At 42.2% G+C, this 57,671-nt stretch carries 46 protein-coding genes and 1 pseudogene (1 of these 47 running past the window's edge); 23 read left to right on the top strand and 24 right to left on the bottom strand.

The features are described 5' to 3' along the window. Positions 1-1,676, top strand: partial view of a tetratricopeptide repeat protein gene (locus HWQ40_RS30625; RefSeq protein WP_292785623.1) — the 3' portion only. It extends 538 nt beyond the left edge of the window; the window shows 1,676 of its 2,214 coding nt (coding positions 539-2,214); its start codon lies beyond the left edge, outside the window; its stop codon occupies positions 1,674-1,676. A gap of 445 nt (positions 1,677-2,121) precedes the next feature. After that, positions 2,122-2,835 carry a choice-of-anchor K domain-containing protein gene (locus HWQ40_RS30620; protein ID WP_292785621.1) on the top strand — a complete coding sequence of 238 codons (714 nt, stop codon included), beginning with the start codon at positions 2,122-2,124 and terminating at the stop codon, positions 2,833-2,835. Between the two features lie 302 nt (positions 2,836-3,137). On the opposite strand, the gene HWQ40_RS30615 is transcribed toward HWQ40_RS30620, so the two are convergent. From HWQ40_RS30615 to HWQ40_RS30605, 3 genes are all read right to left on the bottom strand, one after another. Then, entirely contained in the window at positions 3,138-4,262 is a 1,125-nt protein-coding gene (locus HWQ40_RS30615) for a site-2 protease family protein (RefSeq protein ID WP_292785619.1), read from the bottom strand. 461 nt (positions 4,263-4,723) lie between these two features. Further along, the gene (locus tag HWQ40_RS30610) at positions 4,724-5,557 is read right to left on the bottom strand and encodes a sulfurtransferase (protein WP_292785617.1); all 834 of its coding nucleotides are present in this window, start codon (positions 5,555-5,557) and stop codon (positions 4,724-4,726) included. Positions 5,558-5,613: 56 nt separating this feature from the next. After that, complete coding sequence (locus tag HWQ40_RS30605; RefSeq protein ID WP_292785615.1) at positions 5,614-6,030, bottom strand: DUF6220 domain-containing protein; 417 nt, start codon at positions 6,028-6,030, stop codon at positions 5,614-5,616. 213 nt (positions 6,031-6,243) lie between these two features. Between HWQ40_RS30605 and HWQ40_RS30600 the strand changes: the two genes are divergently transcribed. Beyond that, complete coding sequence (locus tag HWQ40_RS30600; RefSeq protein WP_292785605.1) at positions 6,244-6,906, top strand: LuxR C-terminal-related transcriptional regulator; 663 nt, start codon at positions 6,244-6,246, stop codon at positions 6,904-6,906. A gap of 373 nt (positions 6,907-7,279) precedes the next feature. Here the strand turns inward: HWQ40_RS30600 and HWQ40_RS30595 are convergent, their stop codons facing one another. Both HWQ40_RS30595 and HWQ40_RS30590 read right to left on the bottom strand, forming a co-directional pair. Next, positions 7,280-8,980 carry a bifunctional diguanylate cyclase/phosphodiesterase gene (locus HWQ40_RS30595; protein ID WP_292785603.1) on the bottom strand — a complete coding sequence of 567 codons (1,701 nt, stop codon included), beginning with the start codon at positions 8,978-8,980 and terminating at the stop codon, positions 7,280-7,282. Between the two features lie 448 nt (positions 8,981-9,428). Continuing rightward, positions 9,429-10,118, bottom strand: coding sequence for a phosphorylase (locus HWQ40_RS30590; RefSeq protein WP_292785601.1), 690 nt, complete (start codon positions 10,116-10,118; stop codon positions 9,429-9,431). Between the two features lie 451 nt (positions 10,119-10,569). On the opposite strand from HWQ40_RS30590, the gene HWQ40_RS30585 reads away from it, so the two are divergent. The 11 genes and pseudogenes from HWQ40_RS30585 to HWQ40_RS30535 all read left to right on the top strand — a co-directional run bounded on the left by HWQ40_RS30585 (position 10,570) and on the right by HWQ40_RS30535 (position 22,587). Beyond that, complete coding sequence (locus tag HWQ40_RS30585; protein ID WP_292785599.1) at positions 10,570-13,284, top strand: efflux RND transporter permease subunit; 2,715 nt, start codon at positions 10,570-10,572, stop codon at positions 13,282-13,284. Next, positions 13,284-14,267, top strand: coding sequence for a hopanoid-associated sugar epimerase (hpnA, locus tag HWQ40_RS30580; RefSeq protein ID WP_292785597.1), 984 nt, complete (start codon positions 13,284-13,286; stop codon positions 14,265-14,267). The genes HWQ40_RS30585 and hpnA overlap by 1 nt, the downstream gene beginning before the upstream one ends. A gap of 120 nt (positions 14,268-14,387) precedes the next feature. Next, positions 14,388-15,407, top strand: coding sequence for an adenosyl-hopene transferase HpnH (gene hpnH / locus HWQ40_RS30575; protein WP_292785784.1), 1,020 nt, complete (start codon positions 14,388-14,390; stop codon positions 15,405-15,407). 181 nt (positions 15,408-15,588) lie between these two features. Beyond that, a complete protein-coding gene (locus HWQ40_RS30570; protein ID WP_292785595.1) occupies positions 15,589-16,407 on the top strand; it encodes an alpha/beta hydrolase in 819 nt (272 codons plus the stop codon). Between the two features lie 408 nt (positions 16,408-16,815). Continuing rightward, complete coding sequence (locus HWQ40_RS30565; protein WP_099099077.1) at positions 16,816-17,337, top strand: phycocyanin subunit beta; 522 nt, start codon at positions 16,816-16,818, stop codon at positions 17,335-17,337. Between the two features lie 91 nt (positions 17,338-17,428). Continuing rightward, positions 17,429-17,920 (top strand): phycocyanin subunit alpha, encoded by a 492-nt coding sequence (gene cpcA / locus HWQ40_RS30560; RefSeq protein WP_292785592.1) that lies wholly within the window; start codon positions 17,429-17,431, stop codon positions 17,918-17,920. 700 nt (positions 17,921-18,620) lie between these two features. Beyond that, positions 18,621-19,433 carry a phycobilisome linker polypeptide gene (locus HWQ40_RS30555; RefSeq protein WP_292785590.1) on the top strand — a complete coding sequence of 271 codons (813 nt, stop codon included), beginning with the start codon at positions 18,621-18,623 and terminating at the stop codon, positions 19,431-19,433. 173 nt (positions 19,434-19,606) lie between these two features. After that, a complete protein-coding gene (locus HWQ40_RS30550; protein WP_292785588.1) occupies positions 19,607-20,476 on the top strand; it encodes a phycobilisome linker polypeptide in 870 nt (289 codons plus the stop codon). A gap of 82 nt (positions 20,477-20,558) precedes the next feature. After that, positions 20,559-20,768 (top strand): annotated as a pseudogene (locus HWQ40_RS30545) (phycobilisome linker polypeptide); the annotation flags it as partial. Between the two features lie 47 nt (positions 20,769-20,815). Then, positions 20,816-21,661: a HEAT repeat domain-containing protein gene (locus HWQ40_RS30540; protein WP_292785586.1), complete on the top strand. Its 846-nt coding sequence runs from the start codon at positions 20,816-20,818 to the stop codon at positions 21,659-21,661. A gap of 170 nt (positions 21,662-21,831) precedes the next feature. Then, the gene (locus HWQ40_RS30535) at positions 21,832-22,587 is read left to right on the top strand and encodes a HEAT repeat domain-containing protein (protein WP_292785782.1); all 756 of its coding nucleotides are present in this window, start codon (positions 21,832-21,834) and stop codon (positions 22,585-22,587) included. A 140-nt stretch (positions 22,588-22,727) separates the two neighbouring features. On the opposite strand, the gene HWQ40_RS30530 is transcribed toward HWQ40_RS30535, so the two are convergent. Then, entirely contained in the window at positions 22,728-23,378 is a 651-nt protein-coding gene (locus HWQ40_RS30530) for a hypothetical protein (protein WP_292785584.1), read from the bottom strand. A 454-nt stretch (positions 23,379-23,832) separates the two neighbouring features. On the opposite strand from HWQ40_RS30530, the gene HWQ40_RS30525 reads away from it, so the two are divergent. From HWQ40_RS30525 to HWQ40_RS30515, 3 genes are all read left to right on the top strand, one after another. Next, positions 23,833-24,969: an IS4 family transposase gene (locus HWQ40_RS30525; RefSeq protein ID WP_292785781.1), complete on the top strand. Its 1,137-nt coding sequence runs from the start codon at positions 23,833-23,835 to the stop codon at positions 24,967-24,969. A 636-nt stretch (positions 24,970-25,605) separates the two neighbouring features. Beyond that, on the top strand, positions 25,606-28,599 hold the full coding sequence (gene pruA / locus HWQ40_RS30520) for an L-glutamate gamma-semialdehyde dehydrogenase (RefSeq protein ID WP_292785582.1): 2,994 nt from the start codon (positions 25,606-25,608) through the stop codon (positions 28,597-28,599). Between the two features lie 193 nt (positions 28,600-28,792). Next, on the top strand, positions 28,793-29,239 hold the full coding sequence (locus tag HWQ40_RS30515; protein WP_292785580.1) for a GNAT family N-acetyltransferase: 447 nt from the start codon (positions 28,793-28,795) through the stop codon (positions 29,237-29,239). 59 nt (positions 29,240-29,298) lie between these two features. On the opposite strand, the gene HWQ40_RS30510 is transcribed toward HWQ40_RS30515, so the two are convergent. Further along, complete coding sequence (locus tag HWQ40_RS30510) at positions 29,299-31,518, bottom strand: PAS domain S-box protein (protein WP_292785578.1); 2,220 nt, start codon at positions 31,516-31,518, stop codon at positions 29,299-29,301. A 597-nt stretch (positions 31,519-32,115) separates the two neighbouring features. Here HWQ40_RS30510 and HWQ40_RS30505 point away from each other — a divergent pair. Further along, a complete protein-coding gene (locus tag HWQ40_RS30505) occupies positions 32,116-33,042 on the top strand; it encodes a cobalamin-binding protein (RefSeq protein ID WP_292785576.1) in 927 nt (308 codons plus the stop codon). A gap of 182 nt (positions 33,043-33,224) precedes the next feature. Here HWQ40_RS30505 and HWQ40_RS30500 read toward each other — a convergent pair whose 3' ends face one another. The 3 genes from HWQ40_RS30500 to HWQ40_RS30490 all read right to left on the bottom strand — a co-directional run bounded on the left by HWQ40_RS30500 (position 33,225) and on the right by HWQ40_RS30490 (position 34,449). Next, a complete protein-coding gene (locus HWQ40_RS30500; RefSeq protein WP_099100177.1) occupies positions 33,225-33,527 on the bottom strand; it encodes a TMEM165/GDT1 family protein in 303 nt (100 codons plus the stop codon). 40 nt (positions 33,528-33,567) lie between these two features. Continuing rightward, positions 33,568-33,999, bottom strand: coding sequence for a TMEM165/GDT1 family protein (locus tag HWQ40_RS30495; RefSeq protein WP_292785574.1), 432 nt, complete (start codon positions 33,997-33,999; stop codon positions 33,568-33,570). A gap of 99 nt (positions 34,000-34,098) precedes the next feature. Beyond that, positions 34,099-34,449 (bottom strand): YkgJ family cysteine cluster protein, encoded by a 351-nt coding sequence (locus HWQ40_RS30490; RefSeq protein WP_292785572.1) that lies wholly within the window; start codon positions 34,447-34,449, stop codon positions 34,099-34,101. Positions 34,450-34,697: 248 nt separating this feature from the next. Between HWQ40_RS30490 and HWQ40_RS30485 the strand changes: the two genes are divergently transcribed. Continuing rightward, entirely contained in the window at positions 34,698-34,820 is a 123-nt protein-coding gene (locus tag HWQ40_RS30485) for a photosystem II reaction center protein Ycf12 (protein ID WP_230966570.1), read from the top strand. A gap of 64 nt (positions 34,821-34,884) precedes the next feature. Here the strand turns inward: HWQ40_RS30485 and HWQ40_RS30480 are convergent, their stop codons facing one another. The 10 genes from HWQ40_RS30480 to HWQ40_RS30435 form a co-directional block, all read right to left on the bottom strand. Next, positions 34,885-37,008, bottom strand: coding sequence for a DHH family phosphoesterase (locus HWQ40_RS30480; RefSeq protein ID WP_292785570.1), 2,124 nt, complete (start codon positions 37,006-37,008; stop codon positions 34,885-34,887). A gap of 112 nt (positions 37,009-37,120) precedes the next feature. Further along, on the bottom strand, positions 37,121-37,546 hold the full coding sequence (locus HWQ40_RS30475) for a hypothetical protein (protein ID WP_292785568.1): 426 nt from the start codon (positions 37,544-37,546) through the stop codon (positions 37,121-37,123). Between the two features lie 93 nt (positions 37,547-37,639). Further along, positions 37,640-38,467, bottom strand: a complete 828-nt coding sequence (gene pstB, locus HWQ40_RS30470; RefSeq protein WP_292785566.1) for a phosphate ABC transporter ATP-binding protein PstB — start codon at positions 38,465-38,467, stop codon at positions 37,640-37,642. 51 nt (positions 38,468-38,518) lie between these two features. Then, a complete protein-coding gene (pstA, locus tag HWQ40_RS30465) occupies positions 38,519-39,418 on the bottom strand; it encodes a phosphate ABC transporter permease PstA (protein WP_292785564.1) in 900 nt (299 codons plus the stop codon). A gap of 11 nt (positions 39,419-39,429) precedes the next feature. Next, complete coding sequence (gene pstC, locus HWQ40_RS30460; protein WP_292785562.1) at positions 39,430-40,371, bottom strand: phosphate ABC transporter permease subunit PstC; 942 nt, start codon at positions 40,369-40,371, stop codon at positions 39,430-39,432. Between the two features lie 49 nt (positions 40,372-40,420). Further along, positions 40,421-41,422, bottom strand: a complete 1,002-nt coding sequence (locus HWQ40_RS30455) for a PstS family phosphate ABC transporter substrate-binding protein (RefSeq protein ID WP_292785560.1) — start codon at positions 41,420-41,422, stop codon at positions 40,421-40,423. An 85-nt stretch (positions 41,423-41,507) separates the two neighbouring features. Then, on the bottom strand, positions 41,508-42,662 hold the full coding sequence (locus HWQ40_RS30450; protein ID WP_292785558.1) for a sulfate ABC transporter substrate-binding protein: 1,155 nt from the start codon (positions 42,660-42,662) through the stop codon (positions 41,508-41,510). A 517-nt stretch (positions 42,663-43,179) separates the two neighbouring features. Continuing rightward, positions 43,180-43,809 carry a restriction endonuclease subunit R gene (locus HWQ40_RS30445; protein WP_292785556.1) on the bottom strand — a complete coding sequence of 210 codons (630 nt, stop codon included), beginning with the start codon at positions 43,807-43,809 and terminating at the stop codon, positions 43,180-43,182. 42 nt (positions 43,810-43,851) lie between these two features. After that, positions 43,852-45,105, bottom strand: coding sequence for an exonuclease SbcCD subunit D (locus tag HWQ40_RS30440; protein ID WP_292785554.1), 1,254 nt, complete (start codon positions 45,103-45,105; stop codon positions 43,852-43,854). A gap of 317 nt (positions 45,106-45,422) precedes the next feature. Further along, positions 45,423-45,590, bottom strand: coding sequence for a hypothetical protein (locus HWQ40_RS30435; protein WP_292785552.1), 168 nt, complete (start codon positions 45,588-45,590; stop codon positions 45,423-45,425). A gap of 171 nt (positions 45,591-45,761) precedes the next feature. On the opposite strand from HWQ40_RS30435, the gene HWQ40_RS30430 reads away from it, so the two are divergent. Both HWQ40_RS30430 and HWQ40_RS30425 read left to right on the top strand, forming a co-directional pair. Further along, positions 45,762-46,958, top strand: coding sequence for an XRE family transcriptional regulator (locus tag HWQ40_RS30430; protein WP_292785550.1), 1,197 nt, complete (start codon positions 45,762-45,764; stop codon positions 46,956-46,958). Beyond that, positions 46,951-47,577, top strand: a complete 627-nt coding sequence (locus tag HWQ40_RS30425; protein ID WP_292785548.1) for a hypothetical protein — start codon at positions 46,951-46,953, stop codon at positions 47,575-47,577. Before HWQ40_RS30430 ends, HWQ40_RS30425 begins: the two co-directional genes overlap by 8 nt. A gap of 744 nt (positions 47,578-48,321) precedes the next feature. On the opposite strand, the gene cysH is transcribed toward HWQ40_RS30425, so the two are convergent. Continuing rightward, positions 48,322-49,047 carry a phosphoadenosine phosphosulfate reductase gene (gene cysH / locus HWQ40_RS30420; RefSeq protein ID WP_292785546.1) on the bottom strand — a complete coding sequence of 242 codons (726 nt, stop codon included), beginning with the start codon at positions 49,045-49,047 and terminating at the stop codon, positions 48,322-48,324. A gap of 687 nt (positions 49,048-49,734) precedes the next feature. Next, positions 49,735-51,324: a DHA2 family efflux MFS transporter permease subunit gene (locus HWQ40_RS30415; RefSeq protein WP_292785544.1), complete on the bottom strand. Its 1,590-nt coding sequence runs from the start codon at positions 51,322-51,324 to the stop codon at positions 49,735-49,737. A 278-nt stretch (positions 51,325-51,602) separates the two neighbouring features. Here HWQ40_RS30415 and HWQ40_RS30410 point away from each other — a divergent pair, with 278 nt between their 5' ends. Next, positions 51,603-52,199 carry a TetR/AcrR family transcriptional regulator gene (locus HWQ40_RS30410; RefSeq protein WP_292785542.1) on the top strand — a complete coding sequence of 199 codons (597 nt, stop codon included), beginning with the start codon at positions 51,603-51,605 and terminating at the stop codon, positions 52,197-52,199. Between the two features lie 261 nt (positions 52,200-52,460). On the opposite strand, the gene patD is transcribed toward HWQ40_RS30410, so the two are convergent. After that, the gene (patD, locus tag HWQ40_RS30405) at positions 52,461-52,814 is read right to left on the bottom strand and encodes a heterocyst frequency control protein PatD (protein WP_194042053.1); all 354 of its coding nucleotides are present in this window, start codon (positions 52,812-52,814) and stop codon (positions 52,461-52,463) included. A gap of 299 nt (positions 52,815-53,113) precedes the next feature. On the opposite strand from patD, the gene HWQ40_RS30400 reads away from it, so the two are divergent. Further along, complete coding sequence (locus HWQ40_RS30400; RefSeq protein WP_292785780.1) at positions 53,114-55,384, top strand: bifunctional (p)ppGpp synthetase/guanosine-3',5'-bis(diphosphate) 3'-pyrophosphohydrolase; 2,271 nt, start codon at positions 53,114-53,116, stop codon at positions 55,382-55,384. Positions 55,385-55,477: 93 nt separating this feature from the next. Here HWQ40_RS30400 and HWQ40_RS30395 read toward each other — a convergent pair whose 3' ends face one another. After that, positions 55,478-56,674 carry a HAMP domain-containing sensor histidine kinase gene (locus HWQ40_RS30395; protein WP_292785538.1) on the bottom strand — a complete coding sequence of 399 codons (1,197 nt, stop codon included), beginning with the start codon at positions 56,672-56,674 and terminating at the stop codon, positions 55,478-55,480. Positions 56,675-57,671 lie beyond the last annotated feature (997 nt).

Here is a 57,671-nt window from a genome sequence, read left to right as displayed (position 1 = left end):
TCAAGCAATCAGCACCACAGTTTTGGCGTTGTCGTACTGGCGTATTTGTGTTTGCTGGAGAACCCACACCAGCAACTCAGAATTTGGCCTATCCAGAACGTTTTTCTAGTTCTAGAAGCTTGGATTTAGGGAATATTGAGCAGTCGATTCTAGATGAATCAGTTAACCAAGCAGAACTCAGAACCGCAGCCACCGAGTTCAACTTTGAGAATAATTCCGATTTCCCAGTAGAGATACAAGGGAATCGCGTACACAACGCTGAGGAAGTTTCACCATCCACAGCGGATTTATTGAAAGCTACGCCACAACAGCAGGAATCTACGAATAGGTCTGGTAGTGGGAGTAATAATCAATCGCTGTCATCTTTATCTTATATTAGCAGTGAGTTAACGGAGCTAGTAATAGCAACAATAAATACAAATATTGCTCAAAATACTGAGGATTCCTTACAACCACAGCAGATTTTATTGGAGATTGAAGAATTACACGAAAAGCAAGTTTCAGAGCAGATACTAGCAGAGGCTTATCATCGCTTAGGCACTTTATACCGTCTTCGCATTGAGCAAGGAGAGGCAACTTTAGAAAACCTGATGGTGGCAATTATTGCCTATCAGGAGGCAATTAGCTATGACGAAAGCTCACCACAACTCCCAGATATATTGAATGACTTGGGTACACTCTACTGGATGCTATACCGCACGCCACCCAATTCAGAGGAAGGACAAACTTATATAGAGCAGGCAATAGAATTTTATCAGTTGGCGTTAAAGATGATTTCGCCTCAGACACATTCGGAAACTTATGCTCGTGTGCAAAATAATTTGGGGACAGCTTATGGTGATTTAGCTCGTTTCTCTCACCCATCTGAAAATTGGCAGCAAGCAATTTTCGCTTACAGTGAAGCACTTAGCTACCGTACAGCGGATATGGATTCATTAAAGTATGCGGCTTGCCAAAATAATTTGGGTACTGCCTACTGGCATCTAGGGCAATATAATCAACCGATTGTGCATTTAAAGAAAGCGATCGCAGCTTACAATGAAGCGCTTGCACACTACAACCCTGAAGAGGAACCGCTAAAGTATGGGATGATTCAAAACAATATAGGTACTGCGTGTTGGAATCTGGCACAATACGAACAACCTGCCCAAAATCTCCAGCTAGCTATAGATGTTTATAGCGAAGCTCTCAAGTATCGCACTCCAGCTAATGTTCCCAGTGCCTGCGCCGCTACACAAAATAATCTAGGTACTGCCTACTGGCATCTAGCAAACCTATCTGAGACTACTCAGGAGGCACGGCAAAAATATCTGCAACTATGTATCAGCGCTTACGAAGAAGCTATAGCTTTAGCTCACTCACTTAGCAGTACTTCTTTAAGTTTTGATTTGCTTGCCTCTCACAATAACCTGGGACTAGCACATTATCAGCTAGTAATAGATAAGTCTTTTAATGGCGACAAAGCGACACGCTCTCAACACTTAGAAGTAGCATTAGACAACCATTTGCAAGCCTTAAACGGATTAAGTAAACAACCAGAGGCTTATCAGACAACCTTCACTTATGTGGTGAAAACTATTCGTGCTTTTCATAATGAGTTAGGGATACAGGGACAAAATCTGGCTTTATCTAAAGTTCCTAGCCAGTTGTTACCAGAGATTTTGTCAAAATTATGAATCATATTCCTCTCCATAGCGCGGGGAATGTCAAAAAAACGTAACTTGATATTAGCTTGACAATTTATCGGGAAGTCAAGTAAGGTAGCGATGTCTACGACGGGCTACGCCTACGCAATTACTAGACTTCTTGCATAAATCAAAAAAAGAACCCTACTCCGCCTTTGATTTACGTCAAAGTCTCCACTCTTGCTGGGAGGTGGCGTGTTAGGGAAATTTTGCAAGAGGTTTACTGTTTTACTAATTACAAATTAGTTAAATATATTTTAAAAATCCATAATCATAACTTAATAAATGTAAATTATTCATTAAATTATTTTGAAATACACATAAATTTTTTATAAAAAATACAATAAGACATTGGCGTATTTTCCGTAAATTTACTAAGGTAGACTGAAGACCTACTTGAAAGAAACTCCAGAATGATAATTAAAACCTAGAATCTATGAAACTAAGTTTTGTTTTGGCTACTGCATCTAGTTTTTTTGTGAGTTCGACCACAGGATTTAGTTTCTCTGGTCAAGCACAAGCTCTAACTTTTTCTGGCATCTCTAGTGGTACATGGGGAAATCCTACTCCAGGAAGCACCGATACTAATCCCATATATACAGGTGTGGGAAGCAACACATTTACTTGGGGTAAAGCTAATTTGTTGCCAGGACTTCCAAATAAACTAACCTTTAATGGAACTTCATTTGCTGGGGACATTAACTCTGTATTCAAAATAGCTGATTTAACTTACTTTAATGGAAAGATACTCCCCGATACAGGCGTTGAATTTGTACCTTTAAATGTCAATGTATCTTTCAGTCCTCCTGTGGGAACCAGCCAAGTTTTTGACTTCAAATTGCATTTAGTAAATACACTTAACGACCCAAAAGATCCTGAAAAGAGTGCAGACTTAGTATTTTTAGATACAAATTTGAGTAATCGCAGTTTCACCTTTGGAAGTAATAAATATACCCTTGAGTTAACCGGCTTTAATGAAGACGGTCGCCAGATAAGTCTTAAGGCTCTTGAAGAAGCTACAACTACAACAGCTATTTATGCCAAAATCAAAACTATACCCGAACCTGCGCCAGTGGCGGGTCTATCCTTGTTAGGAATATACCTGATATCTCGTAAAAATTCTTGGAAAAAAAATACTAAGAGCCTATAAATATGACTTATTCAGAACCCTTGTAGAAATGTAACAGTGCTACGTCTCTACATTATTTTTCACCAGATGTCTAATTTATAGAAATAGGCAATGGGGAATAGGGAACAGAAAAAAAGATAGATAGGTACTAAGTCTTGTTCAAAAATTAAATAGGAGTCCTAATATAGTAATCCGATTTAATTTTTGAACTTATACCAATTCAAAAAAAAATCAAAAATTTGGGCCATAAAAATGTAGAGACGCGATTTGTCGCGTCTCTACAAAGGTTTACGGTTTTTTGATAGACGCGATGAATTGCGTCTTTATGCAGGGTTAGGTTGGGTTCGGCTTTGAAGTAGCTGGATAATTGCAGCTTTTTCTAAGATTCCAACTAGGACGCCATTCTCACGAATCACGGGAAGCACAGATAGTTTTTGTTGTTCGAGTAACTGCATAACTTCCAGCAGAGGTTGATCTGATTGCACTGTGGTAGATTCGGTAATTGGTCGCATGACTTCTTTGACTTGAGTTTTTGACCACAATGCTGTAGGGATAGTTCTTAAATTATCAACTGCCAACGCACCTACCAATTGTCCATCATCATCAGTCACTAAGAACCGATGCCAGTTTTGCCCACTTATGACTCGCTCATCGGCAAACTCTCTTAGAGTAAGATTAGCAGATACAATCGGGCTGTCATGAGTTACAGCATCCTCGGCTGTCAAACCTGTGAGTTTTTCTTGCACTCTGGCAAATTGAGCCGAATTACCAGCATTTTGCAACAGGAAGAAGCCAATTAACAAATTCCAGAAGTTACCGGAGTTGCCAAATAATAATAGGGGAAGTACACCTGAAAGAATGGCTACCCAACCAAAGATTTGTCCAACTCGACTGGCAAAGGTTACACCTTTATAAGGATTACCTGTAATTTTCCAAACAATTGCTTTCAGTATATTACCGCCATCTAAGGGCAAACCAGGAATCAGGTTAAATAGCGCTAATGCCAAGTTAACAGAAGCTAGAACACCAAGAATTGCAGCTAACGGCCCTGATGCAGCAGTAGTAACACCAATAGCTGTAACGATACTGCACAATAGTAAGCTTACCATTGGTCCGGCGATCGCTACCCAAAAAGCTTCACCTGGGGTTTTCGACTCTTTTTCTAAGCTTGCTAAACCGCCGAATATAAACAGCGTGATTGATTTGACATCAATTCCCTGACGAATCGCAACAAAACTGTGGCCTAATTCATGGGCGACGACAGAGGCAAATAACATCAGCGCTGTCATCAATCCCAGTAGCAAAGCTAATCCCGCAGACAATTGGGGAAATTGCGCCGCCAGTCCACTGCTATAGCTCCAAGTTACTAAACCCAGAACTAAAAACCATGACGGATGGATATAGAAGGGAATTCCGAAGAGATTACCAACGCGAATTGTGCCATTCATGTCGCTCACCTTTGATTTCAGCTTCGAGAGGTTTGCTTTCGTCCTTCTCGATGTTTTTATTGTAACGAAAGGTTAAGAGATTTTAATCTTGATGGCGGTAGTGGTGTCCGTCTGTAAAGGTGTGGTTATTGGGAATATTGCAAGCAAGAATAATGACATCTCCAAACGGTTCCTAGAGGACTAGTACCGCAAGGCAGAAGTCAAAAGTCAAAAATCAAAAGTTAAAAAGCTTTCATTTTGGGCTTTCTGGCTGTAATGAAATGGCAAGTTTATTTCTGCCGCGTTGTGACTAGGGAATAAACAAGATAAACTCTAGTAATAACTAAGTACAGTTTTGCGTAAAAGCGTAGCGTTTTTAATGCAGGGGAACGCATTAACAATGCAAGCCGACGCATTGGCATTGCAGGGTATTGCCTTCTTTAATTGGCAGAGTTCTTTCGCTACGTTAATGATTTATCTCACTACCTCTTGATCGCTACATCAGGCAAGCGACTCCACTCATTCCAAGAGCCATCATAATTCCGAACATTCGGATAGCCCAATAAATACTTCAAGACAAACCAGGTATATCCAGAACGCCCACCGATAGCACAGTAGGGAAACACTTCCTTTTCAGGCGTAATGCCCTTACTGTCATAAAGATTTTTTAATTCGTTGAATGATTTAAAAGTTCCATCCTCATTGAGAGTTAAGATATGCTCCAGATGCACTGCACCGGGGATATGTCCAGTACGTTCGCCTGCTTGTGGTGGCCGATCAAAAAACCACTCACCGCAGTATTCTTGCAGTGTTCGGACATCCAACAACACGCGATTGCTTCTACCTATCGATGCCTGAACTTCATTATGTAATACTCGCAGATGAGCATCAATCCCTCTGGCATGGTAATCAGTAGAAGCAAACGTAGATAGCTCAGTTGCTAGTGGACGATCTTCTGATTTCCATTTTTGGTAGCCGCCATTGAGAACCCGTATATTCTCATGACCAAAGACTTTCAACAACCAGAAAATCCAGGCTCCCGTTCCCGGATAACTGCCATAAGCAATCACTGTGGTGTCATTGGTGATGCCTGAACGTGCCATCAGCTTCTCAAAAGCCATCGCATCCAAATTCATCTTCAAATCGGGCAAGAGTAAGTCTGTAAAGATGTTCCAGAAGACAGCACCAGGTAGGTGAGCATTTTTGTATGGCTCTGGACTCATATCCACTTCAATAATGCGGATGTTTGGATCGTTAAGATGATTTGCAAGCCACTGGGTATCAACGATAACAGATGGATCGGCGTACTGAGACACTTTTATTTCTCCTGTAATAGTGCGAAAAGAATTGAAACTTGTGTTTCCTCAACGATTTAGTCTTGGTTGTAGTTGGGAAATACGATGTGCGATGTCCGATGCACTAAGGTTGTGGAAATAGAGAATAAGGAAAAGCCGATGAGTGGGTGAAATACTGCTAAAGGCAAAGAATGCAAGTGAATTGTGAGAAATTGCAGTCCCAGCAGCACTGGCATACTTGCTGTAAGGTTTCGGACTCTTCGAGGAAACGGAATTAAAAACACCCATATCAACAAAATTAGTGAGAGTCCGCCATATCCTCGCACTAGCCAAATATGTAGGTTCCACCAATCAGAGTTGTAAAAGTAAGCCAGTCCAACACTGAATATTTGAATTATTAAACAGAGATTGAAAAGCACTGCTGCGATCAAAAAACTGATTTGAATCCAGCGCTCGGATATCTGTGTGTCATCAATGCCAGAATTTACAGTCATGTAAAGTAATCCAAAAACCAAACAAATTAGTCATTGGTCATTGGTCATTAGTCATTAATAAAGAGTTTTTTGGTACATACCTCGCAACAGAGTGGGCGAAAAACTAAGGACTAATAACTAATGACTCCGCGAAGCGGTTTGATGTGACTAAAGCTAAGATAAGTCTGGTTGCGATACTGCGCCTAGACCTCGAACGAGTACACTTTGCAAATCATGGTTGCCTTACAAGCTCTATTTCATGGAATTGCTCAAGCTCAAGATGAACAAACTTTGCGATCGCACATATCCGCAGAAATGAGTGAGTATTTTTCAGCTACACGATGTGGGCTATTTTTCTTTGCCCAAATTTCTTTAGTTGACAGCAAGATTCAAAAAGCACTGCAAATTGCATTATCACCTCAACACAATCCAGTTGCACGCTACTTGCTAGAACGCCATGCCCCTGTTCATGAAGCTTTGGTAGTAGAACCTAAAACATGGAAATTGATTTGTCCTCGTGCCGATCACTGGCACGTCATGGCAGGGCCAATTGTCAGCAATGGTGAGTTAGTGGGTGTGGTAGGTTTGACGCGTCAGCAAGGAATGCCTGCATTTGATTCACAAAATCTTACAGATTTGAGTGCGGTTTGTCTGCACATTTCTACTTGGGTGGCAATAGCGCAATTGCAACAACCACTATTACAGACAAAGTGTTTAACGCCTCGTGAAATGCAAATTGCTTCCTTGGTGGCTCAAGGACAAACCAATGCAGAAATTAGTGCTGAACTTTGGATTACTGAAAACTCTGTCAAGCAAGCCTTAAAAAGGATGTTTCGCAAGCTTGAGGTTTCATCTCGTGCTCACATGGTTGCAAAGCTTTCCACAGTTTCAAAATAAATTACCTTTTATTCGCCTCATTAATCCTGGATTTCTCTGCTCATGTCACCGAAGAAAGGCAGGAGTTAGGAGGCAGGAGGCAGGGGGCAGGAGGCAGGAGGTTTTAGAAAAGAATTTTCTTTGGAGGCAAAATGCTCTCAGAGCAACTAAATTTATTTATGAAAAACAAAAAAAAATATGTATTTTATTAAGTAGGCGCAAGAAATACAGCGTCCTTGTTAAATCTCCGTTCGGCTGAGGCTCACGGCGTCAGTCTAAATTTATTTATGGGGATTCAGCATAGCTGCCTCCTTAACTTGCCCCCTGATAACCATTTCTAGCAAAATTCAAGTGAAACGTTATCAGGGGTGTATTTTCTGGCTTAGGCATCCCCTTATGCTGGAATTTTCTCCATCTGCTGAGAAGTTTTCTGCAACATCGGGGTAATTAGATCGGCGGGCACAGGACAACTGAAGTAGTAACCCTGACCTTCATCACATCCCAGCATTTTCAGGTAGTCAAGCTGTTCTTGGGTTTCCACACCCTCTGCCGTAATGTTCAACCGCAGGCTTTTTGCCAGGGCAATAATCGCATTAGTGACGGCGGCACTATCAGCATTGGACGTGACATCCTGTACAAAGGATCGATCGATCTTGAGCATATTCACGGGAAACCGCTTCAAGTAGTTAAGGGAGGAATAACCAGTACCGAAGTCATCTAGAGCCAAGCATATACCTAGTTCTCGTAATTGTTTTAAGGTTTTAACCGATCGCTCCATATCAGCCATCAAGAAGCTTTCTGTCACTTCTAATTCTAGGTGAGATACTTGGAGTCCAGTCTCCTCAAGAATTTGGCTAACGACCTCAACCAGATTCGGTAGTTCAAACTGTCGGGCTGACAGATTTACAGATATCCGAATTGGGTTAAATCCAGCAAGCTGCCAAGCACGGTTTTGAGCACAAGCAGTTCGCAAGACCCATTCACCAATCGGTAGGATCAAACCATTGGCTTCAGCAATGGGAATAAACTTTACTGGCGAAACCAAACCTAATGTAGGATGCTGCCAGCGAACCAAAGCTTCCATAGCTGTAATTTGTCCGCTGTGTAAATCAATCAGAGGTTGATAATAAACCAGCATTTCGTTGCGAGCAAGCGCTCCATGTAATTCATTTTCTAAGCTTATTCGCTCCTGCAACTGAGCATTTATTTCCGGTGAATAGAATTGGTATTTGCTACGCCCTTGTTGCTTTGCTTGGTACAGTGCTATATGAGCCTGCTGCAAAAGTTGATCTACGCTATTAGGCTCATTTATTCCATTAATTGTGATACCGATGCTGGCGGTGATATGAATCAAGTTCCCTTTTATAGAAAAGGCTTTGCTCAGGGTACTTAACAGCATCTGTGATAGCTTGATTACACTTTCAAAAGAAACAATGTCCATGCGGGCAATGGCAAATTCATCTCCACTCAAATGGGCAAGAATATCTGTTTGTGCCATGCAGAGTAATAACCTCTGAGCAACTGCTCTTAACAACAAATTTGTTGTTTCATGCTCCAAACCATGACTCATAGGAGTGAAATCATCAATACCCAGTAAAAAGACGGCTACAAAGCGCTGGTTATTTTCAGGTTGAGATAGAGTCTGATGGAGGCGATCGCGAAATAAATCACGATTGGGCAATCCAGTTAGATCGTCATAATTACTGATGTAATGAATTAACTCATCTAATTTGTAAAGAGTTTGTGAAGTATCCGCCATCAATGTACCGGCTTCATCAGCAAATTCTGTGGGCAATTCAGGTAAGGTTTTGGTGTTTAGATAATTTTGCAATGCCGCAGATGTCAAAATAACCGGTTTGAGGAGGTGGTGTAGTGCGTAGAGGGTGGCGGCTGTACCCGCTAAGGTAGCCAACAGAGCAATAAGCATAACTCGAATCGCCATCTCCAAGGAATAGGAGTTTGAGATAACGAAACTCAAGAGTAAGCTTAGAAGTGGTATGTGAGTACCCAAAAATGCCACCAACATGATTTTAGCGGTGTAACTTTTTTTGAGTAATGGAAAACTAGCTAGAAACGAGTATAGATTGAGCTTCATAAATTCTGTTCGATAGTTGGTAAATTAGTTCCGAGCTATTTCGGCAAAAGGGTATTTTTTGTTTCCAATTCGGTGGAATTAGCTCTCATGGAACCCAACCCTGATAAGGTTATATATTATGCTTCCCAATCTAGGTTTCTATTTATATGTTTAAAGATAAAGTTTATGTAAAACTTATCCAGAAACAATTTCATAATAAATACCTACATCAGGTTGAATTTTATTAGTTTGTCTTCAAATGATATAAGAGGAAAAAATATATACCAATTCGATTTTATTAGTGAGAAATCATTTTTTATAACTAACGGCAGAGACACAGAGAATGCAAATAGGGTAAAGATATATTTTCACAAATGATTTAGAATTGCTATATTTTGTAAGGGCACAGCTTTGCTATGCCCCCACTGCATAGCTGTTTATCTAAAAATTGCTATAAAGACACAACAGATTATTGATTTCTAGAGCCTGAAAAAAGCAGATTTGTAACTTGCTCTAACACCTTTAATGCTGTTAATGAACCTCGAATCAACCGAGTAGCGGCAAAAGGTTGTCGAAGCATTGCAATCGCTAACGGAAAAGGGTTTAGAGAGCCATCAGAGTTAATTGCTGGTGTGAGATCGGGGATATTATGCTGACAATCGTCGCTGACTACTCGCAGCATTGCCACAGACACCCCAGCCGCATTGAAAAATTCTAAAGCGGTAAATCCTTCCATATCAACAACATCAGCCGCCAAAGTCTCACCTAAACGACGTTTTTCGGGCGCAGACCAAATTACGCGATCGCTTGTCAGTGACTTGACCAAAGATACTTTTTCTGATATTGAAGAGTGCAATTGTGCTGTAAAAGTGCGATCGCATTCTTGGTGCTTCCCCTGATAGACACAATCTTGATAGAGCACAATATCACCAACTGTGTGGCGATCGCTCAAGCTGGCACATATACCCATAATCAGCACTCTGGATTTTGGAGTCAGAAATTGTCCTTGTTGCAGGTATTTGAGTAAAGGCTTCATCCCAACAGGTATGGCTACTACCGTTGGGATGGAGGCAGTAATACCGCTTAATCCACGACACACAGCTTTATATTCTGCTCCTTGAGGCACCAGAATTGTGTTGATGGGCAAAAAATTAGGCACTAGCTCTCTCGATAGTTTCAAGTTTTAACGGTCAATTAATGTTTAAAGTAGATAGGCGTGGCGCGATTCTTCTTTACCTTAGAGAGCGATGTCTACGACGGGCTGTTCGGCGTCGCAGTTTGTAAAATAGGATCGCTCACCGTCGCTGCCTAACCACTAATTACTGCTTGCATTAAAGATTGGGTCATATCTGAGTGACAATAAGTAATATTGCCATTTAGGAGGCAGGAAGAAAGAAGTATGATTGAAAACTTTAGTTCTGAGTATAGAGCCGCAGTTTAAAAAAAAGAATTGTATCAAGACGGACAGCACAAAATACAAAAGAAGCCAGTACGGTTTGTGTCTCCTGCCCTCTGCCTCCTGCCTCCTCTTGTAACCAAAATTCGCAAACCGAAGATGATTGCTGTAGCATGACTAAATAATTGTGTCATCCACACGATAATTTTCCAAGATGGTAAAGCTTCATAACTCCAAATCCGCACGAGAACTCTTCAATATTTCCAAATTGGCAATTCAATTTTCGTGGCTGACGGTGAGTTTTTGGATTGCCGTAACGGTAGCTGGTGTTCTAGCTTTCAGTTCCCTTAAGTATGCCTTGTTTCCAGATATTACCTTTCCAGTAGTGGTTGTGAATGCTACAGCTCCCCTGACAACTGCCCTGGATACAGAAATGAAGCTCACCAAACCCCTAGAAGAACGCCTCCGCTCTCTAGAAGGACTGGAGAATATTCGCTCATCAACCTATCCTAGTCAAACAGCTGTTGCCCTTTCTTTTGCCGTTGGGACGAATTTAGAAACATCGACCAAAAAGGTTGAAACTGCCCTCAAGCAGTTGACTCTACCTCAAGGAGGAACTTCTAAAATTATTCCTCTGAATCTAAACGAGTCAGCCGCCATTAGTTATGCCATAGAAAGTCCTACACGGAATCTCAAAGATTTGACGAAGTTAGCGCAAGATGAGATTGTCAGTGCGATCGCTAAATTACCAGGAGTTCTCAAAGTCTCACTACTTGGCGCTGCTACGGCGACTCCTCTGGTAAATCCAGCAAATGCGAGTGCAACGGCTCTCCCCCAAGGTGGGGCGACATTAGTCAGGTTTAACGGTCAAGATGCACTCGCATTTCAGGTAATCAAACGCGGTAGTGCTAATACTTTGGAAGTAGTGAGTAAAGTTGAGAAAGAAGTTCAAAGGCTACGCTCTACCCTCAAAGATGTCAAACTCACCTTAGCTGCCACTCAAGCAGAATATATCCGCCAAGCCACCCAGTCAACAATTGATGCTTTGCTGGAAGCAGTCTTGTTGTCTATCGTAGTGATTTTTCCTTTTTTATGGAATTGGCGGGCAACTCTGATCTCTGCCTTGGCGATTCCTACGTCCTTGTTGGCGACATTTATCGTCATGGCGATTTTTGGCTTCAACCTGGAAACAATCACCCTGCTGGCTTTAGCTTTGGTGATTGGTAGCATTGTTGATGATGCGATCGTGGATGTAGAAAACATCATGCGACACGTTGAAGATGGAGAAACTCCTCGTCAAGCAGCGCTTTTAGCGACAAATGAGATTGGGTTGACAGTCACCGCCGCCACTTTGACAGCAGTAGCAGTTTTTCTACCTATAGGTTTAATGGGTGGTGTGATAGGTCAGTTCTTCAAGCCTTTCGGTATCACTGTTTCAGCCGCGATGCTCGCTTCTATGCTAGTTGCTCGGACTTTATCTCCAGTTCTGGCTATCTACTGGCTGAAACCTAAATCCTCGCTCTCCCCGCGTCGAGAAGCAAAAATCTGGGTGGCATTTACCCAATCTTACAGAAATTTGTTGAGTTGGTCTTTAAATCACCGAAAGATAGTTATCGGGTTAGCTGTACTCAGCTTCATTGCAGGGATAGCACTGATTCCACTAATTCCCAAAGGGTTTATTCCCAAACTTGATCGCGGCGAATTTAATATTGCTTATACGGCTCCTTTGCCGAGTATTCCTAGTGGAGGAGAAGGGCAGAGGGGCAGAGGGGCAGGGGAGCAGGGGAGAAATCCTAGTCCCCAGTCTCAAATTCCCAACCCTTTAAATGATTCTCTAGAGATTGCGAAAAAACTAGAAAATGTAGTCAGAAAATCATCGGCAGTTGAAACGGTATTTACCACTGTTGGTTCTCGTGAGGGTGAACCAAATAAAGGGACACTATATGTAAAGTTAAAGGAAAACCGCACAATCACAACTGCGGAATTACAAGACCAATTGCGCTCCTCATTACCTACTCTTTCTGGGGTAACTACTAGTGTTGAAGATATTCAATTTGTCGATTCCGGCGGTCAAAAACCCCTGCAAATAGCATTGCAAGGTGATAACCTCCAAGCTTTGAGCAAAGCAGTCAAAGCTATTAAAGAAAGGATTCAAAGGCTACCGGGATTCGCTGATGTTACAGTTACAGGTGAAACGAATCCACAGGGTACGGTTTTTCAGATCGAGCGTTTGAATAATCAGCGGGTGGCCTACATCAGTGCTAATCTTGGCAAGGATCTGTCTTTGGGTGATGCCACTGACAAAGTGGTAGCTGAAGCAAACGCGGTGTTACCGTCTAATGTTTCTTTAAATTTAGGGGGAGACTCTGCTAACCAAAGTAAGGTTTTTAGCAGTTTCGGCAGTACTTTAGCTCTATCTGCGCTGTGTATTGTTGTGGTACTAATTTTGCTGTTCAAAAGCTGGGTAGACCCTTTAGTTATTGGTGTCTCTTTGCCTTTAGCACTAGTGGGGGCGATGTTAGCGCTACTGATTACCAAGAGCGACTTTGGCATGATCTCACTGATCGGTTTCGTCTTTTTGCTAGGGCTGGCAAATAAAAATGCCATTTTGCTTGTAGATTATATCAACCAGTTACGCAACGCTGGCTTAGACCGTACCGAGGCGATCCTTAATACCGGACTAGTGCGCCTCAGACCAATTATGATGACCACGGCCTCCACGATTTTAGGGATGCTGCCGATCGCTCTAGGTTTGGGTGCTGGTTCGGAATTGCGATCGCCTATGGCTGTAGCGATCGCAGGTGGACTAGTAACTTCAACTATTCTCAGTTTGATTGTTGTGCCAGTAGTTTACACCATTTTGGATGATTGGTTTCCCCGGTTTCAGAAGAGGGGGAGCAGGGAAGCAAGGGAGCAGGGGGCAAGTTGATGCAGGTTTTTGTCACGGGGGGTACGGGTTTTATTGGTGCTCATTTGGTACGGTTGCTCCTACAGCAAGGATATGCAGTCAAAGTACTGGTACGCCATAGCAGCAATTTGGAGAATCTACGCGGTTTAGAGGTGGAAATTGTCAAAGGCGATTTGAACGATCCAAATCTCTGGCAACAAATGGCAGGTTGTCAATACCTATTTCATGTAGCAGCCCATTATTCCCTGTGGCAAACAGACCGTGAATTACTCCACCGTCACAATGTCCTGGGTACGCGCAATGTATTGGCAGCAGGTCGCAAGGCTAACATTGAGCGCACTGTCTACACAAGTTCAGTGGCAGCGATTGGGGTAGGATCATCTGGGGAAGTTGTTGATGAAACACATCAGAGTCCCTTAGAAAAGTTGGTAGGTGACTACAAAAAGTCTAAGTTTCTGGCTGAACAAGAAGCCATCCAAGCCGTTGCTACAGGTCAGGAAGTAGTTATTGTCAATCCCAGCAGCCCCATTGGCTCGTTGGATATCAAACCTACCCCGACGGGTGATATAATATTGCGGTTTTTACGACGGCAAATGCCTTTTTACTTGGATACTGGTCTAAATTTTATCGACGTGCGGGATGTGGCATGGGGGCATTTACTGGCTTTGCAACGGGGTAAATCTGGCGATCGCTATATCTTAGGTCATCAAAATCTCACTCTCAAGCAACTACTCGAACAACTCGCCGATATCACAGGTCTGGGCGCACCTCAACGAACAGTACCCGCTTGGCTGCCCCTTAGTGTTGCTTGGGTAGATGAAAAGATTCTCGCACCACTGGGTAAATCGCCCTCAGTACCATTGGATGGCGTTCGGATGGCGAAACAACCTATGTATTACAATGCTTCAAAGGCTGTACGAGAGTTGGGTCTACCCCAATCTTCGCTAAAGGTCGCACTCAAAGATGCTGTGGATTGGTTTGTTGCTCAGGGATATGTCAAATGAAAAATATAGTGATTTACGTGTGGATGCAATAGACAGTAGGGGCACAAGGCCTTGCGCCCCTACGAAAGTTTTATGTTTTCCAGTGGTGTATTTATCTTTAAAAGAGGAGCGATCGCAACAATGGCAGTTAATCTACAACAAGCTCTGGATATTGGGAAGTATCTTGTTACACAGCGGTTGAAAGGACGTAAACGCTTCCCCTTAGTATTGATGTTGGAACCTCTTTTTCGATGTAATCTCGCTTGTACTGGTTGTGGTAAAATCCAACATCCAAAGGAAATATTAAAGCAAAATCTCACCCCAGAACAGTGTTTTGCCGCAGTGGAAGAGTGTGGCGCACCAGTTGTCTCCATTCCTGGTGGAGAACCTCTACTGCACCCCCAGATTGATGAGATTGTCCAGGGATTAATTGAGCGCAAGAAATATATTTACTTGTGTACCAATGGCTTGTTGTTAGAAAAGAGCCTGGATAAGTTTCAACCTTCCCCTTATCTAACTTTTAGTGTGCATTTAGATGGAATGCGGGAATTACACGATCGCTGCGTCGATCGCCAAGGTGTTTTTGATATTGCTGTCAAAGCCATTCGCGCCGCTAAAGCTAAAGGCTTTCGTGTCACCACTAACACCACTATCTTTGAAGGTACTGAACCTAAAGATATGCAAGAGTTCTTCAATTTTCTGGAAACACTAAATACTGACGGGATGATGATTTCTCCCGGCTACAGTTACGAGTGGGCACCAGATCAAGATCATTTTCTCCACCGAGAACAAACCCGCGCCCTCTTCCGAGAAATTCTGGCTCCATATAAAAGTGGTGAAAAAAACTGGAACTTCAATCACAATCCGCTGTTCCTAGATTTTCTCACTGGTGAGAAGGACTACGAATGCACACCTTGGGGTAGCCCTAGTTATAGCGTTCTCGGTTGGCAAAAACCTTGCTATCTGCTGAACGAAGGTTATTACTCTACCTTTAAGGAATTACTCGCACAAACTGACTGGAGTCAATACGGCCAGAAGAGTGGTAATCCTAAGTGTGCCGATTGTATGGTTCACTGCGGCTACGAACCCACCGCCGCAATGGATGCAATGCAGCCGCAAAATATGGCGCGTGCCCTTGGCAGTGTGTTTGGTAGGAACTAGTAAGTAGCAAATGCTACAGATTAAAGAGTGCTACGCCTACGCACTCTTTAAGCATTCTGATTGCACTGGAATATGCCTAACAACATACGATAGTTAAAGTAGTTAAAGGAGGATGCTTATTTAGAAATATTGCGATACTTTCCGCAGCTAAATTCACCGAAAATAATAAGGGAAAATACTCATGCCATTTGTATCTGTTCGTAACCTGCAAATGTATTATGAGATTCGTGGCACTGGTCAACGACTGCTCAGTATTAGTGGTACTGGAGGAGACTTGCAGCGATCGCCGACTATTTTTGACTCACCGCTAGCCCCACACTTTGAAATCCTGGCTTACGATCAGCGCGGTCTGGGTCAAACCTCAAAACCTGATATTCCTTACACCATAGCAGATTACGCCGCCGATGCAGACTCTTTGTTAAATGCAGTCGGGTGGGAGAGTGCTCATGTCATCGGAATTTCTTTTGGGGGTATGGTAGCCCAAGAGTTGGCACTGCGCTATCCACACCGCGTTGAACGTCTCGTTTTGGCTTGTACTAGCAGTGGCGGTGTTGGTGGGTCGTCATATCCACTACATGAACTCGTGAACCTACTTAGTGAAGAACTAGCTCATCGGCAAATCACAATTGCTGATACCCGTTGGCAAGAGGAAGCTTGGCTCTCTAGCCGAACTGCACAATTTCAGGAACTAGTGAAGCTGACACTGGCAGCTTCTCAAGAGGGTGCAGACGACGAACCAAGTCGTGAAATTGGGCGTCGTCGTCAGCTTGAGGCTCGTGCTGCTCACGATACATATAATCGACTTTCTCAACTACATATTCCTGTCTATATCTGCGGCGGTCATCACGATGGCATATCTCCTCCTGCAAATCTTAAGGCGATACACAAACAGATACCAGGTGCGTATTTAGAGTTCTTTAAGGGCGGTCATCGCTTTCTTTACCAAGATCCCCAAGCATTCAAGCGTGTTATTGCTTTTCTCCAAAATAAATTCGAGTAATTTTACATAAGACATAACTACAAAGTGACAGTAAATACTACACTGTTGCCCTCCTATGAGAGCAGCGCTCGGCTCGTAAACTAAACAGAGAGAGAAATATGAAGTTATGTAAATAAATTTCACAAACATAACAATAATTTGTAATAAATAATGATGCAGCAGCATTGTATAAAGAGAACTTGGAAGTAAAAAACAACATCTTAATCAGGTTTTCCAGTCGTTCATAGAAGTTTGAAGTTTTTTAACAAAAGTTTTAATCTGAAAGCCTGGAGATCGTAAACTTATTTCTTGGATGTCTGTTTTAAACCTTTCGTAACTCGTCAGGCAGTGCTGACATCAAAAATCAACTGAACCATTCAGTTTTTAGTCCAATTATTCTTAACCAAGCAAATTAGGAGATTTAACGCAATGGTTTTAGATGCATTTGCAAAAGTAGTTTCCCAAGCTGATACACGCGGCGAATATCTCTCTGATGCACAATTGGATGCATTGAGCGAACTAGTCAAAGATGGTAACAAGCGTGCAGATGCTGTTAACCGTATTACCAGCAATGCGTCAGCTCTTGTTGCTGCTGCGGCTCGTGATTTGTGGGCAGAACAACCCCAATTGATCACTCCCGGTGGTAATGCTTACACCAGCCGTCGTGCAGCTGCTTGTATCAGAGACTTGGACATCATTCTTCGCTATATCACCTACGCTATCTTTGCTGGCGATTCCAGCGTACTAGACGATCGTGCCCTCAATGGATTGCGGGAAACCTACTTAGCATTGGGAACTCCAGGAGCTTCAGTTGCTGTTGGTATTCAGAAACTGAAACAAGCTTCTTTGGCAATTGTCAACGATACAAACAATATCACCAGAGGCGATTGCAGTGCTTTGTCATCTGAAATAGCTAGCTATTTTGATCGTGCTGCTGCTGCTGTGGCTTAAGCAAAGCAAGATTTGCTGATGTTGACTAAATAATTGTCCATAGGACAAAACAAAATTTCAACCATAACGTTTGTAAAAGGGAAATACCAAAATGACAAAAACACCTCTAACTGAAGCAATTGCATCGGCTGATTCTCAAGGACGCTACCTCAGCAGCACCGAAATTCAAGTTGCTTTTGGTCGCTTCCGCCAAGCACCAGCTAGCTTACAAGCAGCAAAAGCATTGAGCGCCAATGCTCAACGCTTGACCGAAGGTGCTGCTCAAGCAGTATATAACAAGTTCCCTTACACCACTCAACAACAAGGCCCTAACTTCGCGTCAGATACACGCGGCAAAGGCAAGTGTGTACGTGATGTCGGCTACTACTTGCGGATTATCACATACGCTTTAGTTGTTGGTGGCACAGGCCCCTTGGATGATTTCTTGATTTCTGGCTTGGCTGAAATCAACCGGACTTTTGATCTGTCTCCTAGCTGGTACATTGAAGCTCTCAAGTACATCAAAGCTAACCATGGTCTTAGCGGCGACCCAGCTGTTGAAGCAAATTCCTACATCGACTACGTAATCAATACTCTAAGCTAGAGTGTTTCTTTAGCCCGGAGAGGAAATCAGCTCTTATGACAAGTAAGTTCTATGAGTTGTTTATCTCTCCGGGCAGTTTTTTAAGAAAAGCTAGCTGAAAACCCTGGAGAAATAGGAACGTAGTTCTGTATTTTTTGCTTTAGAGCAGGGATAAAAGCTGCCGACGTAGCACGGTATTTGCTACAACTTTGGGAAAGTTCACAACCCAGTGCCTCTTTTAAGCTACCGTCAATTGGCACAATATTTTTGTCAGTACAAGATTTAAAAACCTACCCTCAGACTGGGGGAAAGTATACGCCCGAAATAACGTAAGGAGATATCACTACGCCCTTATGGCAAATGTGGTGAGGCAGCGATCACAATCTTCTTCCTTATCTTACGAGACGCAATGTGTTCGCGGAGCGTCCCGTAGGGAAGAAAAGACCTAGGCAACGTTAGTGAGTCCGCATCCCCTACGGGGAAGCAAGCTACACGCAGTGTCTGGCAAAGAAGGTCTGGACGTTTCTCCCCCATGAGGGACTGCCAAACCGAATAAGGTGAGCCTGGGAACCTGTGGAAACAGGATATTAAGGCAGCTATGTCTTAAAAATCGCCTTACATTAGGTAAGGTAAGTGTCAATTTCAAAAAGACTGTTAAAAGACTAGAAAAAATTTTCTAAAAAGTTTTCAGTTTTGCAGTTAAAACTGAGGAGGTTTAAAGATGGCAGCTTTGGGACAAGCAGCAAGATTAGGGATTGGAGCGTTTGAAAATTCAGCACCAGTAGAACTACGCCCTGATAGAACAGAAGCGGATGTGGCAGTGGTTATCCGGGCGGCTTACCGTCAGGTTTTGGGTAATGCATATCTACTAGAAGGAGATCGTCTAGAGAGTGCAGAATCACTGTTGCAGCAAGGTGCAATCACCGTTAGGGGATTTGTGTTAGCCATTGCTCAATCAGAACTCTATCGGGATAAGTTTTTCTACTCCAACTCCCAAACTCGGTTTATCGAGTTGAATTATAAGCATTTATTGGGGCGTGCCCCGGAAGATGAGTCAGAGATTTCGTACCATGTTGAGCTTTACAACTCACAAGGTTACGAAGCTGAGATTAATTCCTACATTGACTCATTAGAATATCAAGAGGGTTTTGGCGAAAATATTGTCCCCTACTATAAAGGCTTTAAAAGTCAAGTAGGACAGAAAAACGTTGGCTATAGCCGACTGTTCCAACTGTATCGGGGTTATGCCAATAGCGATCGCGCTCAAGGACAAAAACAAGGACGGCTAACCTGGGAAGTGGCTAAGAATCTAGCTTCGCCCATTTACCCAGTCTCTGCCGGAGCCTTAACTGGCCTCTCTACAGGTGGTCGCGGTGAAACATACCGCATCAGAGTGCTACAAGCAGCTTCCCCAAACTCAACTGTAGTAAGGCGCGGTACTGCGGAGTTAATCGTACCTTACGAGCAACTTTCTAGTAAATTGCAGCAGTTGAATCGCAAGGGCAGTAGGGTTATTAGCATTACAGCCGTATAAATAGGGAATTGGGGAATTAAGTGAGGAGTTAAGAGTGAGGAGTTAGAAGTCAGGAGTGAGGAGTTAGAAGTTATGAGTTTTAAATTCCTAACTATATCCCTACCCTTAACTCCTAACTCTTAACTCCTAACTCCTAATTTTTCCAACTACTAATTACAAAAGGAAAATTACCAATGGCTATTACAACAGCAGCTTCCCGTCTGGGAACAGAACCTTTTAGCGATCAGTCTCCTGTGGAACTGCGTCCGAATGCAACCAAAGAAGACATTGAGAGAGTAATTGCTGCCGTCTATCGTCAAGTCTTGGGCAACAACTACATCTTGGCATCTGACCGCCTGACAAGTGCTGAATCTATCCTGCGCGATGGAAAAAATACAGTGCAAGAGTTTGTGCGTCAGGTAGCTAAATCGGAACTGTACAAATCCAAATTTTTCTACGACAACTTCCAAACTCGCGTCATTGAACTGAACTACAAACATTTGTTGGGTCGTGCCCCTTATGATGAGTCTGATGTCGTCTATCACTTAGACTTATATCAAACCAAGGGATATGAAGCCGACATTGATTCTTATATTGATTCGCCAGAGTATCAATCTAGCTTTGGTGAAAATATAGTGCCTTACTATCGTGGCTTTAATACCCAAACAGGACAGAAAACTGTCGGATTTAGCCGGATATTCCAACTTTATCGCGGTTATGCCAGTAGCGATACCTCCCAACTCAAAGGCAAATCTTCTCGCCTTGCTAGCGAACTAGGTCGCAATAGTGCATCCATCGTTGTTCCTCCCTCTGGTGGCCCCTCAGGCTTTTCATACGTTGCTTCTGAAAAAGGCGTTACCCCCAACAGCACTTTTGGTGGTGCGGGAACCTTTGGTAAAGAAGGCAGACTTTACCGCATTGAAGTAGCAGGTGTTTTTGGAGCTGGATATCCTAGCACACGCCGCGTCAATCAAGCGGTGGTTATACCTTATGAAGAACTATCTAGTTACTTCCAGAGAGTGGTAAAACAAGGTGGTAAAATAGCTAGTGTGAAACCCCTTTAGTGTCATTTGTCAATAGTCATTAGTCAATAGTCATTATTAAGGGCAAAAGACTAATGACAATTTAGAATTGGGAATTAATTTTATGGTTGGGCCAATTAGTAGTAGAACGGGTAGTCGCTACTTTCGCTATGAAGTAGTGGGTCTGCGCCAAAGCGAAGAAACTGAAAAAACCAACTATCCTATTCGTTCTAGTGCCACTGTGTTTTTCACAGTACCTGAGAACCGGATGAATCAAGAAATGCAGCGAATTACTCGCTTGGGTGGCAAAATAGTCAGCATTCAGCCATTGAACGCTGAAGCTAAAACAAATAGCGAACAAAGCGATCCTCCTTCTTCATAATGAATTCTAGTCCGCAGAAATTTGAAGATTTATCACCGACAGGTAACTCTGGTGATGGTGAATCTTTAACAGTAGAGCAAGCGATCGCTAATCTTGAAAGTGCAGATTTAGGTCTGCGATTTTATGCTGCCTGGTGGTTGGGTCGGTTTCGGATATGTGAAGCAGCTGCGGTTACAGGATTAATTAAAGCGTTAGAGGATGAAGCCGACAGAACACCAGAAGGCGGATATCCTCTGCGACGGAACGCAGCTAGGGCTTTAGGGAAACTAGGCGATCGCCAGGCAGTCTCACCTTTAATTGCGTGTTTAGACTGCTCAGATTTTTATGTCCGGGAAGCAGCGGCACAATCCTTAGAAATGCTGGGCGATCCGGTTTGCATTTCCGCCCTGATTGAGTTATTACAAGTAGGTTTGCAAGGAGAGCAGCTGATATCAAAGCAGCCTGATTTATCTCAACCCTACGAAGCCATTTTAGAAGCCTTGGGAGCCTTGAGGGCGACTGAGTGCATCCCTTTGGTAAAACCATTTTTAGAGCATCCAATTGAATTGGTGCAATATGCTGCCGCACGAGCGATGTATCAATTAACCCAAGAACCAGTTTATGGAGAACGGTTAGTAAAAGCTTTGGCAGGAGATAAATTGCAATTGCGTCGAGCAGTGTTAGCAGATTTGGGAGCGATTGGCTATCTAAGAGCAGCAGATGCGATCGCCGAAACTCTTGCTGAAAATAGTCTAAAGTTAATTTCTCTTAAAGGATTACTAGAACATCAAGTTAACCACACAGCAACAAGCACTTTGTCAGCAGGTGCGATTAAAGTGATAAATTTGATGGACTCACTGTTGTAGTCATAATTTTCCATAAATTAGTTCTTATTAATACGTTTAAAGCAAATGTTTACCACATATAAACCCCCAACCCAACTACAAAATCAGGGCTAGGGGGTTTATGTATGATGTCAACTACGGAGAAGTTAAGCTACAATTGGCAGATCCCTAATGACTCATGGCAAATTATTATGAATAACAGTGACCTTGCCCAAATATTAATTCGTGCTGTGGAAGAAGCAGACTCCTCGGATCGCTTATTAGACGCAGTTCAGGAGTTAGCGGCAGCTGGTATTGAGGAATCTGTTCCGACTCTGATTGCAGCTTTGGGCTACAACAATCCAGGGGCGGCAGTGGCGGCAGTAGATGGACTAATTGCGATCGGGGAAGTCGCAGTACCATCACTATTGGAACTAATTGATGACTACAACTACAGTGCTAGAGCCTGGGCTATTCGTGCCTTAGCGGGAATTGGCGATGTTCGGGCGCTGGATACCTTGTTAGAGGCAGCAAAAACTGATTTTTCCTTAAGTGTGCGGCGGGCAGCTGCTAGGGGATTAGGTACTTTGCGCTGGCATCAAATACCGCCTGAGAAAGTGGAATCTGTTCAGATTCAGGTATTAGAGGCGCTATTACTAATTTCTCAAGATCCAGAGTGGGTAGTGCGCTATGCAGCAGTTACAAGTTTAGAAACACTAGCAATGTCTGGCGACAACCCGCAAAGCGGCAACGCCATAGCAGTCACTTTACCCGATCAAACGTCGCGGATTACAAATCAACTTCAGCAAATACTCGATACCGATGCCGATCTGGGAGTTCGCACCCGCGTAAAGTTTGCACTACAAAAAATTCAACAGCAACAACATCAAGAAGTTTTTGCACCGAAAAGAAAGCTAGAAGATACTGAAGTGTCTGAAATACCTCATCGCGGTGCTGGCAGACGGTAAATCACCAGACACACCAACCGCCCTTGCGGTATGGTGTTATATCTCCCAATTCATCGGGGATAGCCTTCAGAACTCCGTAGGTTTCCAAGATCCAAATTTTTCTCGTGCAATGTGTACCTCTTAGCTTGGTTTTTGTAAAACTAACCAGGCGATAAAGACTGAATTTCTGCCTGGATATTGCCACGAGCAGATGGTTCGGCGAACTCTGACATTAAAGGCGTAAAGTAGATATGCGATCGCTTTAAAAATCGTTCTAAAACCTGCTGACGACCTGTGATATAATCTGCCTCTGCCACCCAGCCATATTCCTGACGAATAGCATGAGCGTATTCTTCATAATCAACTGGGTTAGTAGCCAAAATCGCTAAATCTGCATCAACTAGGACTTGGCTATCATAGTCATTTACCGCAGCTTGGTGGTCTTTAGTATTCAGAATCAGACGGGTGACAGTAGTTATGATACTTTCTGGAATACCCAAATTACTCAGCAACTCAAAAGCATAGTCTGCACTTCGTTCTTCGTTATCTTTGGCTTCAGTGTCATACACTACATCGTGAAACCACGCAGCTAGTTGAACAGCAGCTAGGTTATTGGTGTAGCCTTGCAAAATCTCAATTATGCTGAGGACGCGATCGATGTGTTTCAGTGTATGGTAATAGCGACCAGGGGTAGAGTAAGCTTCAACCAAGAGATTAAAGGTTTTCTCAGCTGCTACCTGGTCAACGCCAAAGGGTTGGAGTGTATGTTGCCAGTTATAAAATAAAATATCCATAAAGTTTTCTGTAGGCATAGAGGCAGTATACCCATTCTGAGTATTGGAAAAAATAAGTACATGCTGTTAAAACAGCAATAGAAGACTTCAATTAGAACCTCACCTTCTAACTGCGCTAGGAGAAAGAGGGGAAAATTTTCCTCCCCTTATTTGCAGCGAAGGGTTAGGAGTGAGTTCACGCGGATATATTTACAAGTTATAAATCAATCTATAAATCAATGAAACTTTGGACGCCCAATCAACATCTGGATAACGGAAGATTCATTATACAAAAAGTCCTTGGTGGCTGTGGCTTTTGTGTCACCTATAGCGCAATACGGTTCAGTTAAGGCTCAAATAGTTGTAAATTAGGTATTGTTTCCAAAAATCGAAATCAAGTACGGTGCATCTCAAAGAATTCTCCTTAGTGTCTCCCAGGATACAAAGTACTGAGATATTCAAAGCAATAGAGACAGCCATTCCAATAGAGGCAATTGAACAGGCGATCGCTAAAACTAGAGTCAAAGAGGAACGTTATCGTTCGTTACCAGCACAACTGGTAGTTTGTCTAATAGTAGCAATGAGCCTGTGGTCAAGAGACTCAATGCGGGATGTGCTAAAAAACCTAATTGATGGTCTTTCAGAGGCATGGGTTAAACTAGGCAAATATTGGCAATTTCCTTGTAAATCAGCCATTACCCAAGCCAGACAGCGATTAGGAGCAGGGGTAATGAGGGAATTGTTTCATCAGTTGGTGCGACCAATGGCCAATAGGGAAACAATAGGAGCTTTTCTAAACGGGTTAAGAATTGTAGTGATTGATGGAACCTGCTTAGATATCCCAGATAGTGATGAAAACGCAAGGGTTTTTGGTCGTCCTGGTAGTCGTCCTGGGACGCGAGCGGCATTTCCAAAAGTTAGATTAGTCATTTTGATAGAGGGTGGAACACATTTAATTTTTGACGCACTAATGTGCCCATATCGGATTGGAGAGCGAGTAAGGGCATTAAAGTTATTGCGCTCAGTCACATCGGGAATGTTATTGATGTGGGATAGGGGGTTACATTCTTATGCTATGGTGCAAAGAACAGTATGTAGGGGTTGTGATTATCTAGGAAGAATTCCTGGCAACGTTAAATTTTTAAGCGAAAAAACTTTAGACGATGGTTCGTATTTAAGTTGGATTCATCCATCTGGCAATTTCCGAAAGAAGGGTTTCGAGCCAATATTGGTAAGAGTTATCGAGTACACAATTGATCATCTTGATAACCCAGAAGAACAGATTAGATACCGCTTAATTACGAGCTTATTAGATATTGAGAAGTTTCCAGCCCAATTACTCGCTTGCCAATACCATGAGCGTTGGGAGGTCGAGAATACGATTGATGAACTCAAAGTACATCTTTTGGGACGAAAAACTCATATTCGTTCTCAAAAACCACGGGAGGTAGTGCAAGAGGTTTACGGTTTGTTATTGGGGCATTGGGCTGTAAGAACGTTAATTTTTCAAGCTGCAACCAGTGCAGACGTTGCACCTTTGCGTCTAAGTTTCACAGGAACGTTGCGAGTTCTTCGTCGTGCTATTCCTAAATTCCAACGTTTACAACCACAACAACTTCCCTTTTTTTGAATTGGTTAACTCTGGAGATTTTAGACCAAGTTTTACCTGAAAGGGTTCATAGAAGCAACCCTTGGGTTGTGAAAAAGCCTGTATCAAAATTTCGCTCGAAAAAAGTTAAACACAGAGGTACTGGCACAAAAACGATTCCTCCTGTGTTTGTTGTTTCAAGCACTGCATAGCCTTAACTGAACCGTATTGACCTATAGCGCCATAGAACAGCATACTTTAATTGCAAGTCCCTAAAACTAGCCCTTTCAAGGTGACTGGTAAAATCTCTTTTTTTCTCTCTGCGCCCTCCGCGTCTGTGCGGTTTAAAAGTATTTTATTTAACCACAGGGCACAGAGAATACAGAGTTAATAGGTTAAAGAGAGTTTATTGAGCAAAATTTTACCCACTTTGAAAGGGCTAGTCCCTAAAACTGCACAGCGTAAGTAAATCATCCATTTGAAATCAATGGAATCCTTGCGCTATAGGAATTACGAATTAGGTAGCTTGCTTCTCTCGTTCTCTACGAGACGCTACGCGAATGGCAAATATTCCTAATTACGAATTCCGCATAATGGTGACAGCTAAATGAAAGCGTCAAAATAGAAGACACAAGCTTTCGACAAAAAGCCTTGCCTTGATTAACGGAGTTATTATCAGTGGTATTACAAGTACAAACAAGCACCTACGAAGCTAAAACCCAAGAAATTGCTAAACAACTTCTAGCCGCAACGCAGGAAAATCGTTCGTTTTTTTCTTCCCTGCGGGATCAAATGCGTTGGGATGATAAATTACTAGCTTGGGCGATGAGTAATCCTGGGTTGCGGGTGCAACTATTTCGCTTTATAGATACGCTACCTGCTTTGCACAGTAAATCAGAAATTGCCTCACATTTACAAGAATATTTAGGCGATGAATCTGTAGAATTACCGGCAGCTTTGAAGGGAATGCTAAACTTTGCTAATCCCGACTCTATGCCAGGACAAGTTGCTGCTACAACCGTTGGTACAGCAGTTGAGACTCTTGCTCATAAATATATTTCTGGGGAAAATATTAAACAAGTCATCAAAACAGTTGAACGACTGCGAAAAGAAAAAATGGCTTTTACCATCGACTTACTTGGTGAAGCCGTAATTACCGAAGCGGAAGCGCAGTCTTATCTAGAACGCTATCTAGAATTAATCCAACAATTGGTGGAAGCATCAAAGAATTGGGCAGCTATCCCGGCTATTGATGAGGCTGATGGCGAAGCAATTCCAAAAGTTCAGGTTTCTGTGAAGTTAACGGCGTTTTATTCCCAATTTGACCCATTAGATGCTAAAGGTAGTGAGGAGCGAGTTAGCGATCGCATTCGGATTCTCTTACGTCGTGCCAAAGAATTAGGCGCAGCTGTGCATTTTGATATGGAACAGTATGCCTATAAGAATATAACTCTCAGCATCCTGAAAAAACTCTTACTAGAAGAAGAGTTTCGGCAACGTACAGATATTGGCATGACAATTCAAGCATATCTGCGTGATAGCGAACAAGATACCCTAGACCTAATTTCTTGGTTGAAACAGCGCGGTTATCCTTTAACAATTCGCTTGGTGAAAGGCGCATATTGGGATCAAGAAACTATTAAAGCAGCGCAAAAGCATTGGAAACAGCCAGTTTACAACGACAAAGTGGCAACTGATGCTAACTTTGAAACCATCACTCAGTTGTTGTTAGAAAATCATCAATATGTCTATTCTGCCATTGGTAGCCATAATGTGCGATCGCACTCTCGCGCCATTGCCATAGCTGAAAGTTTAAATGTCCCCCGCCGTCGCTTTGAATTGCAAGTCCTCTACGGTATGGGTGATAAAGTTGCCAAGGCGTTAGTTGACAAAGGTTACCGAGTCAGAGTTTACTGTCCCTACGGTGAATTATTACCTGGGATGGCGTATTTAATTCGCCGATTGTTGGAAAATACAGCTAATAGTTCTTTTCTACGGCAAAATCTCGAAAATCGTCCAATTGAGGAATTATTAGCAGCGCCGATTGTCAAAGAAGAAAAAAACTCTTTAACTCCTAACTCCTCACTCCTAACTCCTAACTCTCATTTCCTCGGTGCTGCTGATACCGATTACGCTGATGAAGAGGTAAGAATGAAGGCAACGCAAGCTTTCCAAAACGTTCGCCAACAGTTGGGTAAAACTTATTTACCACTGATTAATGGCGAGTATGTCAATACGCCGGAATTTGTTGATTCTCTCAATCCTTCTAATTTTAGTAAGGTAATTGGTAAAGTTGGGTTGATTAGCGTTGAACAGGCGGAACAGGCAATACAAGCTGCGAAAGCGGCGTTTCCTGGGTGGAAGAAAACACCAGCTAAACAACGCGCTGATATTTTGCGGAAAGCGGGTGATTTGATGGAAGAACGCCGCGCCGAACTTTCAGTTTGGATAGTTTTGGAAGTTGGGAAACCAGTTAAGGAAGCTGATGGAGAGGTTTCGGAAGCGATAGATTTCTGTCGGTACTACGCTGATGAGATAGAACGGTTAGATGAAGGTGTGAATTATGACATTCCAGGTGAAACTAATCATTATATTTACCAACCACGTGGTATTGCTGTAGTGATTTCTCCTTGGAATTTCCCGCTAGCGATCGCTTGTGGAATGACTGTTGCAGCTTTGGTTTCAGGCAATTGTACTCTCCTCAAACCTGCTGAAACGTCTTCTGTGATTGCAGCAAAACTCACAGAAATCTTGGTAGATGCTGGTTTTCCCAAAGGTGTATTTCAATACGTACCTGGCAAGGGTTCGCAAGTCGGCGCTTACTTGGTAAATCATCCAGATACTCATGTAATTGCTTTTACTGGTTCCCAGGAAGTAGGTTGTAGAATTTACGCAGAGGCGGCAACTTTGAAACCCGGACAGAAACACATGAAACGGGTGATTGCTGAAATGGGTGGCAAGAATGCAATTATTGTCGATGAAAGTGCTGATTTAGACCAAGCAGTTGTGGGGGTAGTGCAGTCGGCATTTGGTTACAGCGGCCAAAAATGTTCTGCCGCCTCTAGGGTGATTGTGCTGCAACCGATTTATGATGCCTTTGTGCAACGGTTGGTAGAAGCGACAAAATCCTTGAACATTGGGGAAGCAGAGTTACCGAGTACACAAGTTGGGCCAGTAATTGATGCTAATGCCCGCGATCGCATCCGCGAGTATATTGAGAAGGGTAAGGCAGAAGCACAATTAGCCTTGGAATTACCAGCACCCGAACAAGGATATTTTATCGGCCCAGTCATCTTTAGTGAAGTATCGCCAAATGCGGTAATTTCCCAGGAAGAAATTTTTGGCCCTGTGCTAGCGGTAATTCGGGTGAAAGATTTCCAAGAAGCCTTAGCAGTCGCCAACGGTACAAACTATGCTTTGACTGGCGGACTTTATTCTAGAACGCCTTCACACATTCAGCAGGCGCAGACAGAATTTGAAGTCGGGAATTTGTACATCAACCGCAATATTACCGGAGCGATCGTTGGACGGCAACCCTTTGGTGGATTCAAACTTTCTGGAGTAGGTTCTAAAGCAGGCGGCCCTGATTACTTACTGCAATTTTTAGAACCACGCGCGGTGACAGAAAATATTCAACGTCAAGGTTTTGCACCAATTGAAGGAGCAGATTAAACTAACGTGAATTCTACGGCTAATATAGTGTCCGTCTAATTAGCCCAATCAAAACACCTCTCCCTGATTTTACTACGTCAAATCTTCCCTCTCCGACTCAAAGAGGGACAGACTTCAACTTTAGTTCAAAGCACGGAGAGGTGTATCAAACTCACGTTAAACTACAATAGGTAGTAACCTCAAAGAGAGTTTCATGAGTAATTTAGTTATAAAAGTTGCTGAATTACCTAAAGATTTTCCGGCAATTAAAGCAATTAGAAAATCAGTTTTTCAAGAAGAACAAGGGGTAGATCCCACTTTAGAATTTGATGGCAAAGATGAAATATCCGATCATCTAATTGCTTATTTAAATGTGGAAGTTGTGGGTACTGCCAGAATCAGATATTTAGATCATAAAACTGCCAAGATAGAAAGGTTAGCTGTTTTATCGACAGTTAGAGGGCAAGGTATTGGTAAGAAAATTATGGAAAATGCCCTACAGGTGATAGCTAACCAAAATATTCCAGAAGTAGTGATTCATGCTCAAGAATATGTGAAAGATTTATACAAAAAACTCGATTTTGTAGAAGAAGGAGAAATATTTGAAGAAGCCAGTATTCTCCATGTGAAAATGAGAAAAATATTTTCACAGTCAAAGTAAAAATATATAGTATGTTTTTTTCACTAATTGTTCATACAAAAATGCATTTTTATGAGTAATTAAGTAAAGTATTTCATCAGGATTGACTCTAGCTGGACTATGCAAATTGGCTTGATAAGGTAGTCATTAACACTACCTGGCAGCATGGCAATATCCTCCTCTAAAGGTTCGCTAAAGGTCATCATTACAATCGGTAAATGTTTCCGATAAGGCTCTTGTCTAAGGATATTCAGCAAATTCCAGATATGAATATCTTTTACTAACTGGAAATCAAAAAAAACTAAATCTGGTTGAAAGCTTTGTACCTGTTTCAAAAAGTCGTTACTATTATCTATCCACTTGACTTGGTAGCCAATTGTGTAGAGATAATCTTGCAACAGTGTTGCTGTATTTTCCTCTTCTTCTACAAGCAAAATAGTTTTATTTGTGGGGATGACTGAAGAAGAAGAGGACGAGGTAAAATTTGCTTCCTCTTCTGTTTCATCTATCTCATTTGTCTCATTTTCCCCATTTCCCGGATGCTCTGGATTTGGTAGAAACAGAGTGAACTGACTGCCCTTTCCTAAAGTTGATGTCACGGTAACATCTCCACCATGTAAACGCGCTAATTTACGCGTCAAGGCTAAACCCAAACCAGTGCCTTCATACTGCCGATTTAATCGACTGTCAAGCTGTTTAAACGGTTCAAATAGAAATTGAAACTGGCTTGAATCTATACCAATACCAGTATCTGAAACTGTAAACGTTATCCCTTGTGGCACTTTTTTGACTACCAGCGATACTTCACCTGCTGGGGTAAATTTAATGGCATTGGTCAGCAAGTTGAGTAGCATTTGCTTGATGCGCCGCTCATCAGCAATACAAATATCAGCTTCTTGGTCAATTTCATATGTGAGTTGCAATCCCTTTTCTGAGGCGCGATCGCGCACTGTCCAGATGGCATAATTACATATATCTGCCACCGACAAAGATGATAGTAACAGTTCCTCTTTACCTGCTTCTACCTTAGATAAGTCAAGGATATCGTTAATCACTGCCAGCAGATGTTCACCACTACTATATATACAACTTACATATTCGTTCTGCTTTTCATTCAGAGAGCCAACTATTTCTTGTTGCAGTAACTGTGACAAACCCATAATCGCATTCAGAGGCGTCCGCAACTCATGGCTCATGGTTGCCAAAAATTCACTTTTTGCCCGACTGGCAGCTTCTGCTGCTTCTTGAGAGGCACGTAGTTTCAACTCTGTTTGCTTACGTTCAGTAATATCCTCAATCATCGCTAGAAAAAACTCAGGTTCACCATTGCTGCCTGGTATAACAGAAACAGAGAGATGAGTCCAAACTAAGCTACCATTTTGATGCTGGCAGCGTCTTTCTATCTCAATCCGATGTCTTTCGACAAGCTGTTTCTGATGTTTGGAGGGTTGTAAACCGTCCCTCGAAGTTCTCTTTAAGTCTGTGCGAATTCCTGACATCAGTTGTTTGTAAAGTTTTAAATCCTCCCTTTCTATGGAAATGTAATCTGTAAAGCACTTGCCGTATAACTCTTCTCGGCTGTATCCGAAAATCTCGCACAATGCCAGATTAGTATCGACTATCTGCCCTTTCATATCTATAAGTCCAATGCCGATAGAGGAACGCTCAAAAATCGCCCGAAATTGTGCCTCACTCTGTCGCAGTGCTTCCTGTACGACGTTTCGCTCGCTCGCTTCTATAGCCAGCGTCACAAAATCTGCAATTGAGCCAGCAAAACTCTCTTCTTCTAAAGTCCATTGGCGACCTTCGCCTATGTGTTCGTGACACACTACGCCTACCAAATGGCCCTCTAGCCAAATTGGTGCATCTAGTATAGATGTGATGCCCAAAACTGAAAGATAAGACTCGGATAATTCTTGGGTTCTGGTGTCGTTTCTGGCATCATCTGCGGCAATGGTACGTTCCTCTTCTAAAGCCTGGAAATAAGCAGGAAAATTTGTTTTTAAAAGGGAGTTACCAAAGGTATGCTCTTTAGTCTTGACATCATACAAATTAATGCATTCAATTTTTGAACGTTCTTCATTATATAACCATACCCCCACTCGCTCTACTAACAGCGTCTGAGCAGCAGTTTCTGTGATTTCTCTCAACACCGCATTGAGATTACCTTGCTGAAATGTCTTGCTTCTTGCCAGTTGCACCAGTGTCTGACTTTGTTTTCGCCGACTATTTTCTCTGATTCGTAAAGCCTCTTGGGCCTGGTTGTGCTCTGTAATATCTCTAGCTGACACGACCTGCATTAGTTGCCCTCAAGAAGAAATAATTTGGACTTGCAGTTCTACGGAAAAAGTAGAACTGTCTTTGTATAACTACAATTACTTGATATGGTTTTTCATAACCGGAAAGTATAATTTTTCTAATTAAATTTTATAATTCTAGCTAATTAGCTATAAGCTAGATTTTGCTGATTACTTCTGTTACTTCATAACAGTGATTTTTGCCAGAGGATAATTAGCATTTCAAGTAATTTCACTATTAAGTAATTCTACTATCAAGTAGTACAAGTAGTATAGTATTTTTAAATTTATTTATGGGGATTGTAATGCGTGAATTTTGAATTTTGAATTTTGAATTCCCCGTTCGCGTAGCGTCTCGCAGAGAAGGGGTTGACCCCTCCCAACCTCCCCGATGCTTTGGGGAGGTGCTGTAGGCGGTGGGGTTATTTCTATGCGTCTTCATAAAAAATTGGTATTAGTTTATTTACGCTGTGCTGTACTAGTACGATTTCTTGCTTAGTACTGACTAGCAAAATACCCTTGATTCTCCTAGAGAAAGATACCTAATGGCTCAAATTCTGCCAAACTTAAGGTAAAGGCAGCTTTTGCGGAGGTGGAGCGATGACAGATAGTGATGTAAGAATTGTTTCCCTGATTCCCGGTGGAACAGAGATTTTAGCGACACTAGGGTTGGTTAATGCTATTGTGGGGCGATCGCACGAATGCGATTACCCTCCAGAAATCCTCAATCGCCCCATTTGTACCCAAGCACGTTTAAACAGTGATGCCTCCAGCAGCCAAATTCACGACGAAGTGAATAATTTATTGCAATCTGCTCTTAGTATTTATGAAATCAAAACAGATGTTTTAGAGCAATTGCAGCCTACCCATATTCTCACTCAAGACCAGTGTGATGTTTGTGCTGTTAGCTTACACGATGTTGAAAAGGCAGTTGCTACACTCATTGACAGTAAACCTCAGATTATTTCTTTACAACCCAATATTCTCCAAGATGTTTGGGCTGACATTGAGCGAGTCGGCAACACCTTTGGCGTAGACTCGGTAAAAGTCTTAGAAAATTTAGAAGCTCGCGTCAAAATTTGTCAGCAAAAAATCCAAGGGCTTTCTTTAGATGAACTACCTACTGTCGCCTGTATCGAGTGGACTGATCCTTTGATGGTCGCCGCTAATTGGATTCCTGAATTAGTTAACTTAGCAGGAGGACAGTCTCTATTTTGCACTACAGGTCAGCCTTCTCCGATCTTGCCGTGGGAAACATTATTAACAACGAATCCAGATGTAATTGTTTTTATGCCTTGTGGCTTTGATTTAAATCGCACTCGCCAAGAAGCCAAGTTATTAACTCAACGTCCAGAGTGGGAAAAACTACACGCTACCGAAGCTGGTAGAGTCTATATTACTGATGGCAATTCTTACTTCAATCGTCCAGGGCCGCGACTGGTAGATTCTCTAGAAATTTTGGCAGAAATTTTGCATCCAGAAATTTTTCAATACGGCTACAAAGGAACTGCTTGGGAAGGTTTGTAAAGAAGAATTCAGAACTCAGGAGCGGAGCCGGAGACGCTCCGCCAAGGCGTCAGGATTCAGTATTAATTCGACTTTGATGGTTACTGAGCTTGTCAAAGTACTGAATGATATTGGTTTAAAACTTTGGCGGGTTCCAATACCTCACGAAGAATAATTCTGATTCCTGGATTCTGAATTCTTCTCTAAGGTGTTTGTTCAGAATCTGCCGATGGTTCATTGTTAAATAACAGCAGGCGTGCAGCAAGAATAGCAAATCCTACAGCCGCGATCGCTTTTAAAACACGTGTAGGTAATAATTCAGCTACTGCACCCCCTGCTAACGATCCCAACAGGCTTGTCAACAGCAATGCGCCTGCTGCACCGAAAAATACTGCACGTGGAGAATTAGAACGTCCTGAAAGTGCGATCGCTGCTAGCTGACTTTTGTCACCCAATTCTGATAAAAAAACCGTAATAAAGCTCAGTCCTAATAAATGCCAATCCATACAATTAAGGGGGGTGGGGAATTTTTCTAATCACTAATGACTAATTACTAGTAAATACATCCCAAAACAGCATTAGAGAAATTACTAACAACATCACGCCGGCTGATTTTTCTACAGTTTTCGGGCTGAGTCGATTAGCTATCCAACTACCTAAAAGTACACCTAATAAGCTAGTGGTTATTAGCGCCGCCGCCGAGCCGATAAATACCACCCACGGCGAATGAGATTGTGCGCTCATTAACAGAGTGGATAGCTGAGTTTTATCTCCAATTTCTGCTAGAAAAATGGTTACAAAAGTCGTACCAAAAACTACTAGCGCTGATTGCTGCTTTTGAGGACTATCGACAACTACAGGCTGAACTAAAGGAGCGATCGCAGGAGTTAAGTTAAAATCATTGCTGTCTTCCATCTCTAGCTCAATCTCAGTCTGAGATATGCCAGAAATCTCCAAAGGTGCAGAATCAAGTTTCACAAGCAGTAGTTTTGGTTGCTAGGGTGTTTTCATATTTCTATCATTTTCTCAGATTTTTGTCATAAATTGCAACCCCACACAAAAAAAGGGGGTTGGGTGTCAAAGGCCAACAGCTTTGTCGAAGCGTAGTATTTCTAAACTGCGATCGCCATAAACTCCTTCTATTTGCTGGCGACAGCAGTCAATAGCAAAATCGTTGACTTCTTCTGGTTCAACCCCATACATATCTTGAAACACTTCTGATTCCACACGGCAGAAGCGCGGACGATTAGGGTAGATGCGACATTCTCGCGTGGTATGGTCGAAATTAACGCACCATCCCCCTTCGCCTACCATGCTGAGGTAGAGTTCTAGTTCTGGTGGTGAGAGATACTCTTCCAAGTCTGGACGCTCTGCTGGATCGAGATTACAGCAGGCTCCACATTGCTTTATACATTGCCAATTTGACATTTTGGATTAGCGAGTGGGGAATGGGGGACAAGGAGAGAATAACCTAATTTCCAATGCCCAATGCCCAATGCCCCATTCCCAATCCCCCTATTTTACGTTTTTATGTCTTTTCTTATAATTTTGTTAAGTAAATTAAATCTAACAGACCATAGCCAGATATGATCGATTGCGGGTTTTGTAATTAAGTTATTGAATTTTTTAAAACAATTAAGAGGAGAAAAGGGAAAATGTTTGACGCTGTGTCTGACTTGTTTAACGCTTTTATCAATATCAATTGGGAAGTTATATTCCAATTGCTGTCCGTGGCGCTAATCGTGATTGCTGGCCCAGCAGTAATATTTGTGCTGGCATTTCGCAACGGCAACTTATAAGAGTGCTGAGTGCTGACTAAGGAATTAACAGTTAGGAGTGAGAAGTGAATTAAGAATTCATAACTCATAACTCAGCACTCAGTACTGATAACGCCTGAAGTGCAGCTTGGATAATATTGTCATACTGTGGTTGAGAAATATCAACTTTTTTGGCGTTTTGACGATTAGTGCCCAGCAATCCAATTATATGTCCTGGCTGCATGGCTAATACTTTGCCTTGAGAATTTTTAATTCTTAATTCTGCTTCAATACCGTTTTTATAGAAACCACACGTATATTGTCGCTGGTTGTACTCAAAGGTGATGCTTGACTGGATAGGTGGCGAAACAAAAAATTGTTGAATCTGAATTGGCAGTCTGACTCCGATTAACTCTAGCTCAATGCTGGTGTTACCATTAAAGTAATTTTCTCGTAGTTTATAAGCAATATCCACTCGCGATGGTAGGTGGAAATAGTCGCCCCAACGCCAAGCGATCGCTTTGATTTTATACTGCTGATTATCTATAGTTTGGGCAACTGTCAGTTTGATGTGACCCTTGCCAACGATTTTTTGCTCAACCACTTGGACATTAGCTGTCCAAAAAATTGGATCGGGGTTGTCCATACCGCAGGGGTGCAGAGCATTAAGCTGTTGATAAAGCTGCTGATTGATATGATTGAGGTTGACTTTTGCATCAATTTTGAGTAAAGGCTTGAGATGTTGGGGTTCAAGACACTGGTTAGCAAACTCAATCAAACGCGATCGCAACACCTGTAAATTTTCTGCTGGTAGAGAGAATCCCCCGGCTGCTTTGTGTCCACCAAATTTGCCTAGTAAATCGTGACAAGATTCCAAAGCTTCAAATACATGAAACTCTGGAATTGAGCGTGCAGAACCGCGTATATGTCCCTCATCTTCATAAGTCCCGATAAACACGGGAACACCGTAGCGTTCCACCAGGCGGGAGGCGACTATGCCAATAACGCCATGATGCCAGTTGGGTTGAACAACAATTAATACACGGTCATCTTGTAGAGACGCAACAAATTCTGTCTCTACATAAGCGATCGCTTCTTGTTCAATTTGCTGACACATCTCCTGGCGAGAGGCGTTGACTTGTTCGCACTGCATTGCTCTTTCCAGCGCCACCCCCATATCATCTGTAGTCAGCAATTCAATCACAGTCTGGGGATTACCAATCCGACCAATAGCATTAATTCGCGGCCCCAAGCGAAACCCGATATCTTCAGGCTTGAGCGATTTTGGATTTTGAATTTTGGATTGGGGATTGGGGATTTTCTCCTCTGCTCCCCTGCTCCCCTGCCCCCCTGCTCCCTCATCTCCCCTCGCCTGCACTCCACCCACCTGAATTAACGCCTGCACTCCAGCTAAATTGGATTTGGGTAAATGCTGTAAACCGCGTTTCACCCAGCGGCGATTTACACCAGTTAAGGGGGCTAAATCTGCGATCGTTCCCAGTGTAAAAAGTGCTAGCATCGGCTGGATCAAGCCCTTAGTCTGGCCTAACTGTTGTGCTAGAGAAACTGCCAAGATGTAGGCAACACCAACACCAGCAACACCCCGATAAGGTGAGGATTCAGCTATTAGTTTGGGGTTGAGGATAGCGTTAGCTGGCGGTAATTTTTGGGGGATATCATGATGATCGGTGATAATCACTGCAAGACCAAGTTCTCTAGCTCTAGCAACTGGTTCAAACGCAGAGATACCATTATCTACAGTCAGAATTAATCTTACACCTTCGCTGTGAAATTCTTCAACTATGCGTTTATTAATACCGTAGCCTTCGTGCATCCGGCTGGGGATAGCATAATCTACTTGTGCGCCTAAAGTGCGGAGACTACGCAAAAGTAGAGCTGTGCTGGTCATCCCATCAGCATCGTAGTCACCACAGATAGCAATTTTTGTTTGAGAAGCGATCGCATTTTGCAACAACTCCAAACTAATCGCCAAATCTGGGAAATCTTCCAAAGGCGAAGGTAAAACTAGAGACTCTGGATCTAAAAATGCTTGTACCTGTTCTGGTGTTTCCAAACCACGATTAATCAACAACTGGCTGACAATGGGTGAAATATTTGTCAAAACCGCCAGATTTTGGGCAAATTCTGGTTTTTGTGGATAAATTTGCCAGCGCTGATCGGGTAAGCGTCGGTGAGGCTTTGATAGTTCAGATACAGGTCGGTCTAGCACAATACAAGTTAGGAGTTAGAAGTTAGGAGTTAGAAGTTATAGATTAGGAGTTTTGAATTAAAAGTTATTTCTTAACTCATAACTGCATAATTCCTAACTCCTAACATTTCTGTTAAAACACGTTTATCCTACCATCATCCGTAATATACAAAGAGCGATCGCCCGGAGAGCGCCAAGTCGGACGCAGTTCCAGCCGCAATGTACCAAAGTTAGGTTTTGAGACAATTGCTTGTAGTGATAAACCTTTTTCACTCCAAAATATCAGAGATGTATTTGGCTCCGTACCCTCTATTTCTTCTAAACTTAATTTCTGCCCTGGACTCAAGGATATTGCATCAGTCCCGGAGGGTTTTTGGATTTTAACCAGGTTAGGTGTGCTATTTATAACTTCAACTCGGATGTGTTGCCCAGGCGTAAACTGAATTGGGTGCGACCCACACTTAGAGGCACAAGTTCGAGCTAGGGTAGCACTAGGATTATTGATTGCTGCTACTAGAATGGTAGCTGCAACTAAAGCAAATGACAGAGGCTTAAACATAATACACAGTATAAGTACTAAACTGAAATATTACTTCAATTTAGTACTCTTAAGCCTCAGCATATTTTCCAGAATTAGAACTGTGATGTGTTTTTAACCAAAGCGTCCACTGATATAATCTTCAGCTTCTTTGGTTTGAGGAGAACTGAACATTTGCGCCGTAGGATTAAACTCAACTAATTTTCCACGACGTTTGCCATGCTCGTCAATTTCTGTATTGAAGAAAGCCGTGAAATCTGCGACTCTGGAAGCTTGCTGCATATTGTGTGTCACCATAATGATGGTATATTGCTCCTTGAGTTCTAAGCAGAGTTCTTCTACTTGGCGGCTAGAAATTGGGTCGAGAGCAGAACATGGTTCATCCATCAATAATACATCTGGCTTCATGGCGATCGCACGCGCAATGCAAAGCCGTTGTTGTTGTCCGCCAGATAATGCAGTTCCCTTCTCTTTGAGTTTATCTTTGACTTCATCCCAGATTGCAGCGCGTCTAAGGGAATCTTCCACCAATTCATCAATATTACCTTTGTAACCGTTAGCCCGCGGGCCAAAGGATATATTTTCGTATATTGACTTGGGGAATGGATTCGGCCTTTGAAAAACCATTCCGACTTGTCGTCGCAATTTTACAGAATTGATCTTCGGATCGTAAATGTTGCGATCGCGATAATTCAGTCTACCCTCAACCTTAGCTCCAGGGATTAAATCATTCATCCGGTTGAAGCAACGCAGTAAGGTACTTTTACCGCATCCTGAAGGCCCAATAAAAGCAATAATTTGTTTATCAGGAATCTTTATATAGACATCTAAAAGTGCCAAAAATCCTCCATAAAACACCTTCACCCCTTCAACATTGAATACGCCCTTGTCTTGGTCTATTGTGGCGCTATCTGATTGACTTCTACTATTGCTATAAGTCATTTGGCTGAACTCCTAATATCCGTGAATGTATCGAATTAGATATTTAATTACCTAATTTATTGAGAAGCGTTGTCGAATATAAATTGCTACACCATTCAAAACTAAAATCAAGATTAACAACGCAATAATTGTCGCTGCTGCTGCACTAGCAAAACCCGGTTCAGGACGAGTGATGTAACTATAAATTTGAATGGGTAATGCCATAAATCTCTGAAACAAACCAGGGTTAAAGGTGAGAAAACCCACAGCACCTACAACAATTAGAGAGGCTGCATCACCAATAGCGCGGGATACAGAGATAATCACCCCCGTCAGAATACCGGGAATAGCATAGGGTATGACATGATTGCTGATAGTTCGCCATTTTGTGACACCTAATCCGTAAGAAGCATTTCTCAGGGAATCTGGGACAGCGCGAATTGCTTCTCTAGCTGTCACAATAATTACTGGTAAAGACAACAAAGATAAAGTTAATGCACCGGAAATCAAAGCCGGGCCAAACCCAAGCAAATAATTGAAAACCCCTAAACCTAGCAATCCATAGACAATAGAAGGCACACCAGCCAGATTACTGATATTAATCTCAATAATCGCTGTCCACCAAGCTTTAGGTGCATACTCTTCTAGATATAAAGCTGCTCCTACACCAATTGGGACAGTCACTAAAATCACAACAGATCCTAAAAGGACACTACTGATAATCGCAGGACGAATACCACCTTGGTCAGGAAAACGAGAAGGAGTTTCCGTAAGAAAGCCGGGTGATAAAAATCTGCCTAATCCGTCTCGGAAAATATCAAAAAGTAGCAACGCTAGGATAAATAAACCAATCAGCAATCCTAACAAAAAAAGTACTTCAAATACTTTCCCTAATGTCTCCCTACTCTCAACATTATCGGTAAATTCTGCCGCAGAATCTAGAGAATCATCTTGTTGATAACTTGTAGCCATATATATCTATGTTAGTCGTATTTTTCTTTAAAGCGATTAGCAATCCAGTAACTAACAATATTCAAAGCAAGGGTAAGTAGAAACAGAACAGCGCCTACAGCATATAATGTCTTGAAATTGAGACTACCACGTGGACTATCTCCACCAGAAATTTGTGCCATGTAAGCTGTCATTGTTTCTATTGATTCAGCAAAATTAACAGTTAGTCTTGGTTGTTGTCCGGCGGCGATGAGGACAGTCATTGTTTCACCCACAGCTCGAGAAATACCCAAAATAATCGAGGCTATGATTCCAGAAAGCGCGGCTGGTAGAACTACTTTAAAAATGGTTTCAAGTTTAGTGATACCTAAAGCATAAGCTCCTTCTCGCAAAGAACGTGGAACTGCTCGAATAGCATCTAAGCTGATAGAACCAACAGTAGGAGTAATCATTACCCCCATCATTAACCCCGCACTCAAAGCGTTGAATATTTCTAAAGGGATAAAATTCCGCAGCAATGGTGTAAGGAACAACAGCGCAAAGTAACCATATACTACAGTAGGTATTCCCGCTAAAAGTTCCACTGCTGGACGTAAAATTGCTGCTACTTTGGGTTGAGCATATTCACTCAAATAAATAGCAGAAGACAAACCCAAAGGAATAGCAACTGCCATCGCAATAGCTGTAGTCAAGAAAGTGCCATTAATCAATGGCCAAACGCCAAAATGTTTATCGGCAAATAAAGGCGTCCATTTAGTATCAAGAAAGAATTGGGCAAAAGAAACTTCTTGGAAAAAACCGAATGTCTCCTGAAAGATAATTACGACAATCCCAAAGGTAGTTAAAACCGAAACTAAAGCACAAGCAAATAAAATGGCCGCAACAATCTTTTCTGAAATATCTTCAGATGCATTTTTCTCCAGTGATTGTCTGGATAGTAGATAAGGATCGTCTTGAGAATTGGTATTTTGCATAAACAATTAATTTCTCACTAAAATTAAACTACAATGACTGAGACTTTATTTAAATAAAGTTTGTAATCGGTTCACCTGGTTTTGCTTTTTTGAATTTTGTCCCAGTTTCACCAGTAGCAAATTTTTGTTTAACTTTGAGGTAAGCTTCATCAGGTAATGCTACATAACCAACACTATCTACCCACTTCCAAGAATTTTCTAGATAAAAATCTACAAATTGTTTTACTGCTGGCTTAGTATCTAAGGATTTTTTACTAACATAGATAAACAGAGGACGAGATAAAGGTGTGTAGATATTTTTGATCACATTATCTACCGGAACTGGTTTTTCACACTTGCCTGTGGGACTTTCTACAGCAACTAGATTGAGTTTATCTTGGTTTTGAATGTAGTAAGATATCCCTACATAACCCAAGGCTGATACATCACCTGACACTCCTTGTACGAGAAGGTTTTGATTCTGAGTGGCAGTGTAGTCTGTACGGCCATTCTTGGCTTTGCCAGTGACAGCTTGAGTCATATAATCGAATGTTCCCGTATCAGAAGATGGAGCATATAGCTTCAGCTTTTGATTAGGAAATTTGGGATTAACTTGATTCCATGTCAATATTTTGCCGTCTGATTTGCCGCCCCAAATCTTACCCAGTTCCTTAATAGTTAGACATTGAGCAAAGTTATTTTGGCGGTTGGCAATTACAGCGATGCCATCTAAAGCTATAGGCAACTCTACAAATTTAATATTCTTACTTTGACATTTTTTGATTTCTTCATCTCTAATGGTGCGAGAAGCACCAACAATATCAATATCTCCAGCACAAAATTTACTGATACCACCACCAGTACCACTTGAGGCAACGCTTACTTTAGCTTCAGGTTTGACTTTACCGTATTCTTCTGCAACTGCTAAAGAAATAGGAAAACCTACAGCTGCACCATCAATACTCACCTGACTTTTCTTTTCCTCATTACTGCTACAAGCAGTGATACTGCTGGCAATAATCATTAAAAATGTCAGGAAAAAGCTATCCTTAAATCTGCTACGAAAGCTCATAAATTATCAATTGAGTAAAGTGACTGAAGAATTCCTTATACTTGGCTATCGGCTAGTAGATAATCCTGCACGAAAAATATAGATATCATACTTTACTGGCAGCTTGAACTTTGTCAAAAATTGCCCCCTCTCCAAAAAACTTTTTCTGAATAATATCCCAACCACCTAAATCTTGAGATGTGAATAAAGTTTCAATTGGGGGATGTTGTGATGCTACTTCTTGGGTAACGGTGGGGTTAACAGGACGATATTGTAATTTTGCAAATTCCCGTTGAGCTTCTGTCGAGTAAAGGAAATCAACAAATGCTTGTGCAACTTCTCTTGTACCGTGCTTATCGGCGTTTTTATCGACTATAGCTACAGGATTATCAATGGAAATATTGATTTTTGGTATAATGTAAGGCAACTTCGTACCAGTTCTTTGTGCCAAAATTACCTCATTTTCGTAGTTAATTAAGACATCTCCCTGACCTTTTTGGAAAAATAAATCGCTTGCTTCACGGGCATCTTTCGTTAAGATAGGGGTATTTTTATAAACTTTGGTGACATAATCTAATGCTGTGGCTTCGTCACCTCCCGTTAGGCTCACCGAACCCCAAAAAGCCAAGAATTCCCAGATAGCAATACCAGAAGTTTTTGGGTTAGCTGCAATTACTTTCACGCCATCTTTTGCCAAGTCTGCCCAAGTCTGAATGCCTTTCGGGTTGCCTTCGCGAGTGACGATCGCAGCAACCGATTTGCTAACAATACCACTTCTCGGTGCTTTAGTTTCCCAACCTGATTTAATTAAACCTGCTTGTTGAATTTTGTTGACATCCAGGGGAAGTGCCAAATGTACTATATCTGCTTCTTGGGAACCGTTAATCACAGCAGCCGCTTGAGCGCCAGAACCACCATAACTTTGCTCAAATGTGACATTTTGGTTGTGTTCTTGCTTCCACTTTTCGATAAATTTGGGAATTATCTGGTCATGAGCGGCTTTGGTGACAGAGAATGAAACGAGTTTTAACTTAACATCATTTTTGCTAGCTGAACTGCTTCCAGAACAGGAGGTAACTGCTATACTCAAAAAAATACTTATAAGGAACAGACTTACAAAGCTTTGTACACTGTGTCCATTCAACCAACTTTTAATTGCGTGTTGATATGATTGTATGCTCTGCAAAGCCTTCATAACATAAGCCTGCATCCCCTCACTTAGGAATTTACTTAATTGTGTCGGTTGTTGCCACTTGCCCATCAGAATTCACCCCTAAATCTACGGTATTTGTAGACGGATACCGTAATAAAAATTATAGGGTATTATAGAATAATATTTATCATCTGACTTCAATTTTTTTACTAAGTGAGCAATAGTAGCAATAAATCTGATTTACCAAGGAATTTCAAAAAACGCCTTTTTTCTGCTAGAAAGCGAAAAACCCGATTGCATCAATACATAATTTTGCTAAATAATATGTGATGATTAATACCAAGCTGGATTAAAAAATCAGCTTTTTTTAGCTTGTAAAGCTGTTTTGAAAACAAAGTAGCTGCACTACAGCATCTTGAATATCAGAATTTAGCGATCGCACTCACTACTGAATCAAGGTATGCTGGGATTTAGCAATGTGATCGCCCTTATTGGTAGAACATATAATTAGGTGAGTGCGCTCATTACGACTCTCTATTATCTGTGTATAATGTCTAACTCTCAAAAGCAGATGATCTGTAAACATTATTAATGAAAGCATCGCTAGTTTTACACTCTGAGTGCTTCAAGCACTCTCCAAGCGAGTCAGATGCTTGAGTATGCGGATCACGTCGTACAATTCATTTTCAGGGTTTCGCATCAAAAAACCCTTTGATAAAGCATAACGCGGTAGATTTCCTTTCACTAATTTGACAAAAATAAACTCGCTTCCCGTGGCAATCATACCAAAACTGGGTTTATCAGTATACCGATTTCCTAACATATAAGCAAGAATTTGTGCTAGTCCTTGTTCCACTGAAAAGGAAGCTCTTTTAGACTCAATAATCATTACCCAAAATTGCTCTTTTAAAACTAAGGTATCTATTCTACCTTTGATGATTACATCTTCATCTGGCACAGCAATATCTATAGATTCTTCTGATTTTACATAAAACGGAGCTAGATAAAAACCCCCAATGAAAAGTAATGGGTCTACAACTGCCATTCTAACTATATCTTCTAGTAAAGGCGGGTAATTAAGAAGATTTAAATAACCCATTTTCACCTTGTCTAAAAGTTGTTTATCTAAATCATTAATTTCTGGTAAATCTTCTTGCCATTCACTGAAAAATGAGCCATCTAAAACTAACTGAATACCAAAGTTATCGATTAAGTAGCGTAAGTCTATGATCTTTGCTTGAATTGTTTGCGTCATAAGTTTTGGGAAGTGGAGTATAGCAAATTAATTGGCTTTATCCTACTCATTAGTTGCTGCTTCCAGCCAAACTTCCACTTCATCTGCTAGCAACTTCTGCGCTGCGTCCATCATTGATGCTGCGATGTCTTTCAGGTCTTCGCGGTTATTCAAGTAAGTTTTCAACGCTTCCATTGGGTCGATGCTACTACTTGCACTCAATTCAGGAATCCGGGGTCTGGCTAATTGACTCACTAATTCTGCTTGAATGGTGTAGGTATGAGCAGGACATAAAGCAGTATGTAGAGAGGAACTGTCAATCAAATCCATCTGTTCAGAGCGGAGTTTGTAAATTAGCCGCACTACAGCATCTTGAATATCATACTTGGCGATCGCTTTCATTAACAACACTTGCGGCTCATCTGCTTTTGAGATATCCACCTCAATGGTTTGGAAAGTCCGAACTGTTAAGGGACAAAATTCCCACTCAGCCCTTCCCCGCTCCAGTTCCAGCATTACATAGCCTTTGTCTTCTTTTTCTTCGCTAAAATCTACTCGTTCAATACTCCCTGGATAAATTACCGGTGGGTTGTTGAATTTATTCAGATTTTGGTGGCGGTGAACGTGTCCCAACGCTACATAATCAAAACAAGGTCGCGTCAGCAAAGATAGGGGTAGAGTAAAACCTTTACCTACTGCCAAAAATCGTTCTGCACCCAAGGTAGCATTGTCAGCCATCAAGTGAGCCAAAAGGATAGTAGGTACATCGGGGTCAAGACGGCGAACTTCCCCTTCTAAAACAACTCGCAGACGTTCCGTTAATAGTTGGTTGACTTCCGCCAAAGACAAACCTTCAGTCTCTTGACGAGTCATCAAAGTTGAACGAGTCAGCCAAGGCAGGGTAATTACTTGCACTTTGCCATTGCGGGTTTCGATACAGTGCGTAGTTAATGTATCACCAACAACAAACCCTGGCACTCCCAAAGTGCGGTAAATATTTAAACTCGCTCCTCCCTGTCCTTGGGAATGTTGGTCATGGTTGCCTACTAACAGCACTGTCGGAATATTGGCATCCATGAGACGGCGAAACTGGCTAGCAAAAGCTTGTTGTACATAAGGCGGTGGTGTAGCATCTGGGAAAGCATCACCACCAAATATCACCATATCAACAGTATCTGTAAGTGCTCGGTCAATACATATAGACAATGTATTGACAAAATCCTCCAATCGTGTATTTAATCCCGTTGCCGGATTAATTCGTCCGTGGGAGAAACCGCTTCCCATGTGGATGTCAGAGAGATGGAGGATTTTAATCATATTTGTCTTTAGTCATTTGTCTAAATACTAATGACTAATGATTAATGGAGCAACGCGATTTTGTGAGATCGGGCAAAAAACGTGCGTTCACGCAGTGTGCCGCAGGTATCGCTAAAAATTATATTTAAGTACAAGGTGAATTTCTTTGCAGCAAATATACTGATTTACAGGATTCCCCCAACCTATGAATCGCGATCGCAAAAAATTGATAATCATTCAAGAATCTCCAAGGATGTTTTTAATTGTGAATCTAACAACCGACTTGATGAGGGAAGCTCTCAAGGTGATTGCTTCCCTACTGTTGCTAAACTCAACGCTTAGTCTTCTTTACGAACTCCCTTAAACGGTTTTCCATCTTGTTTCACATCTATAAACCGTCCTGTATTGGTGTCACGCTTCACCCACTGATTAGTCACGGGATTGAAGACTTGACTACGGTTGTCTACTGCTCCACGACGGTAGCCATTATCTCTATTCTTCGCCATTCTGATCACCTCCTGGGCGAAATCGAAATAGTTAGTTGCTCTACATCTGAGTTTCTAAGACAATGCTGAATACTAGATGTAGTATGTTCAAGAATATCTTATCTGTTAAAATAAAATATGTCATTAAAATAAAATAACAAACTGTTAAATAATTGACAAAAGGTGATGTTTATGCATAATTTCTCTGACCGTGCATCACCTGAACTTGCTTTAGGTGAGCGGCTAAGACAGGCTCGTGAGTTAAGTAGCTTTTCCCAAGGGGAGGCTGCTCAAGCATTGGGGATTACCTCTGCTGCTCTCAGTCAGTACGAGACTGGTAAGCGCAGAATTGAAGCCTTAACGCTAGAGCGGATTGCTCGACTATATGGAGTGCCTGTCACTTACTTCTTTGCAGCACTCGATGCAACAAACCAGCAGGAGCAATCTGACTGGGAGACAGCCTTGCGGACAATGGCTCAAACTTTGGCATCTGTTAGCAAAGCAGGAATTACCAAATTAATTCGGCTTATTCACGTTTTGGAGGATCTATATCGACTAACAGCCATCCCTTTCCCCGGAATGCCGCATCATCCATTTGCTGCACTTCCTAACCAAAAATACAGCGATTACCAAATAGCAGAATTGGCTCAGAGAGTTCGCCGTTATTACAACTTAGGAATTGCGCCATTACTAAATGTCAAAAGTTTTCTAGACGCTCAAGGGTATCAAGTTTTTGCGATTCCTTTGGGAGAAGGGGACGAAGCTCTTTCAGGTCTTTTCTTTCTGCATCCATATCTCGGTGCCATTATTGTCTTCAATGAGACTCAAGCTTATACTCGTTATCCTTTTACTCTGAGTCATGAAATAGCTCATAGCTTGTTTCACTGGAACCGTCCGGCAGTTCTCTGTCGTGTTTCTGAACAAACATCTGAGCCATTAGAAGAGTTAGCGGATCGCTTTGCCTCTTACTTCCTGATTCCCCAAGAAGGTCTGCAAGAAAGGCTAGAAGCAATGACAATCAAAACTGTAAAGCACCCTGAAGAAGTGATTCATATTGCTCGTTATTTTGGGGTGAGTTATAAAGCGGCTGTTCATCGATTAGAGACAGGTCGCAAGTTAGGTGCTTCTAAGGATGTATTTAAGGGCGTAAAGCCAGTTACTCTAGCTAAATCATTAGGTTATAGCCCATTACCTTACGAGTTTGGTGTCCGTCCTCTAGCACCTGAAGATCGCTTACCTAGAATTTTTGTGGAGTTGAGCTATCAAGCACTTGAGAAAGGACTACTTTCTCTTAGAAAAGTAGCTGAGAACCTTGGAATCAGTGACCTCGAATTGGAGGATCGGCTCTATGGAGAGGTTGCCGAAGATTCTGAGGAAGTCTATGCCTAAATTTGTTCTGGATACAGTTGTCTTACGTGTCTTTGCATTCGCTCACCCTCAAGGAATTGACATTTTACTGTCAGCATTAAAAACCTCATTGGCTTGCTTTCCAACTGAAGTCTACAACCAAGATGAAAACAGCCTACCCCCTAATGTATCCGATGAGGATTTGAGTGAATTGGCTAGAGGACTACGCTACGCCCTACGCAAAGCTCAAACTCTGCCAGGACTTCAAGGGCAACGGTTCCAAGTTCGCCTTCAGAACGCAACACAGATTCCCCGCCATATCCAGGCGGGGAGTCTTTTTATTGAACCGTTGCAAATAGAAGAACTCCCCAGACGAGAAAGACTTGGGGAGTTGTATGGCATAGGTCGTGGTGAAGCAGCTTGCTTGGTACTCTCTGAGAGAACGCTACTCACATCTGTTTTCCTATCTAGCGATGAGAGAGCTTGCCAAGCAGCGCAAGCTTTGAGCATTTCCTTCCTAACGATTCCAGATATTCTCACTGATTGGGTTAGTGAAATGCAACCTCCAAGAGAACTGCTTCAGGATCTGGTAGATGGAATGCGTAATGCATCTTTTACTGTTCCAGAAAGCCTTTATCAGCGGTTGCAGGAGATGCTATGAAAACAACTTTAAAAGTAAGCTTATTTGTTAAAAGTAAATAAAATTTTTAGTAACGAAAATGTTTTAGCACTAGTGCAAAGGTTTTAACGCAGTCGGAGATACAGCTAATCTTCAGTAATGGACTCGACAATGATCGTGACTGCCTTTAGCACAGTTTTTTGGGCAATCGTCCCCTATTTAGCATTGAGCCAAGATAAACGTATTTATCAATTGATAACTGTTCGCAATAACTTGTTAGTGGCGTGTCTCTTGACGAAATAATGGGGCTTGTAGCGCGGTAGACTGTCCATAATAAGTCGCATACACCGGACACTACCCCAGAAAGTAAATGAGGTTGCCATCCCCAATCCGTTTACCTAACAAGCATTACAGGTCTAGAGAATACCTTACACCAAGTAAGTGCTTAAATTGGTGGAGGTTGTAAGCGCTTGTGAGGAATACTCCTGTATAATTTTTATTGCCCGTAAACTCAGCTATAACGATACTAGACAGGGTGTAACTACTTTATTTGGTTTTTCGGTGTGATTAATATTGTAGTTCTAGGAATCATATCTAGTAAAGCTTACCTGATTGAACTGGTTTTGGTTGTTGTGTTAGTTTGGCTGGATTTAATAGCAGTGCAACAAATGACCAATGACTATAGACATCTCCAGAAATTAATATAACCATTATTCGTTGCCTCAAACCCTTGTAGAGACGTAGTACTGCTACGTCTCTACACTCATTTTCAAAGATGACTAATAACTAAATATGAATTCCACATTCTGTTTTCTCACTTCCCCGCCAGCGTCCAGCGCGTTCGTCTTCGCCTTCGCCTACTTTGGTAGTAATGGGTTGGTCGCCTATGCTGGGATAACCTTGGTCGTGAAGGGGGTTGTAGATGACTCCATGTTCAGCTACATAAAGCCAGCTGTCTTGACGTGTCCAAGTAGCTATGGGATTTACTTTCAGCCGACCTTTAGCGTCTAATTCAAATATGGGCATATTCGCACGGGTTACTGCTTGGTCCCGGCGGCGTCCAGTGATCCAAGCGACACTGTTGAGTTCGTCTAGACCCCGTAGCAGTGGTTCAATTTTTGTAATGTGGTGGAATTGGGCAATATCTTTGTCCCAGAGTTTGTCGCCGTATTTGGCTTCAAAGGCTTCGCGGGTGTCTACATCTGGAGTTTTGTAAGTTTGCAAATCCAGGTTGTAGATTTGTATGGCTTTGGCTACTAATTCTAAGCTTTCAGGGAAGTGGTGCAAGGTATCGAGAAAGATCACAGGAACGGGATGCTTCAGTTCACTGTAAAGAATATGAGTAATTATCATGTCATCCACGTTAAAGGCGCTTGTTTGCACCAGTCCCGTTGGGATATTCTCTATAGACCATGCCAGTATTTCTTTGGGAGTGGCAGTTTCAAATTGCTCATTTAATTTTTCTAAGTCAAAAGCGATCGCTTGGTTTCTAGATGCAGTGGAGACTGTCATGATAATCTTCTATTCAAATATTTCTACCTTGATTAAGATCGATCTTACTCCATCAAGACACGTATTCCGCTCGGAGATAAGGTAATTATTTTGTGCGGAAATTACTACATTTTGAGAATGGGGAATGGGGAGCAGGGGGCAAGGGGGCAGGGGAGCAGGGGAGCAAGGGAGAAATTGCAGTAAGTTTATTCCCCTCTGCCCCTCCGCACCTCTGCCCCTCCGCACCTCTGCCCCTTCGCCTCTTGTGCCTAATGCCCAGTAAAAATTATTACATAAACATAAATGAGGTATTTATTAAGAAAAGTTACGGTAATTTAAGTTTTACAGTATTTCTATAGATATTTATACTGATTTTGATATGGTTAAGGAACTATTAATAAAAGGGATTTTTACTTAAATGAACAACGCAAAATTCAGCAATCCATTAGGCCAGTCTATAATTATGGGCGCTTTAATGATGTTAACCAGCGTTGGGGTTATTACAATCATGAACTTTTTCTAAGATCAAGATTTCTCATTTTAGCAATCAGACTTCATATAGTCCCGCTCAAAGCTGAGTGGGACTTTTACTTTTTTCATCCAAATAAATCCGTGTGTATTAACTTTCTGCTGTGACTTTCGGCATTTTTACGTAGTTTTGCAATCAAAGAATTTCAAATAAGGATGCGATCGCTATTTACCTTACTCCTAATGACCGACTGGCGCTTTCGCTCCTGCACCGCCTTTACCCAGAAATAGCAACAGAGGTAATGAGCAAAGGAACCCTACCCCTACCACTCGAAAGCAATCTGCGTAAGACAAAACCGCAGCTTGAGTATTTACTGTTTGACTTAATAAAGCTAGTGCTTGTTGTTGAGCCGTTGTCGCATCCATGCCTTGACCTTGAAGTGCCCCGTTGAGCGCATCGAGGCGCTGACTGGTTTCTGGGTCATAAGGACTAAGTTTTGCTAATAGGATGGCTCGATGAAAAGCTTCTCGTCGATCAAGCAAAGTGGTAAGTAGAGCAATACCTATACTACCACCCAGTTGTCGGGTGAGGTTGTAGAAACCAGAGCCGGCAGAAATATCCTGTTTGGGTAGCGGGCCTAAAACTGCCAAACTCAAAGGCAGAAACATCAACACAGTGAAAGCCCCACGCCATACCAATGGCCAAAATAAATCATCTATGCCAGTTTGTGGGGTAATTGCTGCGAGTTGAAACATGACTCCAGACGATCCGACAGCGCCCATTGCAATTAAAAATCGGGCATCAATTTTACTAGACAGTTTACCTAATAAAACCATCACGATCGCAGACGCTAAAGCACCAGGTGCTAACAATAGTCCTGTCTGCGTTGCCGTAAAGTGCAGCACACTCTGAGCAAATATCGGCACAGCAAAGAGTGTGCCATAAAGCCCCATACCCACCACTGCTGAGAGAACGCTTCCCGCAGCTAAAGAACGGTGGCGCAAAACTCTCAAATCCACAGCAGGGTGATCTGTTTTCACTTCTTGCCAAATAAACAACCCCAAGCCGATAATACTGGCGATCGCTAACGTGGTGATGAAACTGGAGGAAAACCAGTCCTCTTTCTCTCCTTCCTCTAACAAAGTTTGCATACAGCCAATAGCGATAACTAAAAACCCAATCCCGAACCAATCGACGGCTTGGCTTTGTGTCTTGCTTTTATCTTTGTCTTTGGGCAAAAATACCACTGACATCGCCACTGCAACGATCCCGAAGGGAATATTAACAAAGAAAATCCACCGCCAGCCTAAACCATCTACCAAAAATCCTCCTAAAGTTGGGCCGATGGCTGGGCCAGCAATTACACCTACCCCAAAAACTGCCTGTGCTAAACCTTGTTCAGCAGGTGGAAAAGTCTCGAACAAAATCGCTTGGGCTTTAGCTAGCAATCCGCCACCACATAAACCTTGAAGAATTCGAGAAAAAACTAGCATCGGGAGATTAAATGCCAACCCGCATAAAACCGAGGCCAGGGTAAAGCCAATCAACGAGAAGATAAAGTAGGTTTTGCGTCCAAAGTAATCTCCCAGCCATGCAGATAAGGGAATTAAGACGACATTTGCGATCGCATATCCAGTTACCACCCAGCCTACTTCACTGACAGTTGCACCCAAACTAGCCTGTATATCTGTCAGGGCAACGTTAACAATACTAGTATCAATTACTTCTAATATCGCACCAATAGAAGCCGTAAAAGCGATTGCCCACTTCAAGGGGCCGTGGACATAACCAAATTCGTCAAAACTAGAACTTTTAATGTTGGTAGCCATTATTTAGCACAAATAATATTTGGGAGATGTCAAGCAATGCCAAAGCTAAAATTAAGTATTGTATATATACGCTACGGTAGCGTATCATATAGGAACGGTCAAGAGGGTTTTTCCTGAAAAGTGGCAGAAATACCTATGCTAAAGATGGATGGTCATTGCTGCTGTTTTAGTGCATGAGAATTGGGTTATGAGGCTTATTTCGTTTCCCAGAAGTTATGTTCTATGCCCAAAAGTAGAAGCAGATGGCCAAGAAGATATTGCTTGGGGATGATATTTTTATGAGTAAGCAAATCAACAGCACCTCTGGACGCCCACGCAGCATCCACGCCGACCAAGCTATTCTGCAAGCAACTTTGGATCTGCTTGCAGAGGTAGGATATGAAAGCATGAGTATAGAAGCGATCGCTTCTCGTGCTGGAGTTGGGAAAACAACCATCTATCGGCGTTACACTTCCAAAGAAGAACTAGTTGCAGACGCGATAGAAAGTCTGAGAGATGATTTAGCGATCCCCGATATCGGCAGCTTTTGGGGAGACATGGATATCCTGATTAAGAATGCCGCCAAAAAAATAGATAGTCCCCTTGGTCGTCAGACACTTGCACTGATTATTAGTACAGCGTCTAGCAATCCTCAATTTGCCGAGGTTTATTGGACAAAATATACGAAACTCCGACGTGAAGCCTTTTCTGAAATACTTGAGCGTGCTAAGTCTAGAGACGAAATTCACAAGGATGCAGACGTAGACTTAATTATCGACCTTGTAAGCGGTTCACTATATTATGCACTGATCTTCAAACCCACAACCGAGCCAGTAGAAGCATACATGCGCCGCACTATGAATCTTCTCCTCAAAGGTATTGGGAATGCGGCATAGGGCATGGGGCATGGGGCATTGGGCATGGGGAATGGGAACAAGACTAAGATAAGGCTTTCTTAGATCAGAACTTTACTGGGACAACGAGAATAACCAATGCCCAATACAACTCTTGGAGAGGCTGCGCCAACGGCTTCTCTACGAGACGCACTTGCGTTCGCCCAATGCCCAATGCCCAATTCCAACTTGTTAGCAAAATAACTTTCCATCATAGGTCATAAATGAGATGATGGAGGGATTAGAGAAAAAGGTAAACAATTGTTATTTTTCTCCTTCCGCTTCTGGTTGCAGAATGGCATCACAATATTGAATGAGGGTTGTCAAGCGATCGCTAATCGTTTGAAGTCTCGTTTGTACAGTAGATGCTTGCCGCGCTCCTTGGAAAAACATCACATCTATTTCCAACAGGCGCAATTGCTTGCTCATCTCCGTTTGATAAGACTGTACTCGCCAGTTTTCATCAGCCAAAGGCACAATTTGTTGTCCGAAAAATTGCTGCAAGGTGGCTACACGCTGCCGCAGTTCTGGCGCAACGATTTGGGTAGTTGTGGCATCGGAGCGTAATTGCTCTAATAAAGTTACGAATGCCAGATATTTCTCACGGTTTAAAGACATCCAGTGCTAGTTAAGATAGTATTAATGTCAAGTAATTTTTCTTCTACAATAAACTTTCTTAAAGACTTATCAGCACTAAAAGCCTCAAATCTTGATTTGGGGCTTTGTTTGCCATCAATGGATTTTCTTTCTTTAACGATCCTTGAAATTCAAACTGGATGACTACCATTGGCAATTGGAGAATCGTCCTTACACTGCTTTTTCCAACCCGTCTTTGGGCAACAGCATCTTTTCAGGGTGATGCTGCTAGTTTTATTTATCATTCACTTATCTACCGATCCTCTCTAAACCCAAATTGTATGAGCAGTATAGCGATAAATTCATCAGTTGACCTTGCCATTCCCGAATGGTTAAAAAAATGTTTGAAGGAGTCATCGACAAGTAGCGGCGCAGCGGAAGATGACCGAAGGCATAATGATGCCGTCTTAATTGGTCGGGCATTTGAATTTGCTTACCAACTGCATGAAGGTCAATACCGCAAATCGGGAGAACCATACATCGCCCATCCCATTGCTGTGGCTGAATTGCTGCGTGACTTGGGAGGCAGTGCTGCTATGATAGCAGCTGGATTTCTCCATGATGTCGTTGAAGATACAGAAGTTACAAGTCAAGATATAGAAGAACGCTTTGGCCCAGAAGTGCGGCAATTGGTCGAAGGTGTCACCAAGCTTTCTAAAATCAATTTCACCAGCAAAACCGAAAGCCAAGCCGAAAACTTCCGGCGGATGTTTTTAGCAATGGCGCAAGATATTCGGGTAATTGTGGTGAAATTAGCAGATCGTTTGCATAATATGCGAACTTTACAATATATGTCAGAAGCCAGCCGCCGCCGCAGTGCCCAGGAAACGCGAGATATTTTCGCACCCTTAGCCAATCGCTTGGGGATTTGGCGGATTAAATGGGAACTCGAAGATTTGGCTTTTAAGTATTTGGAACCGGAAGCTTTTCGCGAAATGCAGGAGCATGTTTCCGAAAAACGGACGGCGCGAGAAGAGAAATTGGCCAAAGCTACAGACATTTTGCGAGAACGTTTGCAGCAAACCGGAATCCACTTTCAGGATATCAGTGGTCGTCCCAAACACCTTTATAGCATTTACCAAAAAATGCACCGCCAGCAAAAGGAATTTCATGAAATTTACGATTTGGCAGCGCTGCGGATTATTGTTCAAACCAATGAGGAATGCTATCGGGCGTTGGCGGTGGTTCATGATGCTTTTCGCCCAATTCCTGGCAGATTTAAGGACTATATTGGACTGCCTAAGCCTAACCGTTACCAGTCATTGCACACTGGGGTGATTGGATTAACTGGTCGTCCTTTAGAGGTGCAAATTCGGACAATCGAAATGCATCATATCGCCGAGTATGGGATTGCCGCCCATTGGAAGTATAAAGAAACAGGTGGTTCTAGCATTAGCCATTTAACAGGCCCAGATGACAAGTTTACTTGGCTGCGGCAACTGCTGGAATGGCAAACCGATCTCAAGGATGCACAAGAATATCTTGATAGCGTCAAAGATAATCTATTTGAAGATGATGTCTATGTCTTCACCCCTAAGGGGGATGTTGTTCCTTTAAGTCCTGGTGCTACGACTGTAGATTTTGCTTATCGCATTCATACAGAAGTCGGAAACCACTGTTCAGGGGCGCGCGTGAATGGGCGAATGGTGCCACTGTCAACGCGGCTGCAAAATGGCGATATTGTAGAAGTTCTCACCCAAAAGAACTGCCATCCGAGTTTGGATTGGTTGAACTTTGTCAGAACTTCGGCGGCGAAATATCGGATTAAACAATGGTACAAGCGATCGCGCCGGGAAGAAAATGTCGCGCGTGGACGGGAATTGTTAGAAAAGGAACTTGGTAAAACTGGTTTTGATAGTTTGCTGAAGTCGGATGCGATGCAGATTGTCGCCGAAAAGTGTAACTACCATAGCGTGGAAGATTTACTTGCCGGTTTGGGTTACGGAGAAATTACGTTGAACCTAGTGCTAAATCGCTGGCGAGAAGTAGCGAAGGGACAACAACCAGTTTCCACTGTGTCGCCATTTATCCCTAAAGAACCAGCGACATCAAAAACTTTACGAGATGCACCTCCAACTACCTCACGCTCCAGTGATTCGCCAATTTTTGGGGTGGAAGGTTTGGTATATTATTTAGCTGGGTGTTGTACCCCGATTCCTGGCGAGCCAATTATTGGTGTGGTAACGCGAGGTAGGGGGATTTCAATTCATCGCCAAGGCTGCCATAATCTGGAGACTGTGGAGTATGAACGCTTAGTACCAGTTAGATGGAACCCAGCCGCCGAAAATAGTGGTCGTCCGCACACGTATCCAGTAGATGTTCAAATTGAAGCTCTTGACCGCGTAGGGGTGCTAAAGGATATTTTGTCACGGTTAAGCGACCAAGGGATTAACGTCCGTCATGCCCAGGTGAAAACCTCTACTGGTCAACCTGCATTGATCGACTTAGGAATAGATATACGCGATCGCTCTCAACTAGAGCAAGTCTTCGTCCAAATTAAGAAAATGAGCGACATTTTGAATATCCGCCGCGTTGGTCAAATTGACGAGTAGGTATCTTAATTGGTAAGGTGCGTTACACTGCGTTAACGCACCAATTTTAGTTGCGATTTCACTTTAAAGTTTCGCTGAAATAGTCAGCCCTGGTCATACCTGGGCAATTGCTTCTAATGGCAAAATTACTGTAAATGTAGACCCTTTTCCTAGCTGTGAATCTACTTTAATTTCACCATCCATTAACTGAACCAATCGAGATACGATTGCTAAACCTAATCCTGTACCATCAGAACTTTGCACTTGGGGAGCAGTTACTTCCCGAAAATAGGGATTGAAGATTTGTGCTTGAGCATCTGGAGAAATACCAATACCACTATCAGTAACAGAGATAGCCCACTGTTGTTGAGATAACGTCCAGCACTGCAAATGAATTGAACCAGATTCTGTGTAGCGAATTGCGTTACTGAGCAGATTTGTCAGAATTTGTTGAAGCCGAAGAGGATCTGTGATAACTTGACTTGGGGCGCGTTCGCATTCAACAATCAAGGATAATTCTTTAGCACGCGCTAGTGGCTCTATGATCTCTAAAACAAAGTTGATTAAACTACGCACATCGGTTAAAGTAGGCTGCAATTTCATCTGTCCGGCATCACAGCGCGAAATTTCCAGAGTATCGTTAATTAAGCGGACAAGAAGTCTACCACTCTTGAGAACTCGCTCAATACTTTCAAGATTTGCATAGGTATCCTTGAGTTCTGGTTGTTGACGCTGCTGACGCAGAAATAAGTCTGCGTAACCGATGATTGAAGTCAGGGGCGTTTTCAGTTCATGAGCCAAATGAGAGAGATTATCTTTATTAGCACGAACCAAACGAGTTAGCTCTTGGTTAGTCAACCGCAACTGACTTTGGAGTTGTTTAAGCTCTTGTAATCGTCCTTGAGTATAACTGTTAAAGCAACGTGCGATCGCTTCATCAATTACTGTATCAATCAGGCGAACAGCCCTTAGCACATCTTGTGCAGATCCCTGTAATAAATCTTCTTCTAAAAACGAAAAAATTACAAACCGGAGTAAACGATACTCTCGCGCAATTTCCGCTGGTTCAAATCCCTGTTGGGCGCGAAGTGTGCCGTGTTCTAAACTTGCATCTACTACTGTCTGCAAATCGCTCGTTTCAGATTCAGAAAGTACTGTTGCTAATGCTTTCAAAACACTCGGTAAGCTATCCCGTACAGCATTGAAAGTCAGTTCATTAGTAGCTTCAATTTGTTGATCTTGGTAAACCGCTTCTACCCATTGATCGAGAATGGCATCACTTTTGGCAATTAGAGTCTGACTAAAATCCATTTTTTGCCCAACCAAAGACAGTCAGCGCGAAGCCCCTTGCGCTAGAGCTAGCTTAGTGCATTTAATGTCAAGTTTGCAAGTGACGAAAGATGGAGGTTAGTGAAAAGACGGCTGATTGCTGAACTAATCAGTTTAGCTTAGTCAGTTTATTGCAATTTAAATGCAAATTAGCTTATTTCATCATAGAGGTAAGAGCGATCGCTTAACCAAGTAGATTATGGTTACAGAGTAAAATAACTCAACATAATTAAGTTTTTTACTATCTTATTTATCTAACTTTATTAAGAGACGCAACAAACCAATATTTCTACTTTTTATATAATTCTAATTTGCAAATATTTGCATCAGTATACTTACAAGAGTGTAGATGTACTACCATATATAAAATCCGTGCTATCAGCAATCTGTAATTTTTTTACTGAGGCTACATTAAGCATGAGCTAAAAAATATAAAAGTTTGATAAAGTATGTCCAAACTTCTGGTTAGTCAATATCATACAGAAGTAGAAAGAATTATTTAATATGGCGGTTCACGTAAAGAAACATCGATTCAGGTTGCATTTCAAAACTTAGTTAATGAATATTGCAAACCTAGAGAATTTAGGCTTATTCCCGAACTAGATTATAAAACACCTAGCGGCAAACTTGTTTATCCAGATGGCACTGTTAAAGATGCTTTGCGTTTAGATTGGGGCTACTGGGAAAGCAAGGATCAATACGATAATCTCGACGATGAAATATCGAACAAATTGAAGAAAGGTTATCCTGATTGCAACATTTTGTTTGAAGATTCCCAAACAGTAGTTTTTGTCAAGTTAAGGCAGATGCCCAAATGTCAAGTGAGGTTGCAGCAGTGCGTCGGTGTCGTTGACGCACGGCTTTTACCAAGCCCATAGAGCGTTGATGCTCAACTAAGTCTAGTTAAAATATATTTTCCTTGCTCAGTTAGGGTATCAAACCACTCAAATCCATAGAAGCCCATATCTGTAATTAGTAA

The organism is Nostoc sp. NMS9 (genome assembly GCF_017114995.1).
GTDB lineage: Bacteria > Cyanobacteriota > Cyanobacteriia > Cyanobacteriales > Nostocaceae > Nostoc.
The sequence above is the reverse complement of the archived record's forward strand: the minus strand, read 5'-3'. Positions and strand labels throughout refer to the sequence as shown.

Coding starts and splice junctions, on each gene's coding strand:
- HWQ40_RS30620 (WP_292785621.1), top strand. CDS start 2,122: ATGAAACTAAGTTTTGTTTTGGCTACTGCATCTAGTTTTTTTGTGAGT.
- HWQ40_RS30615 (WP_292785619.1), bottom strand. CDS start 4,262: ATGAATGGCACAATTCGCGTTGGTAATCTCTTCGGAATTCCCTTCTAT.
- HWQ40_RS30605 (WP_292785615.1), bottom strand. CDS start 6,030: ATGACTGTAAATTCTGGCATTGATGACACACAGATATCCGAGCGCTGG.
- HWQ40_RS30600 (WP_292785605.1), top strand. CDS start 6,244: ATGGTTGCCTTACAAGCTCTATTTCATGGAATTGCTCAAGCTCAAGAT.
- HWQ40_RS30595 (WP_292785603.1), bottom strand. CDS start 8,980: ATGAAGCTCAATCTATACTCGTTTCTAGCTAGTTTTCCATTACTCAAA.
- HWQ40_RS30585 (WP_292785599.1), top strand. CDS start 10,570: ATGGTAAAGCTTCATAACTCCAAATCCGCACGAGAACTCTTCAATATT.
- hpnA (WP_292785597.1), top strand. CDS start 13,284: ATGCAGGTTTTTGTCACGGGGGGTACGGGTTTTATTGGTGCTCATTTG.
- hpnH (WP_292785784.1), top strand. CDS start 14,388: ATGGCAGTTAATCTACAACAAGCTCTGGATATTGGGAAGTATCTTGTT.
- HWQ40_RS30570 (WP_292785595.1), top strand. CDS start 15,589: ATGCCATTTGTATCTGTTCGTAACCTGCAAATGTATTATGAGATTCGT.
- HWQ40_RS30565 (WP_099099077.1), top strand. CDS start 16,816: ATGGTTTTAGATGCATTTGCAAAAGTAGTTTCCCAAGCTGATACACGC.
- cpcA (WP_292785592.1), top strand. CDS start 17,429: ATGACAAAAACACCTCTAACTGAAGCAATTGCATCGGCTGATTCTCAA.
- HWQ40_RS30555 (WP_292785590.1), top strand. CDS start 18,621: ATGGCAGCTTTGGGACAAGCAGCAAGATTAGGGATTGGAGCGTTTGAA.
- HWQ40_RS30550 (WP_292785588.1), top strand. CDS start 19,607: ATGGCTATTACAACAGCAGCTTCCCGTCTGGGAACAGAACCTTTTAGC.
- HWQ40_RS30540 (WP_292785586.1), top strand. CDS start 20,816: ATGAATTCTAGTCCGCAGAAATTTGAAGATTTATCACCGACAGGTAAC.
- HWQ40_RS30535 (WP_292785782.1), top strand. CDS start 21,832: ATGAATAACAGTGACCTTGCCCAAATATTAATTCGTGCTGTGGAAGAA.
- HWQ40_RS30530 (WP_292785584.1), bottom strand. CDS start 23,378: ATGCCTACAGAAAACTTTATGGATATTTTATTTTATAACTGGCAACAT.
- HWQ40_RS30515 (WP_292785580.1), top strand. CDS start 28,793: ATGAGTAATTTAGTTATAAAAGTTGCTGAATTACCTAAAGATTTTCCG.
- HWQ40_RS30510 (WP_292785578.1), bottom strand. CDS start 31,518: ATGCAGGTCGTGTCAGCTAGAGATATTACAGAGCACAACCAGGCCCAA.
- HWQ40_RS30505 (WP_292785576.1), top strand. CDS start 32,116: ATGACAGATAGTGATGTAAGAATTGTTTCCCTGATTCCCGGTGGAACA.
- HWQ40_RS30500 (WP_099100177.1), bottom strand. CDS start 33,527: ATGGATTGGCATTTATTAGGACTGAGCTTTATTACGGTTTTTTTATCA.
- HWQ40_RS30490 (WP_292785572.1), bottom strand. CDS start 34,449: ATGTCAAATTGGCAATGTATAAAGCAATGTGGAGCCTGCTGTAATCTC.
- HWQ40_RS30475 (WP_292785568.1), bottom strand. CDS start 37,546: ATGTTTAAGCCTCTGTCATTTGCTTTAGTTGCAGCTACCATTCTAGTA.
- pstB (WP_292785566.1), bottom strand. CDS start 38,467: ATGACTTATAGCAATAGTAGAAGTCAATCAGATAGCGCCACAATAGAC.
- pstA (WP_292785564.1), bottom strand. CDS start 39,418: ATGGCTACAAGTTATCAACAAGATGATTCTCTAGATTCTGCGGCAGAA.
- pstC (WP_292785562.1), bottom strand. CDS start 40,371: ATGCAAAATACCAATTCTCAAGACGATCCTTATCTACTATCCAGACAA.
- HWQ40_RS30455 (WP_292785560.1), bottom strand. CDS start 41,422: ATGAGCTTTCGTAGCAGATTTAAGGATAGCTTTTTCCTGACATTTTTA.
- HWQ40_RS30450 (WP_292785558.1), bottom strand. CDS start 42,662: ATGGGCAAGTGGCAACAACCGACACAATTAAGTAAATTCCTAAGTGAG.
- HWQ40_RS30445 (WP_292785556.1), bottom strand. CDS start 43,809: ATGACGCAAACAATTCAAGCAAAGATCATAGACTTACGCTACTTAATC.
- HWQ40_RS30440 (WP_292785554.1), bottom strand. CDS start 45,105: ATGATTAAAATCCTCCATCTCTCTGACATCCACATGGGAAGCGGTTTC.
- HWQ40_RS30435 (WP_292785552.1), bottom strand. CDS start 45,590: ATGGCGAAGAATAGAGATAATGGCTACCGTCGTGGAGCAGTAGACAAC.
- HWQ40_RS30430 (WP_292785550.1), top strand. CDS start 45,762: ATGCATAATTTCTCTGACCGTGCATCACCTGAACTTGCTTTAGGTGAG.
- HWQ40_RS30425 (WP_292785548.1), top strand. CDS start 46,951: ATGCCTAAATTTGTTCTGGATACAGTTGTCTTACGTGTCTTTGCATTC.
- cysH (WP_292785546.1), bottom strand. CDS start 49,047: ATGACAGTCTCCACTGCATCTAGAAACCAAGCGATCGCTTTTGACTTA.
- HWQ40_RS30415 (WP_292785544.1), bottom strand. CDS start 51,324: ATGGCTACCAACATTAAAAGTTCTAGTTTTGACGAATTTGGTTATGTC.
- HWQ40_RS30410 (WP_292785542.1), top strand. CDS start 51,603: ATGAGTAAGCAAATCAACAGCACCTCTGGACGCCCACGCAGCATCCAC.
- patD (WP_194042053.1), bottom strand. CDS start 52,814: ATGTCTTTAAACCGTGAGAAATATCTGGCATTCGTAACTTTATTAGAG.
- HWQ40_RS30400 (WP_292785780.1), top strand. CDS start 53,114: ATGAGCAGTATAGCGATAAATTCATCAGTTGACCTTGCCATTCCCGAA.
- HWQ40_RS30395 (WP_292785538.1), bottom strand. CDS start 56,674: ATGGATTTTAGTCAGACTCTAATTGCCAAAAGTGATGCCATTCTCGAT.